Annotated in this window: 47 protein-coding genes, 1 tRNA gene, 1 rRNA gene and 1 riboswitch (1 of these 50 cut by a window edge); of the genes, 27 read left to right on the forward strand and 22 right to left on the reverse strand. The window is 46.4% G+C overall.

The features are described from left to right. The 3 genes from B5E77_RS04680 to B5E77_RS04690 all read right to left on the reverse strand — a co-directional run. Nucleotides 1-939, reverse strand: partial view of a hypothetical protein gene (locus tag B5E77_RS04680; RefSeq protein ID WP_087164213.1) — the 5' portion only. The gene continues 111 nt to the left of window position 1, outside the view; only the first 939 of its 1,050 coding nucleotides appear in the window; the start codon lies at nt 937-939; the stop codon falls past the left edge of the window. Nucleotides 940-1,274: 335 nt separating this feature from the next. Continuing rightward, nucleotides 1,275-2,261, reverse strand: a complete 987-nt coding sequence (locus tag B5E77_RS04685) for an Abi family protein (RefSeq protein ID WP_087164214.1) — start codon at nt 2,259-2,261, stop codon at nt 1,275-1,277. Between the two features lie 191 nt (nt 2,262-2,452). After that, the gene (locus B5E77_RS04690) at nt 2,453-3,355 is read right to left on the reverse strand and encodes an AI-2E family transporter (RefSeq protein ID WP_087164215.1); all 903 of its coding nucleotides are present in this window, start codon (nt 3,353-3,355) and stop codon (nt 2,453-2,455) included. Nucleotides 3,356-3,507: 152 nt separating this feature from the next. Here B5E77_RS04690 and B5E77_RS04695 point away from each other — a divergent pair, with 152 nt between their 5' ends. Further along, complete coding sequence (locus B5E77_RS04695; protein ID WP_087164216.1) at nt 3,508-4,047, forward strand: TetR/AcrR family transcriptional regulator C-terminal domain-containing protein; 540 nt, start codon at nt 3,508-3,510, stop codon at nt 4,045-4,047. 22 nt (nt 4,048-4,069) lie between these two features. On the opposite strand, the gene B5E77_RS04700 is transcribed toward B5E77_RS04695, so the two are convergent. After that, on the reverse strand, nt 4,070-5,110 hold the full coding sequence (locus tag B5E77_RS04700; protein WP_087164217.1) for a hypothetical protein: 1,041 nt from the start codon (nt 5,108-5,110) through the stop codon (nt 4,070-4,072). A gap of 310 nt (nt 5,111-5,420) precedes the next feature. Here B5E77_RS04700 and B5E77_RS04705 point away from each other — a divergent pair, with 310 nt between their 5' ends. From B5E77_RS04705 to B5E77_RS17765, 3 genes are read left to right on the forward strand one after another with little or no spacing between them, the layout of a single operon-like run. Next, nucleotides 5,421-6,779: a radical SAM protein gene (locus B5E77_RS04705; protein WP_087164218.1), complete on the forward strand. Its 1,359-nt coding sequence runs from the start codon at nt 5,421-5,423 to the stop codon at nt 6,777-6,779. 3 nt (nt 6,780-6,782) lie between these two features. After that, the gene (locus B5E77_RS04710) at nt 6,783-6,968 is read left to right on the forward strand and encodes a hypothetical protein (RefSeq protein WP_087164219.1); all 186 of its coding nucleotides are present in this window, start codon (nt 6,783-6,785) and stop codon (nt 6,966-6,968) included. A gap of 11 nt (nt 6,969-6,979) precedes the next feature. After that, nucleotides 6,980-7,108 carry a hypothetical protein gene (locus B5E77_RS17765; RefSeq protein ID WP_242963614.1) on the forward strand — a complete coding sequence of 43 codons (129 nt, stop codon included), beginning with the start codon at nt 6,980-6,982 and terminating at the stop codon, nt 7,106-7,108. Here the strand turns inward: B5E77_RS17765 and B5E77_RS04720 are convergent. Genes B5E77_RS04720 through pnuC form a run of 3 tightly spaced genes read right to left on the reverse strand, consistent with a single transcriptional unit; the run spans nt 7,105 to nt 9,666 of the window. Then, nucleotides 7,105-7,944, reverse strand: coding sequence for a TrmH family RNA methyltransferase (locus B5E77_RS04720; protein WP_087164220.1), 840 nt, complete (start codon nt 7,942-7,944; stop codon nt 7,105-7,107). The genes B5E77_RS17765 and B5E77_RS04720 overlap by 4 nt on opposite strands. A gap of 4 nt (nt 7,945-7,948) precedes the next feature. Then, nucleotides 7,949-8,971 carry an AAA family ATPase gene (locus tag B5E77_RS04725; RefSeq protein ID WP_087164221.1) on the reverse strand — a complete coding sequence of 341 codons (1,023 nt, stop codon included), beginning with the start codon at nt 8,969-8,971 and terminating at the stop codon, nt 7,949-7,951. Beyond that, nucleotides 8,956-9,666: a nicotinamide riboside transporter PnuC gene (gene pnuC, locus B5E77_RS04730; protein WP_242963610.1), complete on the reverse strand. Its 711-nt coding sequence runs from the start codon at nt 9,664-9,666 to the stop codon at nt 8,956-8,958. Before pnuC ends, B5E77_RS04725 begins: the two co-directional genes overlap by 16 nt. Nucleotides 9,667-9,769: 103 nt before the next feature. On the opposite strand from pnuC, the gene B5E77_RS04735 reads away from it, so the two are divergent. After that, the gene (locus B5E77_RS04735) at nt 9,770-10,252 is read left to right on the forward strand and encodes an LURP-one-related/scramblase family protein (protein ID WP_334293259.1); all 483 of its coding nucleotides are present in this window, start codon (nt 9,770-9,772) and stop codon (nt 10,250-10,252) included. A gap of 117 nt (nt 10,253-10,369) precedes the next feature. Here the strand turns inward: B5E77_RS04735 and B5E77_RS04740 are convergent, their stop codons facing one another. From B5E77_RS04740 to rpmH, 13 genes are all read right to left on the reverse strand, one after another. After that, entirely contained in the window at nt 10,370-11,248 is an 879-nt protein-coding gene (locus tag B5E77_RS04740; protein WP_087164268.1) for a DUF3881 family protein, read from the reverse strand. A 138-nt stretch (nt 11,249-11,386) separates the two neighbouring features. Beyond that, complete coding sequence (gene serS / locus B5E77_RS04745) at nt 11,387-12,664, reverse strand: serine--tRNA ligase (RefSeq protein ID WP_087164269.1); 1,278 nt, start codon at nt 12,662-12,664, stop codon at nt 11,387-11,389. A gap of 104 nt (nt 12,665-12,768) precedes the next feature. Continuing rightward, the gene (locus B5E77_RS04750) at nt 12,769-13,281 is read right to left on the reverse strand and encodes a DUF4446 family protein (RefSeq protein WP_242963611.1); all 513 of its coding nucleotides are present in this window, start codon (nt 13,279-13,281) and stop codon (nt 12,769-12,771) included. 60 nt (nt 13,282-13,341) lie between these two features. Continuing rightward, nucleotides 13,342-14,256 carry a ParB/RepB/Spo0J family partition protein gene (locus tag B5E77_RS04755; protein ID WP_087164223.1) on the reverse strand — a complete coding sequence of 305 codons (915 nt, stop codon included), beginning with the start codon at nt 14,254-14,256 and terminating at the stop codon, nt 13,342-13,344. A gap of 5 nt (nt 14,257-14,261) precedes the next feature. Further along, nucleotides 14,262-15,026 carry a ParA family protein gene (locus tag B5E77_RS04760; protein ID WP_087164224.1) on the reverse strand — a complete coding sequence of 255 codons (765 nt, stop codon included), beginning with the start codon at nt 15,024-15,026 and terminating at the stop codon, nt 14,262-14,264. A 644-nt stretch (nt 15,027-15,670) separates the two neighbouring features. Further along, entirely contained in the window at nt 15,671-16,396 is a 726-nt protein-coding gene (gene rsmG / locus B5E77_RS04765; protein ID WP_087164225.1) for a 16S rRNA (guanine(527)-N(7))-methyltransferase RsmG, read from the reverse strand. Then, entirely contained in the window at nt 16,396-18,297 is a 1,902-nt protein-coding gene (gene mnmG / locus B5E77_RS04770) for a tRNA uridine-5-carboxymethylaminomethyl(34) synthesis enzyme MnmG (RefSeq protein ID WP_087164226.1), read from the reverse strand. Before mnmG ends, rsmG begins: the two co-directional genes overlap by 1 nt. A gap of 8 nt (nt 18,298-18,305) precedes the next feature. After that, the gene (gene mnmE, locus B5E77_RS04775) at nt 18,306-19,685 is read right to left on the reverse strand and encodes a tRNA uridine-5-carboxymethylaminomethyl(34) synthesis GTPase MnmE (RefSeq protein WP_087164227.1); all 1,380 of its coding nucleotides are present in this window, start codon (nt 19,683-19,685) and stop codon (nt 18,306-18,308) included. Nucleotides 19,686-19,725: 40 nt separating this feature from the next. Beyond that, on the reverse strand, nt 19,726-20,700 hold the full coding sequence (jag, locus tag B5E77_RS04780; RefSeq protein WP_087164228.1) for an RNA-binding cell elongation regulator Jag/EloR: 975 nt from the start codon (nt 20,698-20,700) through the stop codon (nt 19,726-19,728). Between the two features lie 21 nt (nt 20,701-20,721). Continuing rightward, a complete protein-coding gene (locus B5E77_RS04785; protein ID WP_087164229.1) occupies nt 20,722-21,993 on the reverse strand; it encodes a YidC/Oxa1 family membrane protein insertase in 1,272 nt (423 codons plus the stop codon). Between the two features lie 25 nt (nt 21,994-22,018). After that, nucleotides 22,019-22,228 (reverse strand): membrane protein insertion efficiency factor YidD, encoded by a 210-nt coding sequence (gene yidD, locus B5E77_RS04790; protein ID WP_087164230.1) that lies wholly within the window; start codon nt 22,226-22,228, stop codon nt 22,019-22,021. Next, on the reverse strand, nt 22,225-22,569 hold the full coding sequence (gene rnpA, locus B5E77_RS04795) for a ribonuclease P protein component (RefSeq protein WP_087164231.1): 345 nt from the start codon (nt 22,567-22,569) through the stop codon (nt 22,225-22,227). Before rnpA ends, yidD begins: the two co-directional genes overlap by 4 nt. Before the next feature lie 74 nt (nt 22,570-22,643). Then, nucleotides 22,644-22,778 (reverse strand): 50S ribosomal protein L34, encoded by a 135-nt coding sequence (gene rpmH, locus B5E77_RS04800; RefSeq protein WP_075717635.1) that lies wholly within the window; start codon nt 22,776-22,778, stop codon nt 22,644-22,646. A gap of 275 nt (nt 22,779-23,053) precedes the next feature. Between rpmH and dnaA the strand changes: the two genes are divergently transcribed. The 17 genes from dnaA to B5E77_RS04885 all read left to right on the forward strand — a co-directional run bounded on the left by dnaA (nt 23,054) and on the right by B5E77_RS04885 (nt 43,018). Beyond that, a complete protein-coding gene (gene dnaA, locus B5E77_RS04805) occupies nt 23,054-24,424 on the forward strand; it encodes a chromosomal replication initiator protein DnaA (protein ID WP_087164232.1) in 1,371 nt (456 codons plus the stop codon). 287 nt (nt 24,425-24,711) lie between these two features. After that, nucleotides 24,712-25,824: a DNA polymerase III subunit beta gene (gene dnaN, locus B5E77_RS04810; RefSeq protein WP_087164233.1), complete on the forward strand. Its 1,113-nt coding sequence runs from the start codon at nt 24,712-24,714 to the stop codon at nt 25,822-25,824. Nucleotides 25,825-25,836: 12 nt separating this feature from the next. Further along, nucleotides 25,837-26,049, forward strand: a complete 213-nt coding sequence (locus B5E77_RS04815) for an RNA-binding S4 domain-containing protein (protein WP_087164234.1) — start codon at nt 25,837-25,839, stop codon at nt 26,047-26,049. Beyond that, nucleotides 26,046-27,131, forward strand: coding sequence for a DNA replication/repair protein RecF (gene recF, locus B5E77_RS04820; RefSeq protein WP_087164235.1), 1,086 nt, complete (start codon nt 26,046-26,048; stop codon nt 27,129-27,131). The genes B5E77_RS04815 and recF overlap by 4 nt, the downstream gene beginning before the upstream one ends. A gap of 33 nt (nt 27,132-27,164) precedes the next feature. Then, nucleotides 27,165-29,081 carry a DNA topoisomerase (ATP-hydrolyzing) subunit B gene (gene gyrB / locus B5E77_RS04825; protein WP_204248015.1) on the forward strand — a complete coding sequence of 639 codons (1,917 nt, stop codon included), beginning with the start codon at nt 27,165-27,167 and terminating at the stop codon, nt 29,079-29,081. A 19-nt stretch (nt 29,082-29,100) separates the two neighbouring features. Next, a complete protein-coding gene (gene gyrA, locus B5E77_RS04830; RefSeq protein ID WP_087164237.1) occupies nt 29,101-31,605 on the forward strand; it encodes a DNA gyrase subunit A in 2,505 nt (834 codons plus the stop codon). Nucleotides 31,606-31,719: 114 nt separating this feature from the next. After that, nucleotides 31,720-32,169 (forward strand): DUF2975 domain-containing protein, encoded by a 450-nt coding sequence (locus B5E77_RS04835; RefSeq protein ID WP_087164238.1) that lies wholly within the window; start codon nt 31,720-31,722, stop codon nt 32,167-32,169. An 11-nt stretch (nt 32,170-32,180) separates the two neighbouring features. Then, nucleotides 32,181-32,408 (forward strand): helix-turn-helix domain-containing protein, encoded by a 228-nt coding sequence (locus tag B5E77_RS04840; protein ID WP_087164239.1) that lies wholly within the window; start codon nt 32,181-32,183, stop codon nt 32,406-32,408. Between the two features lie 78 nt (nt 32,409-32,486). Next, on the forward strand, nt 32,487-34,013 hold the full coding sequence (locus B5E77_RS04845) for a DUF4153 domain-containing protein (RefSeq protein ID WP_087164240.1): 1,527 nt from the start codon (nt 32,487-32,489) through the stop codon (nt 34,011-34,013). A 105-nt stretch (nt 34,014-34,118) separates the two neighbouring features. Next, complete coding sequence (locus tag B5E77_RS04850; RefSeq protein ID WP_087164241.1) at nt 34,119-35,672, forward strand: ArnT family glycosyltransferase; 1,554 nt, start codon at nt 34,119-34,121, stop codon at nt 35,670-35,672. Nucleotides 35,673-35,676: 4 nt separating this feature from the next. Next, entirely contained in the window at nt 35,677-38,451 is a 2,775-nt protein-coding gene (locus tag B5E77_RS04855; protein WP_087164242.1) for a hypothetical protein, read from the forward strand. A 3-nt stretch (nt 38,452-38,454) separates the two neighbouring features. Continuing rightward, nucleotides 38,455-39,180 carry a lysophospholipid acyltransferase family protein gene (locus tag B5E77_RS04860; RefSeq protein WP_087164243.1) on the forward strand — a complete coding sequence of 242 codons (726 nt, stop codon included), beginning with the start codon at nt 38,455-38,457 and terminating at the stop codon, nt 39,178-39,180. Continuing rightward, entirely contained in the window at nt 39,177-39,578 is a 402-nt protein-coding gene (locus B5E77_RS04865; RefSeq protein ID WP_087164244.1) for a DUF5655 domain-containing protein, read from the forward strand. The genes B5E77_RS04860 and B5E77_RS04865 overlap by 4 nt, the downstream gene beginning before the upstream one ends. Next, the gene (locus B5E77_RS04870) at nt 39,575-40,873 is read left to right on the forward strand and encodes a GNAT family N-acetyltransferase (RefSeq protein ID WP_162609646.1); all 1,299 of its coding nucleotides are present in this window, start codon (nt 39,575-39,577) and stop codon (nt 40,871-40,873) included. Before B5E77_RS04865 ends, B5E77_RS04870 begins: the two co-directional genes overlap by 4 nt. A 55-nt stretch (nt 40,874-40,928) precedes the next feature. Next, nucleotides 40,929-41,438, forward strand: coding sequence for a GNAT family N-acetyltransferase (locus B5E77_RS04875; protein WP_087164246.1), 510 nt, complete (start codon nt 40,929-40,931; stop codon nt 41,436-41,438). A gap of 37 nt (nt 41,439-41,475) precedes the next feature. Continuing rightward, nucleotides 41,476-42,387, forward strand: a complete 912-nt coding sequence (locus B5E77_RS04880) for a GNAT family N-acetyltransferase (protein ID WP_087164247.1) — start codon at nt 41,476-41,478, stop codon at nt 42,385-42,387. A 58-nt stretch (nt 42,388-42,445) separates the two neighbouring features. Then, the gene (locus B5E77_RS04885; RefSeq protein ID WP_087164248.1) at nt 42,446-43,018 is read left to right on the forward strand and encodes a hypothetical protein; all 573 of its coding nucleotides are present in this window, start codon (nt 42,446-42,448) and stop codon (nt 43,016-43,018) included. Between the two features lie 107 nt (nt 43,019-43,125). On the opposite strand, the gene mgrA is transcribed toward B5E77_RS04885, so the two are convergent. Both mgrA and B5E77_RS04895 read right to left on the reverse strand, forming a co-directional pair. Next, nucleotides 43,126-44,127, reverse strand: a complete 1,002-nt coding sequence (mgrA, locus tag B5E77_RS04890) for an L-glyceraldehyde 3-phosphate reductase (RefSeq protein ID WP_087164249.1) — start codon at nt 44,125-44,127, stop codon at nt 43,126-43,128. Between the two features lie 118 nt (nt 44,128-44,245). After that, on the reverse strand, nt 44,246-45,028 hold the full coding sequence (locus tag B5E77_RS04895) for a hypothetical protein (RefSeq protein WP_143468579.1): 783 nt from the start codon (nt 45,026-45,028) through the stop codon (nt 44,246-44,248). 199 nt (nt 45,029-45,227) lie between these two features. Then, nucleotides 45,228-45,307: riboswitch (ZMP/ZTP riboswitch) on the forward strand. Between the two features lie 52 nt (nt 45,308-45,359). On the opposite strand from B5E77_RS04895, the gene B5E77_RS04900 reads away from it, so the two are divergent. From B5E77_RS04900 to B5E77_RS04920, 5 genes are all read left to right on the forward strand, one after another. Beyond that, nucleotides 45,360-46,082 (forward strand): IMP cyclohydrolase, encoded by a 723-nt coding sequence (locus B5E77_RS04900; protein WP_087164251.1) that lies wholly within the window; start codon nt 45,360-45,362, stop codon nt 46,080-46,082. Between the two features lie 4 nt (nt 46,083-46,086). Next, on the forward strand, nt 46,087-47,265 hold the full coding sequence (locus B5E77_RS04905) for a phosphoribosylaminoimidazolecarboxamide formyltransferase (protein WP_087164252.1): 1,179 nt from the start codon (nt 46,087-46,089) through the stop codon (nt 47,263-47,265). A gap of 217 nt (nt 47,266-47,482) precedes the next feature. Further along, nucleotides 47,483-48,133 carry a GDSL-type esterase/lipase family protein gene (locus B5E77_RS04910; protein WP_087164271.1) on the forward strand — a complete coding sequence of 217 codons (651 nt, stop codon included), beginning with the start codon at nt 47,483-47,485 and terminating at the stop codon, nt 48,131-48,133. Nucleotides 48,134-48,338: 205 nt separating this feature from the next. Continuing rightward, nucleotides 48,339-48,427 (forward strand) — tRNA-Ser (locus B5E77_RS04915). Between the two features lie 310 nt (nt 48,428-48,737). Continuing rightward, nucleotides 48,738-50,270, forward strand: a 16S ribosomal RNA gene (locus B5E77_RS04920). The last annotated feature ends 183 nt before the right edge of the window (nt 50,271-50,453 follow it).

Consider the following 50,453-nt stretch of genomic DNA (forward strand, 5'->3'; position numbering starts at 1 on the left):
ATTTTCAAACTCTTCCTTCCAGACAACGGCATCCCGAAAAACAGGTGAGTTTTTGTACTGCTCTCCGCACATCTCGTAAAGATCCACGCTGACATTCTGAAATGCGTGGCGGCATTCGTGAAGTATCGTCTCCAGAGAGGATTCCGCAGGCCCTGTCTGCAGATACTCTTCGTCAATCGCAATACTGCGCTCCCAGTGGTTGTATGCCCCTGTCACATCTCCTTCCAAATCTCTTGCAGAAACTGTAATCATATAAGGAATTCCCAGCTCGACACATTCGATATTCGCCACTGTCTGCAGGGTCTTCAGACGTTCCTTCTCGTTCAGATTCACCCACATGTCTTCCTGAAGCGTCAGTATGACAGCGCTCTGCTGGCTTATGGTCCATTCGTTATCCTCTGAAAAGTACACGGTTGAAGCCTCTCTCACCTCTTCAGGGTCCGGTTTTTGGATAAAACCCAGCATCGGGAAAATAAGCAGCCCTGACAGGGTCAGAGCGGCCAGAACTCTGACTGATAAATATGCGTTTCTCAGCCGAAGCCTTCTGGCTTTTTTCCCGTTTCCCGTTTTTTTCCGCGTTTTAAAATATAAGAAAAGATACAGGACAGCTATGATAATCGTTCCGGCCAAAAATCCTCTGACGAAGACCGGCCACACATCAAAGTATGCAATCACGGTGTAAATTTCAATCGGCAGCAGAACATTGGCAGCCAACTGAAATTTCGTGCGGTTTCTATCCATTGTGAGCACCGCTCCGGCGCCGTAAAATACCGTTAAAAAGACGATTAAAATATTCGCCGACATATCCGTGTCCAGCAGCAGAGGGCCAAGCTTCAGATTAATAAACATACTGCCCATATACCATCTGATGATAATCATTGCCAGCAGCCAGGTCATGAAGCAAAATTTTCCAAAACTGTATTCATTTGTACTCCGCATGCTATACACATCCCCCTCTTTTGCTGTGATATTGCTAAAATAATATTACTATTTATTTTCTTTGACTTCAATCCTGTAATTACAAATCTGAGATAACGTATAATTAAGGACCTGTTGACACAACCTCTGAAAAATAAAAATAAAAAGACCGGGAATTTCCTGATATAGAAGATCCCCGGTCCTCTGATAAAATGCAAAAAATAGAACGCCGCCGCAGCGCCGTTCTTACAAAAACAATATCTGTTTTTATGATTCTGACTTAATTATATGCACCTAAAATTAAAAAGTCAACATATTTCAGCAAAAATATATTTACATTTTTTCCTAAATATGGTTTAAAATTTGTCAAATATAGACCTGTTAATTTTACACACAAATTCATAGTTGCTTTTTATTAATTCATTTTTACAAAAAAATCCTCTTTTTTGCAACATCCTGTCAAAAAACAACTCCTTTAATTCCTGAACTCTATGATACTTAACTTTATCTGATACAACTATATTATATGTATAAAGTAAAGCCACAAACTCAAGCATTGGACGGCAGGAAAGCTTTTTCTGCCTCTGCTTCGTACTGATAGAAGATATTTTTGCCACAGCCTGACTGATCTCTGCAGGAGCCTGAGAGGTTCCATGAGCCAAATCAGCCAAAATACAATTATTATGTGCTGCTCCGTTTCTCAAACTTTTAACAAGATTTATCACTGGCGATGAAATCTTCGGAAATGATCGTGTTGAATAATAAAATTCATAAAATTTTATAAAATCTCCAAACGTAAGCATCTCCAACAATACCCAGGCAGGACAATCATTATATGCAACAATTTTATTTTCTTTTTTTCCTTTTTGATTGTTGTACACCCGCTGAATAGTAAAATATTTATGAATCAGATCACTTGTAAACGGCGAGGCGCTTGTAGCTTCCAGCTTTCCTACAATATAAAAATTTTGGCTCAAAAATGTATTTACAATATCATATCCATCCGTTGTTGGATCTGTTTCAATATTTTTCAGCATTCGTACCTTGAGATCATGTTCAATATCCAAACACATTTTTGAAATTAAAAAACGCAAATGCATATCTATAGTAGAAAGCTCTTGTAAAAACGAAAAATCAAGATCAATATATTTTCCTTTATTTGTACCATTATTATATTTTTGATAATTTTTTCGATACGCAGCTGTTCGTAAATAATTATTTTTATCCGTAAGATACTCGGCAGCTTTTTCTTCTGTAATATATTTAAAAGTAATTCCCTTTTTCTTCATTTTATCAACAAGCTGTACTGCCGTAAGTTTTGGTTTATCCACAATATTTGACATAAAATGCCCCCTCATCCACCATAACGCCATAACTTTTCTTCAATTTTAATTCCTGTCTTAAGGAAAATCAATACTTCTTTTTCCAGTTCTTTAACATGGAATTAAATCCTTCCTTAAATGCAAAAAACCGGAAAGCTCCAGTAAATTCGGAACTTTCCGGCTTTTTGATATTCCAAAACATAATCTGTTCTCTACTCCCTCATCCTTCTCTCCCGCTTCTCCGTCGCCTCCCGCAGCAGCGAGTAAAAGGCAGACATGGTCGGCACTCCCAGCAGCATTCCGAGAGGACCTGCCAGGCTTCCGCCGATCGTGATGGCCGCCAGCACCCACATAGCAGGAAGATTTACCTTCGCGCCCACCACCTTGGGATAAATCACGTTGCCTTCCACCTGCTGAAGCACTACCAGGAAAATGACAAATATGACAGCCTTAAAGGGCTTTACCGTAAAAATAAGGAGAGCGCCCACCAGTCCGGCGATAAAGGCGCCCACATAGGGAATCAGGGCTGTGACGCCTACCAGCGCGCCGATCATGGGCGCATAGGGAAGCCGCAGAATCAGCATGCCGAGGGTGCACAGGGTTCCGAGGATCACGGCTTCTGTGGTCTGTCCGGAGATAAAAAGCTGAAAGGTATTCCCGCAGACAGATACCACATGGGTGATCCAGGAGCCGATTCTCCGGGGAATCCACACGCGGATCAGGCGGCTGACCTGCCGGATCAGTTTCTCCTTATTTGCGAGAATATAGATGGAAAACACAAAACCGATTCCCAGATCCACCAGGGAAGAGGCTGCGTTTCCCACCGCGTTTCCGGCCTGGTTCATGATAGAGCTTCCAAGCTGGGACAGCCAGCTCTCCAGGCTGTCTCCCAGCTCCGTCCAGTTGATATCGATCTGGGCCAGATACTCTCCAAAAGGGAGCTGTGAGAAATCCATGCTGTTTTCCAGCGTGGCCATCTGATCCAGCAGCCACAGGGCCGCGCCCGCTATGTCGGATATGTACCGCACACCAAGAAAAATCAGAATGCAGGACGCCGCAATGCCTATGATCCATTTCGCCAGCTGTCTCCATTTTGTCTCATCGTCTAAAAACATACTTACTCCTTCCTGCTTCGCCTTCTTATAAAATTCCAGTGTATTCCATTTTTGGACAAAGGATAAAAATTGTCCAAAAGGATTTTTGGGAAACTCGTTGAATTTTAAAATCCGCTTTGCTAGAATAGTCTACAATAATGAGGTGAGGTAACGTGGCAGATTCCAATATAACGAAGCGTGCTCTGGCAGAGGCCCTGAAAGAACTAATGGAGGAAAAGAGTTTTTCCAAAATCAGCGTCGCCGATATCTGTGGAAAATGCAATATGAACCGCAAGAGCTTCTATTATCATTTCAAAGACAAATACGATCTGGTCAACTGGATATTTGACACAGAATTTATCTCCGTAATGAGCAGGAAGGCTCCTCCTTCCTTCAGTACCATGGATTTAATAGAAGCGCTCTGCGTATATTTCTATAAAAACCGCAGCTTTTACCAGAAAACACTCAGCGTTCAGGGGCAAAATTCTTTTTCCGATCATTTTCATGAGCTGCTGTCCGCCTTTTTCCAGTCCCGTCTGCGAGAGCAGACAGGAGCAGACAAGGTCACGGACTTTCAGGTAAATTTCTTTTCCGACGCGGCCGTCAGCGCCTTTCAGCGCTGGATTCTTGACAAAAGCGATATGACGCCGGAGGATTTTATGACACAGCTTACTATCTGTATTCAGTGTATCGTCGAATACGAAAATTTCTGAAATCTGCTGTATGGTTCCGGTCTCAGCCTGTGAGAGACGCCATACCGTTTTTTGTCTTCGGAAACGCCTGCTTCAGTATGTCCGCAAGGGGCTGCCGGAATATATTATATTCCTTCTGCAGCTCTCTCCCATATGCGTGAAACAGATATCCTCCCGCGTTAAATGCCGCCCCGCAGGAATCCTCTGAAATGATGCCGTCTATAAAACGGCTGTCATTTACGATATCCCAGAGAACCGTCGAGTTCCGCTGCTCCTTCCTCAGCCGGATGATTTTCTGATACACGGCTTTCCGCACCTTCTCCTCACAGTCTTCATCGCCCAGGAAGCCCGTAAATACTGGATGGAGGACTTCTATTTTCTCCAAAATTTCCTCCTTAAAGATATTATCCGCGTCCGCTTCTTCATAGATATAAACCACCGAATAAAGGAATTTTCGGAAACGCAGAAGACGGCAGGCATCTTCCACTCCTTCCTCATACCGCACCGCAAACATGAGGTTTAACATATCTTCCGCCTTGTCCAGCATGGCGCCGGTAACTTCATCCGGACTGCAGTATATGACAAAAGCACATTCCGGATATTTTCTGGCAAGCGCAAGTATTTTTTCCGTGCCTCCGGGAGCATACAGCATCCATGTATAGATTCCCAGCCTTTTCCCCTGTTCCAGTACACGGAGGTACTCTTTTTCATTCTTTTCATATTCTTTTCCGGAAATAATCAGGCTGATGGACCAGGGAATATTAAACTGCTCCTTTTTTTCCAGCGCGCGGATCCTTTTCGCTCCGGCCGTACAGCTGTTATAGCCCAGATTGATTCCGAAATTGATAATTTTTTCCGTATCTACATGGACGGCCATATCCGGGATCAGCCTGTAATAAGCGCTGTTCTCATCCCGGAGCATGGACTGAGCTGTCTCAAAAAAACGGCTCTGGAACCGCCCCTCCGAAAAATTCAATGCCATATCAATCAGGTTCCGGGTGCTTCTTTTCGGAGAATCCCGGATATCCCGGATCGCCTTTCTTACGATTGTCTCTATCAGAATCTGAGGAAATACAGCGCTCATATGAAAAAACCTTCTTTCTCATGTTTCCATATTCCTTATTTCTATATTTCTGCCATCTCTTTGGACAGCAGACTGTCATGATTCCCGTTAAAAATACCTTACCCGGCTGTCCTCTGTTTCTCAACGGACAAACCCGCAGATTCGTCCAAAAATGTAACACTCTCTTCTTTTGTCGTAATTTTTGACACTGCCAGATTTCTGTCCCATGACATTTTTTTTTTCTTTTTTTATAATCTGCTTAAAATTTAAGAGTTAAAAAGCATTTGCCCAGCAGGCAGATGCTGAATACGAAAGAAAGGAACGATTTATTATGACTGGCATGAAAACCTCCATGCAGAACTTTGCAATCAATCAGGCGCTTAAATACATAGAAGGCGATCCGGAGACCAACATTCCAAAGCTGATGGCTCTGGTTGATAAATACTCTCCGGAAAACTGGTACAAGGGACAGCGCGACGCGATCCGCGGCGTCATTGAAAGGAAAGACAACTGGTATCAGCTGATTCTGAAAATTTATGATCTGGACCCCGGCGTAAGAAAAGCCTTTTTCCAGAACTTTCTGTTCAATGCCAGCTTAAGCGGCACCTCCCGCCAAAACGAAGCAAAAGAAAAATACGGATGCAACGTTCCCTGGGCGATCCTGCTGGATCCCACCTCTGCCTGCAACCTGCACTGCACCGGATGCTGGGCGGCAGAATATGGACATAAGCTGAACCTGAGTCTGGAAACCATCGATTCCATCATCCGCCAGGGCAAAGAACTCGGCATCTACATGTACATCTACACCGGCGGAGAGCCCATGGTCCGCAAAGCTGACCTAATCAGAATCTGCGAGATGCACCCGGACTGCGAGTTCCTGTCATTCACAAACGGCACGCTGATAGACGATAATTTCTGCAAAGAAATGCTGCGCGTGAAGAACTTTGTTCCGGCTATTTCTCTGGAAGGCTTCGAGGATGCCAACGACGGACGGCGGGGAGACGGAAGCTACGCAAAGGTAAAGCATGCCATGGATCTTCTGAAAAACTCCAGGCTTCCTTTTGGAATCTCTATCTGCTATACCAGCCGGAATTACCAGGATATCAGCAGCGAGAAATTCTTTGATTACATCATTGATTCCGGCGCGCTGTTCTGCTGGTTCTTCCATTATATGCCCGTTGGAAACGACGCCGCTGTAGAGCTTCTTCCCACACCGGAGCAGAGAGAAACCGTTTACCGCCGCATCCGGGAATTCCGTAAGAGCAAACCTCTCTTTACCATGGATTTCCAGAACGACGCCGAGTATGTGGGCGGCTGTATCGCCGGAGGACGAAACTACCTGCACATCAATGCAAAGGGAGATGTGGAACCCTGCGTATTTATCCACTATTCCAACTGCAACATCCACGACACCTCTCTTCTGGACGCGCTCCGGAGCCCGCTGTTCATGGCTTATCACGACGGCCAGCCCTTCAATGAAAATATGCTCCGTCCCTGCCCCATGCTGGAGAATCCGGAAAAGCTGCGGGCAATGGTAAAGGAGACGGGAGCTGTCAGCACCGACTACCAGAGCCCTGAATCCGTAGACAGTCTCTGTGACAGAACATCAAAATACGTGGAGAAATGGACGCCGAAGGCAGAAGAACTCTGGGAGGCATGCGGAAAGTCAAAGAAGCAAAAAGGAGCGTAACCTATGGCTGATTATCAGATTTTTACAGACGCTACGGCAGATTTAAGCTACGAAATGTTAAAAGGACTCCCTCCTGTAAAAATCATTCCGATGCATGTGGAAATCGGGGGAGGGCTTACACCTATGGCCCTTCCGGAACCATTACTCCTATTGAAAATAATCTGGATCTGCGCCCCAGCTCCATCATAGGCAGACTACAGCTGCGCAATCCCATTTATGCATCCACCACCAATTATGGACATTTCGGAAACAGCTGTTTTTCATGGGAACAGATAGACGATACTCTTATCAAGTCCCTGAAACAGCTTCTTGTAAAACATATGGTTTAATGCTTCCGTCCCAGTTCCCAGAACGCCACGGCGCTGGCCGCAGCCACATTCAGCGAGTCTACGCCGTGGGACATGGGAATCCGGACCGTATAGTCGCAGTCAGCAATCGTAGAGGAAGCCAGGCCGTCACCTTCTGTTCCCAGAATTACGGCCAACTTCTTTTCTGCCAGAAGCTTTTGGTTATCAATGCTGACGGAATCCTCACGGAGCGCCATGGCTGCCGTCCGGAAGCCCAGCTCTCTCAGAAGACGAATTCCCTTTTCCGGCCAGGCATCCTTCTCAAAAAAAGTCCAGGGAATCTGAAAAACCGTTCCCATGCTGACACGGACCGCCCGGCGGTACAGGGGATCGCTGGAATCATAAGTCAGAAGAACCGCGTCGATTCCCAGAGCCGCCGCCGAGCGGAAAATAGCCCCTACATTCGTGGGATTTACCACGTTTTCCAGAATCGCGATCCGCGATGCGCCGCTGCACACGGCCTGCACCTTCGGAAGCGGAGTCCGATACATAGCGCAGAGCATTCCTCTGGTCAGCTTGAAACCGGTGAGCTGCGTCAGCACATCAAATTCCGCCGTATAGACGGGAACGTTACCGATTTCTCCGCATCTTCGGATGATTTCTTTTGCTTCCCCTTCGATATGCCTCTTCTCCACAAGGCAGGAGACGGGCCGGTATCCCGCGTCCAGCGCCCGCTCGATCACCCGCGGACTCTCCGCAATGAACATTCCTTTTTCCGGCTCGCAGCGGTTCAGAAGCTGATTCTCCGACAGGCGGGCATACACGTCCAGCTCCGGCGCCTGAAAGTCTGTGATTTCGATGATATCAGAAGCTCGCATTTTCTCACTCCTCTTCCTGTTCTGCTTCAAACAGCTTTTCTACCTCCCGCACAGCTGTCAAATACCTTTCCTGATAATCTCCGCTAATACAGAAATATGTTCTGCCATGGCTTTCCAGAAGTGCTTTAATCTGATCCGAATATTTTTTGCGATCAGCCTTTATAACCTCACTTCTGTCGCCATCCTGCACAAAGGCCACATCCGGCTCCAGAAACAGAATCAAATCATAGGAATTGAGAGCATCCACCGCATCAGACAGAGCCCTGTTCCTGTTGATATCCGGATCCTCCAGAAAATTCATATAAAACTGTGTCACCAAAGCATCCGTATCGATAAACAGCACCCGATTGCTGCTCTCCAGCGCTTTCATCTCGTTTAATTTGTGCTGAAGAAGGATTTCTGTAAAATCCTCCGACAGCATCATTTGATCTGTGCCTGATTTTTCCGAAAGCTCTCTTCCCGCTTCTTCCACAAAATTTGTATTAAACCGCCTTGCCAGGTTGATCGTAAGCGTGGATTTTCCCGTGCTTTCACCGCCCATCAGCAGAACCTTTTTTACATAGAAAGGCTTTACGATATCCGGAAGCCACTCCCAGTGAAGATAGGGATTTTTCCGTATTGCAGTGGAACTGATCGCATTTCTTTTGAAAATATACAGCTCACTCTCCGGATAACAAATATTCCAAAAGCTGCTTTCATCGTAATCGCTGCCGCAGAATACCACATCTATCTTTTCTCCAATCTGGCTTTTTATCTGCTCTGCATCTGCCTGCCAGAACTCCCGGGTATATGCTTCCTTTGTGCCGGCCTGATCCTCAATCGTCAAAATCCGGACATTTCCTATATGCTTTGTAAGCTGATACAGCCAACGGTAACGGATGCGGCTGTTGATTTCATTTCTTTCCACACCAATACTCAGTACAAGATAAAGTTTTCCACATAAATTCGCAGCCTGAAGGATACAATCCACATGTCCCATATGAAGCGGGTTGAAAGATCCTCCATACATTCCTACCTTATAACACATTCTGCTTTTGCCTCCCGATTCCAGCGGAGATACATAATCACCGCATTGATAAGATAAACGCTCCACATGGCCAGAGTCCCAATGCTTTCGCCTCCCTGGGCAAAATGAACCGCCCACATAACCACTGTCACAATATCTACCACGATCCACAGAATCCACTGCTCCGTCAGCCTGTACACAGACATAATCTGCGCCGCCACAGATACCACTGTGCTCATACTGTCGATATACGGAAGATTTCCTCCCAGTCTTTTTAAAACCCATCCGTAAGCCACGATTCCGGCAGCTGTCGCCCCATAAGCAGCTATTCCCTTTGCTGGCGGCAGCTTCTTTTTGATTACCTCCCCAGTCTCTTCATTCATGTGCTTTTTCCAGGCATACCAGCCCACAAAATTCATCGGAAAGTAGTAAATCAGATTCAGCATTACCTCGCCGTAATATTTTGCCTGAAAAGATATGGCTGCATAAAACAGCACATTAACAATCCCAAACAAAAAAGACGAACGCTTCCCTTTTCCCGTCAGGATCACGCACCAGACCCCGGTAAGAGCAGCGGTAATACTGACGAAATTATCCTGCCAATACAGGGAGAGGCCAAGAATCACTGCTGTCGCAATTCCAAGCCAGACAATTTCCGGCGGCCTCCAGCCTGTGCTTTCTTCCTTCAGATAAATTTTCAATTTTTCTTTTAACATCCTTCTTGGGGCTCCTCCCATATTTATTTTTTCTTAAAAATTATATCATTGAATCTTTATTGATGAAATACAATTTGACTGATATACTGAAGACAAATATGAGATAAGGGGGATTTCCATGCGACTGTTGATCAAACAGCGTGTCTTTTCCTGGTCAGACACCTATGATATTTATGATGAAAACGAAAACATCCGCTATTTTGTAAAAGCAGAGGTTCTTGCACTGGGACACCAGCTTCACGTATACGATGCCCGAAACAATGAAGTCGGCCGGATCAATCAGGAGCTTCTGACTTTTCTGCCCGCTTTTGAAATAGAAGTAAACGGAGTAAAACAGGGAACGATTCAGAAAAAATTCTCTTTCCTGACGCCAAAGTATGAGATAGATTTCAACGGCTGGCGCGTGGAAGGCGATTTTCTGGGCTGGGATTACGATGTCTATTCCCAGTGCTGTCCCATTATCCATATTACCAAAGAGGTTCTGCACTGGGGAGATACCTATGTCATCGACATCGCAAATCCGGAAGATGAACTGATGGGATTGATGCTTGCCATTGCTATTGACGCTGCCAACTGTACAAACTGACCGCGCCTGTTTCTGCCGCCTGCCAAATCAGATCAGAAAAATACCCCTGACTGACATGGAACCGAGGATTCTATCCTCTTTTCTATCAATCAAGGGTATTTATTTCTCAAAAAATATTTAATTCTGGAAGCTTACGTTTCCCTGAAGCCAGATAATCCCTTTAAACCGCCTGCCCACTGCAGGCTCTCCAAGCAGATCCTTCTGGTTGATGCAGACCTCAAAGATCAAATCATGGCTTTCTATGGTCAAAATATAGACCTTTTCCTTCGTCAGGCTGTTTTCCACCAGCTCATATTTTAAAATCTCGCCGAGCACATTATAGTGATCGCATTCTACGCCGTACGGCATAAAGTAGGTAGACACGATGGAAAACACGTCTTCATCCGCAATCCGCCGGGAAATCATAGAATAAGTGTCCATATCCTCCAGAGTCAGATTTTCGATAGCTTCCTCGTCTCCTTCTCTGGCCGCCTTGAGAAGCCGGGTTCTCTGCAGAATCGCCTCCGAGTTTTCTTCCTCTGTCATGCGTTTTGCCACAGGAAGCAGAATTCTTCCGTCAATGGAAAGGCCGGAAAACCGAATCGACGCAATGTGAAAAGACAGCTGATTCAGATGACGTTCGCTCAGGTAATCCACGACGTTCTGCACGTAGAAAATAATCGTCACTCCCATAGACAGGTCCTCGCATACGCCCGCATAGGATTCCTTTTCCGCATGCCGCTCAACGCTGACGTTGTCGTAAAGCTTCTCCTGGGTGCCCTGAAAATAGGGAAAATAGTATTCCCTCTGGTAATCGCCTTTTTCGTCGTATTCACCCCGGAGTATAATTCCCATCCGGGGAGCAAATTCCTTTTTTCTCTCAGAAAAATCATTTCCGTTTCGGGAAAAGGCCGTTTTTTCACTCTGATAAGAATCCTCTGTCATCTCCAGAAGATGATTCAGCTGTTCTTTATTCTCTACACGGCTAAAGCCTACTGCTCTCAGATACTCATGCACTGTATTCACCTCCTCAGGATCAGGCTGTGCTTTCATGCGCTTTGTACTATTCCTGCACAAAGGCAGCCTGTACAGATACAATTATCCACATTTCCACGCACTTATCCACAATTGTGGATAAGTCCTGCCGCAGAATCCTTATTTGATTACAGTCATTCCTCCCATATATGGCTGCAGAGCTTCCGGAATCTTCACAGTTCCGTCTGCCTGCAGATTGTTCTCTAAAAATGCAATCAGCATTCTGGGCGGAGCTACTACTGTATTATTTAATGTATGCGCAAAATACTTGCCCTTCTCCCCATTAATGCGGATTTTCAGGCGACGGGCCTGTGCGTCTCCCAGGTTGGAGCAGCTTCCCACCTCAAAATACTTCTTCTGCCGCGGAGACCAGGCCTCTACATCTACAGATTTCACCTTCAGATCTGCCAGGTCGCCGGAGCAGCACTCCAAAGTTCTCACCGGAATATCCAGGGAGCGGAACAGATCTACTGTATTCTGCCACAGGCGGTCAAACCACATCGGGCTGTCCTCCGGCTCGCATACTACGATCATTTCCTGCTTTTCAAACTGATGGATACGGTATACGCCGCGCTCCTCCAGGCCATGCGCGCCCTTCTCCTTGCGGAAGCAGGGAGAATAGCTGGTCAGAGTCTTGGGAAGCTCGTCCTTCTGCAGGATGGTATCGATGAATTTTCCGATCATGGAATGCTCACTGGTTCCGATCAGGTACAGATCCTCTCCTTCGATCTTATACATCATAGCGTCCATTTCCGCAAAGCTCATAACGCCGGTCACCACATTGCTGCGGATCATGAAGGGCGGAACGCAGTAGGTGAAGCCTCTGTTAATCATAAAGTCACGGGCATAAGCCAGAACTGCGGAATGCAGTCTTGCGATATCTCCCATCAGATAATAGAAGCCATTTCCGGATACCTTTCTCGCGCTGTCCAAATCGATTCCATTGAATTTCTCCATAATCTCGGTATGATAGGGAATCTCAAAATCGGGAACCACAGGCTCTCCATAACGCTGTACTTCCACGTTCTCGCTGTCGTCCTTTCCAATGGGAACGCTTGGGTCGATGATATTCGGAATCGTCATCATGATTTTCAGGATTCTCTCATCCAGATCCTTTTCCTTCTCAGAAAGCTCGGCAAGACGATCTGCCTGAGCAGCCACCTGCTTCTTTACTTCCTCTGCCTCGTCTCTCTTTCCCTGTCCCATCAGAGCGCCGATCTGCTTGGAAAGCTTATTTCTGTCCGCACGGAGCCCGTCCGCCTCCTGCTGGGCGGCGCGCTTCTGCGCGTCAAGCTCGATTACTTCATCTACCAGGCCAAGCTTCTGGTCCTGAAACTTATTTCTGATATTCTGCTTTACCACTTCCGGATTTTCTCTTACAAACTTAATATCTAACATCTTTTTTCTCCTTTTTCCGTCTCCTCCGCCGAAATTTCTATGCAAAATTCTTCCTTCACCGGCGCAAGGCTTAGTCTTTATGATATACCAGTCCGCCAGGTTTTTCAAGACTGGCTTTTTGCATTGTCAAGCGCCGCCTGCTCCTCCTCAGACAGCGGTATGGAGCTTTCCCCATTTACAATTTCTTTGATATAGGAATAGCCGCCTTCCTTGGCATAGACAGAATTGATTACAAAACCATTCTCTCTCTGATCCAGAAGAGCCAGCGCATAGCTTAAATCTCCACTCATCTCGCGAAATGCATTATATTTTACCATTCCCATTTTCTGATAAGTAATACGCTGGTTTTTCCGAAGGCCAATGATATCTTCCCGGAGCATCTGGTTCATCTGATCAATCTGCTCATTTTTTTCAATACAGGAAAGAAGGGTATCCTCCAGACTTTCCGCATCCTTTCCGCGCATGAACCGGTCATATCTGCGATTCAGCTTCTTTAGTTTACATAACGCAACAATTATCAGAATCAGCAGAATTAAAATCAGGACAGCCATTCCGATCAAAATATATGCTGCGTCAATTCCTGTCATCTGATATACATATTCTAATATTGGACTCATCTTTCGTTCTCCTCCTGCAAGCTTGAGATTTAAGCGTAGCAACTCACTTTTGTCGTTCCATCAGCGGCTCTGCGCATGTGTAATGATGTCAATGATCCGCTCCAGATCCTCTCTGGAATAATATTCGATCTCTATCTTACCTTTTCCCTTTGCATTCTGATGAATAGAAACCTTTGTTCCTACTGCCTCTTTCATCTTCTCTTCCAGATCGGTATAGATAAAATCATGTACCGGCTCTTCTCTTTTCTTCTCTGTCTTTCCCTGCTGAATTTTTTTGACCAGCTTCTCTACTTCCCGGACACTGAGCTTTTCATCAAATACCTTTGTCGCAGTCGTAAACTGAAGCTCCGGATCGTCAATTCCCAAAAGAGCTCTCGCATGCCCGGTAGAAAGCATGTCATCAATCACCATTTGCTGTACTCTCTCATCCAGCTTCAAAAGACGCATGGAATTTGTCACAGCAGTCCGGCTTTTTGAAACACGTTCTGCCACCTCGTCCTGCTTCAGATTAAACTCATTCAGCAAACGCTTATAAGCCAGCGCCTCTTCAATTGGATTCAAATTTTCTCTCTGAATATTTTCGATCAGAGAAATTTCTACGACCTCCAGATCCGTATAATCCTTTACGATTACAGGAACTTCTTTGAGGCCGGCCAGCTTTGCCGCACGCCAGCGCCGCTCTCCGGCAATAATTTCATAAAATCCGTTTTTTTCCTGAACAATCAAAGGCTGAATAATTCCAAACTGTTTGATGGAATCTGCCAGCTCCATCAAAGCGTCCTCGTCAAACTGCTTTCTCGGCTGTTCCTTATTCGGGCCTACCTTTGATATTTTCACCTTCAGTTCAACGGGTTTTTCTACGACCTTCTCTACAACCTTTTCCACAACCTTGGTTTTTTCTGGTGTCGTCGTCTTAATTGTCTCTGGAATCAGGCTGTCCAATCCCTTTCCCAGCCCTCCTCTTTTTACGGCCATTTATCTTATTCCTCCCTGTTGATTACTTCCTCTGCAAGCGCCCGGTAGCTCTCTGCTCCCGCCGATTTTGAATCGTAAATCGTGATTGGATATCCGTGGCTTGGAGCTTCGGCCAGTCGCACATTTCTCGGTATGATAGTACTGTAGACTCTCTGCTTGACATTTGCACGCACATTTTCCACTACCTGGAGCGAAAGATTTGTTCTTGCGTCAAACATGGTAAATACAATTCCTTCAATATCCAGATATGGATTCAGCCTTTCCTTTACAAGATTAATCGTATGTATCAGCTGGCTTAAGCCCTCCAGTGCGTAATACTCGCATTGGATCGGAACCAGGACGGTATCCGCAGTCGTCATTGCATTGATTGTAAGAAGATTCAAAGAAGGAGGACAGTCGATCAAAATAAAATCATACTTATCCTTGATCTTTTCTACTTCCTTTCGAATAATAAATTCTTTCTCCGGTATTCCGATCAGCTCAATTTCTGCCGCCGCCAAATCTACATTTGACGGTATCAGGTGAAGATTTTCGAATTCCGTATATTCTATACAATCCTGTATGGAAGCTTCTCCGAGGATCAGATCATAGATCGTATTTTCCACCTCATTCTTTTCCACGCCAACGCCGCTCGTTGCATTGCCCTGGGGATCAATATCAACCAAAAGAACCTTCTTATTCTTTTCTGCCAGTGCAGCCGAAAGATTAATCGCTGTGGTAGTTTTTCCAACTCCGCCCTTTTGATTTGCTACTGCTATTACTCTTCCCATAATGATTCTCCTCAATGTTTCACGTGAAACATTCGTAAATTAAAAAGCTATTGTAAACAAATATTTTGCAGTGAGCAGGCACATTTTCAGGTTTCTATTTGCGTTTACGTTTAATGCACAGCAAATGTTTTTTCTGTAATTCATACAAAATATTATGTGGAATATTGCTTACAAAATAGTGAAACGCAACAGTAGTAAAGAATACCAATTAGAGTATCTGAATATATCAGAAACTATATTGACCAGAGCAGGATCCGTTATAGTCACGCAATGCTATCTTGTGTCACGATACTCTCTATCCGTCTGTTCAACCTCCGACGGAGGAGTATTGATACATCAATCTGCAACAGAAACCTTTAATTTCTTATTCTTTAGTTTTAAACACAAAAACATGTCTGTTACCGCTTAAATATTATAGCATAGAACTTTAATTATCTACAAGAGAACGAATGTTTCACGTGAAACTTTTTTATTCATAAGTCGTATTTTAATCACAAAAGAACTGCTTTTTCACATGTTACTTGTGTATAAAGCAGTTCTCTTACCATTATTTTTTATAAAATAAACCTGAAATTCAAAAAGGCATAGTAATGATAGGAATATCCTACAATTTATTAACAGCTGTCAAATAAACAAAATAGCTACTATCGTATCGGTTCCTTCGTAGGCGTTCCTGCCTTTCTCGGATACTTTCCAGGAGTTTCTTTATCTTTTCTAATATACAAAAGACATCTGTAAATATCTGAACCAGGAAGCATAAATTCCTTTTGCTCCTCTATTTTTCCTCCGAGTATCCGGACCGCCTTTTCAGCACCCTTGATTTCTTCCTGAACCTTCTCCGATTTGTATGGAACAAAACATCCTCCCACGCGCACAAAGGGCAGACAATATTCCGAAAGAGAGGCGAGATTTGCTACAGCCCGGGACACACAGCAATCAAATTTTTCCCTGTATTCTTCCTTTTTTGCCAGCTCCTCCGCACGCCCATGGATAGCTGTTATATGCTCCAATCCAAGCTCATCAATGACCTCCTGCAGAAATTTGATTCTCTTATTCAGAGAATCAAGGAGAACCAAACGTAATTCAGGATATACAATCTTCAGCGGAATTCCCGGAAATCCAGCTCCTGTTCCAAGATCAAGCCAATATTCCCCTTCCGCCGGTTCAAAAAGCGTTCGAATCATCAGACTGTCCAGAAAATGCTTCTGCACTACATCCGGAAATTCTGTAATTGCAGTCAGATTCATCACTTCATTTTTCTGTATCAGAAGCTCATAATAACGCTCGAACTGCCAGAGCTGCCTATCCGTCAATGAAATTCCTGCCTTTTCAAAAACACCTTTTATATAATCCTGTCTCTTTTTTTCCATCAATCTTTCCTGCCCTTTCTCTGTTCCAGCCAAACAAGAAGAACTGAAATATCAGCCGGCGATACTCCTGAAATACGGAAAGCCTGGCCTACGGAAACAGGTCTTACTTCCTTCAGCTTCTGCCGGGCCTCTATTCTGAGGCTTGGAACCTCATCATAATCCAGCTCATCAGGAATTTTTTTATATTCCAGCTTTTGAAACTGCTCTACCTGCTTCAGCTGTCTCCGAATATAGCCGTCGTACTTGATATGAATATTGACCTGCTCTGCCACCCCGCGGAGAAGAGAAGGCCTGTCCGGATCTATCGGTGCCAGCGCCTCATAATTCAGCTCTGGTCTTCGAATCAGCTCCGCCAGTGAAATTCCTGAATGAAGCGGCGTACTTTCATACTGCTCCAGAAGCCTCTGTACCTCCTCCGAGGTTCCTACATGTACCTTTTCCACCCGCTTTATTTCCTCCTGGATCTGCCGCTCCTTATCAAGAAGTCCCTGATATCTTTCCTCTGAAATCAATCCAACCTCATAACCTGTCTTGGTAAGGCGAAGATCCGCATTATCCTGCCGGAGAAGCAGACGGTACTCAGAACGGGAGGTCATCATGCGATAAGGCTCCCTGTTTTCCTTTGTCACCAGATCATCGATCAAAACTCCAATATAAGCCTGGGATCTGTCAAGAATCAGAGGATCCTTTTTCTGAATCATACGGGCCGCGTTAATTCCGGCAATTAATCCCTGTGCAGCCGCTTCCTCATATCCGGAGCTTCCATTAAACTGTCCGCCACTGAACAGTCCCCGGATTTTTTTAAACTCCAGACTGGGATAAAGCTGTCTTGCATCGATACAGTCATATTCTATGGCATAAGCATTTCGGACAATCCGTACATGCTCCAGGCCTGCTACGGAAGAGTACATCGCATGCTGCACATCCTCCGGAAGAGAGCTGGACATTCCACCCACATACATCTCATTCGTATAGAGTCCTTCCGGCTCAATAAATACCTGGTGACGGTTTTTATCTGCAAAGCGGACTACCTTATCTTCAATCGACGGACAATACCTTGGACCTGTTCCTTCTATCATGCCTGAATACAGCGGAGATCGATCCAGGTTTTTCCTTATAATTTCGTGGGTCTTTTCATTCGTATACGTCAGCCAGCAGGAAACCTGAGGAATCTGAACAGTCTCGGGATCTGTCGTAAAGGAAAAAGGTATTACCTTTTCGTCTCCAAACTGCTCCTCCATCTTACTGAAATCTATCGATCTTTTATCTATCCGCGCCGGAGTTCCTGTTTTAAACCGGTACATTTCTACTCCGAGCCTTTTTAAGGAATCTGTCAGGTGGTTCGCTGCCTGAAGGCCATTCGGGCCTGTATAGGTGCTTACATCACCGTAGATACAGCGAGCCCGCAGATAAGTGCCTGTACATAAAATAACAGTCTGCGCTTCATAGATTGCTCCAGAGGTTGTTCTGATTCCTTTGACGATCAAATTTTCTTCCGTGCCTTCAGTCAGAATCTCAGCCACCTCGGCCTGGACGATTGAAAGATGATCTGTATTTTCCAAAACCCTTCTCATACTTCGGCTGTACTCAGCTTTGTCGGCCTGCGCCCGAAGAGAATGAACGGCAGGTCCCTTGGACACGTTCAGCATCTTTGACTGGATAAAGGTTCTGTCAATATTTTTTCCCATCTCGCCGCCTAAAGCGTCAATTTCCCGAACCAAATGCCCCTTTGAGGTTCCTCCGATATTTGGATTACAGGGCATCAAAGCAATACTATCCACACTGACAGTAAACATAACCGTCTCTATCCCCAGCCTTGCACAGGCAAGTGCAGCTTCACAGCCTGCATGCCCAGCGCCGACTACAACAGCCTGGCAGGTTTCTTTGTATACTGTATTCATAATATTTCCTACTTTCCCATACAGAATTTTCCAAATATTTCATTAATCAGATCCTCGCCCATCTCCTCTCCGAGAATTCTTCCCAAAGCCTGATAAGCATCTGTCAAATCAATCGTATAAAAGTCCTCCGGCATCCCATTCTGTATGCTTTCCTTTACCATAGACAGGCTTGCCCTCGCATCCTGCAGAGCCGCCTTATGGCGCGCATTTGTAATCAGGATCTCATCGTTAAAATCCACCTCTCCCTGAAAGAACAGAGAACGAATTTCATCCTCCAGCTCCCGGATTCCCTGCTCCTCCTTTGCTGAGATCAGGAGCACCTTATGCTTTGTTCTTTCCCGCATAATCTCCGGAGTCACAACCGGCTCCAAATCAGATTTATTCAGGAGTACCAAAGACTTTTTTCCTTCCAGGAGAGAAAGGATCTCTTCATCACTCTCATTCAGCGGCCTGGAGCTGTCGGCCACATAGAGAATCAAATCCGCATCCTCCGCCTGCTTTCTTGCCCGATCCACGCCTATCTGTTCTACGATATCTTCCGTGGAACGGATTCCGGCTGTATCCAGAAGCAAAAGGGACAAATCTCCAAGCTGCAGCTGTTCCTCCAGAACGTCGCGGGTTGTTCCCTCTATCTCAGTCACAATCGCCCTTTCTTCTCCAAGAAGAACATTTAAAAGAGAAGATTTTCCTGCATTTGGCTTTCCGAGAATTACGGTTTTGATTCCTTCCTTCAGAATCCGGCCGCTTTCCGAGGATTTTAAAAGCTTCTCAATTTCCCCGCAAATTACTTCCACCTTTTTCAAAAGCTCTTCAGAATATCCATCAAGACTGATATGCTCCGGATCGTCAAGGGCCGCTTCCAGAAAAGCCGTCTCATAGAGAATCTGAGAACGCAGCTTTTCTATCTGCTGGCGCACAGAGCCCTGAAGCTGAGACACCGAGGATTTTAACGCCATTCTGTTTCTGGACTGAATCAAATCCATGACAGCCTCTGCCTGGGAAAGGTCAATTCTTCCGTTCAGAAAAGCTCTCTTCGTAAACTCTCCAGGCTCCGCAGGCCTGGCGCCGTTTTTGATAACCAGATCCAGAATCCGCTGCATGACAAGCCTGCCTCCATGGCAGTCTATCTCCACCGTATCCTCAGCCGTATAGCTGTGAGGCCCTCTCATAAGAAGCACCAGAACCTCATCCAGAACCTCTTCTCCCTCTTCAACGGTTCCATAATGCACTGTATAAGAAGGCTGTGCGCTCATGTCCTTCTCCTTACGGTAAGGACGGAAAATTTTCTTCATAATAGAAAATGCTTCCTCCCCGCTGATCCGGATAATTCCGATCCCGGAGCTCGACATGGCTGTCGCCGCAGCCGCTATCGTATCGCTTTCTCTCATAATTTCTGCTCTTTCTTCTTCTTAGACAAAAAGGAACGCATCAGCGTTCCTTTTTCTTATAATTACGGTTATAACGATTTCTTCCCCGTCCGTTGTAATTATCCAGGCGGACGCCTTCCTTCAGAGAAACCACTACATGCCTGTACGGCTCCTCTCCTTCACTGTGCGTGCACACAAATTTATCATTCTGCAGCGCGGAATGAATCACTCTGCGCTCATACGGATTCATAGGCTCCAGAGAAACCGGTTTTCTCGTTCTCTTTACCTTCTGGGCGATATTTCTTGCCAGATTTTCCAGGGTAGCTCTTCTGCGTTCCCGGTAATTTTCCGTATCTACCTTTACCCTGATATAATCATCGCTGCCCTTATTTACTACAAGGCTCGTCAGATACTGGAGAGAATCAAGAGTCTGTCCTCTCTTTCCGATCAGAACTCCCATATCGTCGCCTTCCAGATCAATGCTGACCTCATGCTCCTCCGGCTTCTGTGTGATCGTAATCTGAACCTTCATATCCATAGCCGCGAATACCTTCTCAAGGAAATCCTTGACTTCATCCGTATTCACAGGTCTTGCGGGCTCTGTCTTCTCCTCTTTTGCCGCCTTTTTCGGGGCTTCCGGTTTCTCTTCCTTTACAGGCTCCGGCTTTTTCTCTGCCTGTACAGCTTCCTTTACAGGAGCTTTTTTCGGCTTCTCAGCCTGAGGCTTTTCCTTCTTTCCCGGTCTTTCCTTTTTCTCTTCCTTCTTCTCCGCCGGCTCAGCAGGCTTCTCACTTTTTTCTTTTACACGATCAAGAATCTTTTCCATTTCCTGATCTGCCTTCAAAGCTGCCTCTATCTCCTCGTCCGTCTTCTGCCGGGCTCTGATAACCGCTTTTTTGCTTCCAATCCCCAAAAATCCAGGGCTGCCCGGGGTAACGACTTCATAGTCAACCTTGTCCCTTGTGGTTCCAAGCTGAATTGCTGCTTCCAAAACCGCATCTTCCACTGTTTTTGCGGAAACCTCAATACTTTCCATATTCACAAAACCCCCCGTTCCTTACTTTTTCTTCGTTTTTTCGTTATACTGCTCCACCATTCTCGCCTTCGCTGCAAGACTTCCGGGTTTTGCCTCACCCTTCTTATAATATTCCGTAGAATCCTTAATCTGCTTCATACGGTCCTCAGAAGTAATTTCACGCTTCTTTGTATTCTTTGGCTCCACCGATTTCGCGCTGGTTCTTGCCACATTGTTCAGCCTTTCTGGCGGAAGTCCATCCTTTTCACGCTTTCTGTTATATTTTTCGATGTTTTTCTTAATCTCTTCATCAATATCCATCTTCGACAGATATTTATTGATCGCAAGCTGCTGAACCATACGGACGACAGCGCTCATTACCCAGTAGATGCCTACACCGACAGGAAGAACGAAACAGAACCATACGGACATCAGAGGCATGAAATTGTTCATCATTCTCATGGACTTCATCATGTCCTCGCTGTTTCCATCTCCGGTAGCCGGAGCAGCCGTAGGCATCAGGCGTACGCTGATCCACTGAGTCAGACCTGCAAGAACCGGAATCAAAAGCGCTACGATCAAAAGAAGGTACGCTCCCTCTGCCCAAAACTGCTTGATGCTGAACCAGGGAGAATTGGAAATATTCAATCCAAGAAATCCGTTGATACTCTCCAACGCGTTTCTCGTCTGATCGATCACACCGCTCAAATCCGGAAAACTGGATGCAACCGTATCCCATTCTGCTGTAGACGCCTTATTCAAAATATCGATGATTGTATTTTCATTAAAAGCCTGTCTGCTGAACTGAGCAGCGCTGCTCAGCTTTGTCAGCACATCCTGCGCGCCTTCTATATTCACCAGCTGGCTCACAAGCGGCGTATAGACAGCTCTTACCTTATCCACATAAGCCGGAATCGCATAAACCACCCGATACACTGCCAGAAGAAACGGCAGCTGAATCAGAAGCGGCAGACAGCTTCCCATCTGAGATGTGCCATACTTTGCGTAGACAGCCTTCATCTCATCCTGCATCTTCAGCATGGATACCTGATCCTGCTTTCCCTTATACTTCTTCTGAATTGCCTGAAGCTCCGGATTCATCTTTACAGACATTCTCGAAAACTTCTGCTGCTTATAGGTCAGAGGAAGCATCAGCGTATAAATAATAACTGTAAAAAGGACAACTGTCAGTCCTACATTTGGAATACCGATAGAATCAAGAAAGTTAAAAATACCGTTAATGATCCAGCCTAAAACAGCAGCGAACTGTCCCAGGATAGGCGTTGCATTTTTGGTCAAAAACAAACCTGTCAATGAAAAAATCCTCCTTCAAATTTCCTTATGGTACAGGATCATATCCACCACTGGAAAACGGATTACATCTCAAAATCCTCCAGGCGGCCAGAAGGCCTCCCTTTAAAGCTCCGTATTTCTGGATGGCCTCCAGACCATACTGGGAACAGCTTGGAATATAAGGACATTTCGTACGTTTCATCGGCGATAGATATTTCTGATAAAATTGAATCAATTTGATCAATACAATTTTCATTTTTGAATGACTCCCTGAAGCTTTCCCAAGTGAAGCAGCGCGCTGCAGATTTCATTCATGCTTCTTCCCTTTGCACTGGCCCTTGCGATGACTGCCATGTCCAAACCACTATTGAACATGTCTTCATGCAGCCGGTAGCTTTCACGAATCAATCTGGTGATTCTGTGGCGTACGACACTGTTGCCGACCTTCTTGCTGACAGAAACACCAAAACGATTCTGATCCATCCCGTTTTCTCTCACATAGAGTACGAGATAACGATTTGCACAGGATTTTCCTTCCTTATATAAAAGCTGAAAATCCTTATTTTTTTTTAAAGACTCTGAATGCGGATATTTCATGCAGCCTCCGTCTTAAAGCCGCCCGCCGCGGCATATAATAAGGTACATAGGAAAATAGGCCACATATATGCGGCCTACGCGGATAACTTCTTTCTTCCTTTTAATCTTCTGGCTGCTAATACTTTTCTTCCGCCAGCCGTACTCATTCTGGCTCTGAATCCGTGAACCTTAGATCTGGATCTTTTCTTCGGCTGAAATGTCATTTTCATTGTCTCTGGCACCTCCTATCTAAAAAACATCATTTCAATTATATTCATAAAACCCCGCAAAGTCAAGCAATTTGGCAGTATTTTTCTTTTTCTTGTTCTCTCCCTTATATCTTGTAGAAAGCAAAAATTTATCCACAATATGTGGATAAGATGTGGATAAAAAGTGGACAACCCAGGGAAAGGGTTACAGTTTTCACTTGATCGCGCCCGTAATTTGGTATATTATTAATCATAGGATAAATTGCTCTTTTAACGGGCATTGAGGAGATATAAGAATGAACTTGATAGAAAAAAACTGGAGCGAAATTCTGGAACATGTCCGGAAAGAGCACGAGCTTTCAGACGTATCTTTTGAGACCTGGCTTCTGCCCCTGCAGGTGCACAGCGTAGAAAACCACACGGTGAAAATCATTGTTCCCATGGGAGAACAGATGATCACTTACCTGAATTCCAAATTCAAAACTCCCATCTATGTGGCGATTGCGGAATTCACCGGCGAAAAGTATGAGGTGGAATTTATTACGGAAAAGGAAGCGGCAGAACAGAGCGCTCCCCGGGAAAAGCATCCAAAGGACAGCGGAATCAGCCCGGCATCCGGAAATATTGACTATGAAAAGTCCAATATCAATCCAAAATACACGTTTGACACCTTCGTAGTCGGCAGCAACAACAAGTTTGCCCATGCCGCATCCCTCGCCGTAGCGGAGACGCCCGGCAATGTGTACAACCCTCTGTTTCTGCACGGAGGCGTGGGACTGGGAAAAACCCATCTGATGCATGCTATCGCAAACTACATATTAAAAGAAAACCCATCCATGAAGGTTCTCTACGTGACCAGTGAATACTTCACCAACGAACTGATCGAAACCCTTCGAATCGGTGATCCCTCCGGTATGACCCGCTTCCGCGAAAAGTACCGGAATATTGACGTGCTGCTGATCGACGATGTGCAGTTCATCATCGGAAAGGAAAGTACGCAGGAAGAATTCTTCCATACCTTCAATGCCCTTCACAGTGCAAATAAGCAGATCATCATCTCCAGTGATCGTCCTCCCAAGGACATCGAGACTCTGGAAGAGCGTCTCCGCACCCGCTTTGAATGCGGCCTGATCGCAGACGTCTCCTCTCCGGATTTTGAAACCAGGATGGCGATTCTGCGCAAAAAGGAAGAGCTGGAGGGCTACCAGATCGACGATAATATTATTACCTATATTGCAACCAACATCAAATCAAATATCCGTGAACTGGAAGGAGCCTTCAATCGTCTGATCGCGCTTTCCACCCTGGAAAAGCGGCCTATCGATATGCTGCTGGCAGAGGAAGCGATCAAGGACATCATCTCACCGGGAGAAAGCCGGAAGATCACGCCGGATCTGATTATAGAAGTAGTAGCCGAGCATTTTCATATAAGCCCCGACGATATCAGGGGAAACAAACGGACGGCAAACATTGTCTATCCGAGGCAGATCGTCATGTACCTCTGCAAGGAAAACGGAACTACCTATAAGAAAATCGGAGAGATCCTCGGGGGCAGAGATCACACCACGATCATGCACGGAGCAGAAAAGATCGAGAATGAGATCCAGTCCAACGATTCTGCCAGCCGTCTGATCGCCACGATCAAAAAGAAGCTGAACCCGAACTGATAGAAGCCCTTAAGCCTCAGATCACTTATCAACATTCCGCTGTGGAAAGAATGTTGATCCTGTGGGGAAAACTGAAAGCCCAATTTCAGGGTGTGTATAACCCGGGTATTTTTCTCCCGGTTATCCTTCCGTTTTTCACACAGTTATCCTTTCAAAATATGCAGGATTTATCAGGCTTAAGACCAGTTATCAACATATTCACAGCCCCTACTACGAATACGACGGATTATATTATTTATATATACATCTGCGCCTCCGGCTGACAGAGGAAAGGAGTTATACACATCATGAAGTTTATCTGCAAAAAATCAGATTTATTAAAGGGCGTTAACATCGTACAGAAGGCCGTTCCTTCCAAAACTACCATGTCCATTCTGGAGTGCATTCTGATCGATGCATCTGCCGGTCAGATCAAAATGACCGCCAACGATATGGAGCTTGGCATTGAGACAGTAATTGAGGGCGATATCCAGGAGAAGGGAATCATAGCGATTGACGCCAAAATCTTTTCTGAGATCGTCAGAAAGCTCCCGGACAATGACGTTGTGATAGAGACAGACGCAGGCTTCCAGATGAAAATTACCTGTGAAAAGGCAAAATTCAGTATCGCGGGAAAATCAGGAGAGGATTTCTCTTATCTTCCCTATATTGAAAGAAGCGAACCGGTAGTCTTATCCCAGTTCAGCCTCCGGGAAGTGATCAAGCAGACGATCTTTTCCATTTCTGACAATGAGAATAACAAGATGATGACAGGAGAGCTCTTTGAGATTGATGGAAACCATCTGAAGGTAGTTTCTCTGGACGGACACCGGGTATCCATCCGAAACCTGGAATTAAAGGAAGAGTATCAGCCCAGGAAGGTGATCGTTCCAGGCAAGACTCTGATCGAAGTGAGTAAGATTCTTTCCGGAGAAATGGATTCTCTTGTCAACCTGTTCTTTACAAAGAATCATATTGTCTTTGAGTTTGATGAGACGACGGTGGTATCCCGTCTGATCGAAGGAGAGTATTTCCGGATTGAGCAGATGCTCTCTGCCGATTACGAGACAAAGGTAAAGATCAATAAAAAGGAGCTTTTAAACTGTATTGATCGTGCGACCCTTCTGATCCGGGAAAATGACAAGAAGCCCGTGATTATTCAGATTACAGATGGAGAGATGCGCCTGAAGCTGACCTCTGGCCTGGGATCGATGAATGAAGAAATTGTCATCGAGAAGGAAGGAAAGGATATTCTGATCGGCTTTAATCCAAAGTTTCTCATTGACGCGCTGCGCGTGATTGATGATGAAATGGTCACTCTGTATCTTGTAAATCCGAAGGCGCCCTGCTTCATCCGGGATGAGAATCAGACCTATATTTATCTGATTCTTCCTGTGAACTTCAACAGCGCTTCTGTGTAAGGGGTGAAACAGATGGATTATATCGAGGTTTCAATCCGGGACGAATATATCCGGCTCGGCCAGGCCATGAAGCTGGCCGGACTTTTTGACAGTGGATCGGATATCAAATATGAGATTCTGGACGGAAATGTGCAGGTAAACGGAGAGACAGAGGAACGCCGGGGACGCAAGCTCCATAAGGGTGATGTCTTTCGTTACGCCGGGCAGGATTATAAGATCGTATGATTGTAAAATCCATTGAGCTAAAGAATTTCCGTAACTACAGAGATTTGAAGCTTCTGTTTGACGAGAGGACTAATATTTTCTATGGCGATAATGCCCAGGGAAAGACTAATATCCTGGAGGCCGTTTATTTAAGCGGAACTACCCGCTCCCACAAGGGCAGCCGGGATCGGGATATGATCCTTTTCGGGGAGGAAGAAGCGCATCTTCGCACGTTTATCCGAAAACGGGAGCTGGAATATCAGATTGATATTCACCTGAAAAAAAATAAGGCGAAGGGAATCGCCATCAACGGGGTTCCCATTCGCAAGGCAAGCGAGCTCTTCGGCATCGCAAATTTTGTATTTTTTTCTCCTGAGGATCTGAGCATTATCAAGCAGGGACCGGCAGAGCGCCGGCGGTTTCTGGATATGGAGCTGTGTCAGCTTGATAAGGTATATCTTCATCATCTCTCCGGATATAACCGCGTCTTGATTCAGAGAAATAAGCTGTTAAAGGATCTGGCCTTTCAGCCAGAGCTCGCGGATACCTTGGATGTGTGGGATCTGCAGCTTGCGGAATACGGAAAAAAGGTCATAGAGGGAAGAGAAGAATTTATCGCTTCCCTTGGAGAAATTGTGGGCCGGATTCATGGAAATCTGTCCGGAGGCAGAGAAAGGCTGAAGCTTTCCTACGAAAAAAATGCTTCCGGAGAGGAGCTTTATGAAAGGATCCGGCAGAACAGGGACAAGGATATCCGGATGAAGACGACTTCTGTGGGGCCGCACCGCGACGATCTTCTTTTTTCGTCAGACGGAGTGGATATCCGGAAGTTTGGTTCCCAGGGACAGCAGCGCACAGCCGCTCTTTCCCTTAAGCTGTCTGAGATTGAGCTGGTAAAGCAGGTGATCCGGGATACCCCTGTCCTGCTTCTTGACGATGTATTGTCTGAACTGGATCAGAACAGGCAAAACTATTTGCTGAACAGCATTCATGACATTCAGACCATGATTACCTGTACGGGTCTGGATGAGTTTGTAGGCCACAGATTTTCGATCAATAAGGTATTTAAGGTGGTTGAAGGATCTGTAAGCGGTGAAAACTGACCGCTTTTCATAAATTAGATTGGAGGAACGAAAATGAGCGCAGAATATGGAGCAGATCAAATCCAGATCCTGGAAGGACTGGAAGCTGTCCGCAAAAGACCTGGTATGTACATTGGAAGCACCTCCGCCCGCGGACTTCATCACCTGGTGTATGAGATTGTAGATAATTCTGTGGATGAGGCGCTGGCAGGCTTCTGCAAAAATATCGATGTTACGATCAACAAGGACAATTCGATCACTGTCGTAGACGACGGCCGCGGAATTCCCGTGGGAATCAACCATAAGGCAGGGATTCCGGCTGTAGAGGTGGTATTTACGGTTCTGCACGCCGGAGGAAAATTCGGCGGAGGAGGATATAAGGTATCCGGCGGTCTTCACGGAGTGGGCGCTTCTGTCGTAAATGCTCTTTCGGAGTGGCTGGAGGTCCGGATCCGCAGCGAGGGAAAGGTTTATTTCCAGCGTTACGAGAGAGGACATGTCATCGATAAGCTGAAGGTGATTGGAGACTGTGATCCGGAAGAGACGGGAACGATGGTGACCTTCCTGCCGGATAAGGAGATTTTTGAAGAGACTGTCTTTGATTATGATACCCTGAAGGTCCGCCTTCGGGAAATGGCCTTTCTGACAAAGGGCCTGAATATCATTCTCAGGGATGACCGGGTAGAACCCCAGCATAAAAAGGAATTCTGTTATGAGGGCGGAATCAAGGAGTTCGTAGAATACCTGAACCGTTCCAAGACGGCCCTTTACGATCAGATTATTTACTGTGAAGGCATGGTAAATGATGTCTTTGTAGAAGTAGCCATGCAGCATAACGATTCTTATACAGAGAATTGCTACAGCTTCGTAAACAATATCAATACGCCGGAGGGCGGAACCCATCTGACCGGCTTTAAGAACGCCCTGACAAAGACGTTCAACGATTATGCCAGAAAGAATAAGCTTCTGAAGGACAGCGAGCCCAGCCTGAACGGAGATGATATCCGTGAGGGGCTGACAGCGATCATAAGCATCAAGATCGGAGAGCCGCAGTTTGAAGGACAGACCAAGCAGAAGCTGGGCAACAGCGAGGCAAGAGGAGCCGTAGACAACGTGGTTTCTGAGCAGCTGATGATTTTCCTGGAACAGAATCCGGCTGTGGCAAAGGTGATTCTGGAGAAATCCATCCTGGCCCAGAGAGCCAGGGAGGCTGCGAGAAAGGCCAGGGATCTGACAAGAAGAAAGACTGCCCTGGACGGCATGGCGCTTCCTGGCAAGCTTGCGGACTGCACAGACAAGAATCCGGAGAACTGCGAGATCTATATCGTGGAGGGAGACTCCGCAGGAGGATCAGCAAAGAAGGCGCGTTCCAGAGCGACCCAGGCGATCCTTCCCTTAAGGGGAAAGATCCTGAATGTAGAGAAGGCAAGACTTGACAAGATCTATGCAAATGCAGAGATCAAAGCAATGATCACGGCCTTTGGAACAGGAATTCATGATGACTTTGATATTACAAAGCTGCGTTACCACAAGATCATTCTGATGACAGATGCCGATGTGGACGGAGCTCATATCAGTACGCTGCTTCTGACCTTTATCTACCGGTTTATGCCGGATCTGATAAAAGAAGGCTATGTATATCTGGCTCAGCCGCCTCTGTATAAGCTGGAAAAAAATAAAAGGATCTGGTATGCCTACAGCGATCAGGAGCTGGCAGATATCCTCGCGGAGGTAGGACGCGATCAGAACAATAAGATTCAGCGTTACAAGGGGCTTGGAGAGATGGATGCGGAGCAGCTCTGGGAGACGACGATGGATCCGGAGCGCCGGATTTTAAAGAGAGTGACCATGGACGATACAGATTCTGCCGAGATCGATCTGACCTTTACGACCCTGATGGGGGATAAGGTAGAGCCGAGACGTGAGTTTATTGAGACCAACGCAAAATTTGTAAAGAACCTGGACATCTAAGCAGGGGAGAGGAAAACGAATGCAGGATAATATCTTTGATAAAGTTCATGACGTGGATCTGAAAAAGACCATGGAGGATTCTTATATCGATTATGCCATGAGCGTAATCGCGGCCCGTGCGCTTCCAGACGTCCGTGACGGCTTAAAGCCGGTACAGAGAAGAGTTCTTTATTCCATGATCGAGCTGAACAACGGTCCGGATAAGCCACACAGAAAATGTGCCCGTATCGTCGGTGATACCATGGGTAAATATCATCCCCATGGAGACAGCTCTATCTATGGAGCGCTGGTAAACCTGGCTCAGGAATGGTCTACCCGTTATCCGCTGGTAGACGGCCATGGAAACTTTGGATCCGAGGATGGAGACGGAGCGGCGGCCATGCGTTATACAGAGGCACGCTTAAGCAAGATTTCCATGGAAATGCTGGCTGATATCAATAAAAATACAGTAGATTTCGTGCCGAACTTCGACGAGACAGAGAAGGAGCCGACCGTGCTTCCCTCCCGTTATCCGAATCTGCTGGTAAACGGAACGACAGGCATTGCAGTCGGTATGGCGACCAATATTCCGCCTCACAATCTGCGTGAAGTGATTAAGGCTGTCGTAAAACTGATCGATAACCGGATCGAGGAGGACAGGGATACGACCATGGAGGAGATCCTCAAGATCGTGAAGGGCCCTGATTTTCCGACCGGAGCTGAGATTTTGGGCACCAGGGGAATCGAAGAAGCTTACCGGACCGGACGCGGAAAGATCCGCGTGCGTGCGGTCACAAACATCGAAGCTATGGCAAATGGAAAGAGCCGTATCGTCGTGACAGAGCTTCCCTATATGGTAAATAAAGCCCGTCTGATCGAAAAGATTGCCGATCTGGTCAAGGAAAAGAGAGTAGACGGCATCACGGATATCCGTGATGAGTCCAGCCGGGAAGGAATGCGGATCAGCATAGAGCTTCGGAAGGACGTCAATGCCAACGTACTGCTGAACCAGCTCTACAAGCATACCCAGCTTCAGGACACCTATGGCGTGATTATGCTGGCTCTTGTCAACAATGAGCCGAAGGTGCTGAATCTTCTGGATATGCTGAAATACTATCTGCTTCACCAGGAGGACGTAGTCACCCGCCGGACGAAGTATGAACTGAATAAGGCGGAAGAGCGCGCGCATATCTTGAAGGGACTGCTGATTGCTCTTGACAATATCGACGAGGTTATCCGGATTATCCGCGGCTCCCGCTCTACCCAGGAGGCAAAGCAGGCTTTAATGGAGCGCTTTGCTCTGGATGATGTGCAGGCTCAGGCCATCGTGGACATGAGGCTGCGCACGCTGACAGGCTTGGAGCGTGAAAAGCTGGAGGCAGAATATAAGGATCTCATGGAGCAGATCAATTACTTAAAGGGAATTCTTGCCGATGAGAAAAAGCTTCTCGGCGTCATCAAGGATGAGATTCAGGTGATCGCCGACAAGTACGGCGACGAGCGCCGGACTCATATCGGTTACGATGAATTTGATATATCCATGGAGGATTTGATTCCGGAGGAGGACGTGGTGATTGCCATGACAAACCTCGGCTATATCAAGCGGATGACGATGGATAATTTCCGCAGCCAGAACCGCGGCGGAAAGGGCGTCAAGGGAATGCAGACGATCAACGAGGACTATATCGAAGATCTGATGATGACTTCAACCCACCATTATCTCCTGTTCTTTACGAATACAGGAAAGGTCTACCGTCTGAAGGCTTATGAGATTCCGGAGGCTGGCAGAACCTCCAGGGGAACGGCGATTATCAATCTTTTGTCCCTGCAGCCGAAAGAAAAGATTACGGCCGTGATTCCGATCCGGGACTACAGCGAAGGAAAATACTTATTTATGGCGACCCGGAACGGTCTGGTGAAGAAAACCTCGATTCAGGAATACGCGAATGTGAAGAAGACAGGGCTTCTGGCGATCAATCTGCGGGAAAATGACGAGCTGATCGAGGTGAAATATACCGACAATGAGCAGGATATTTTCCTGATTACAAAATTCGGTATGTGCATCCGGTTCCATGAGACGGACGTAAGGGCTACCGGCCGTGTATCCATGGGCGTGATCGGAATGAATCTCACCGATCAGGACGAGGTTGTGGCCATGCAGGTACGCACTCAGGGAGAATATCTTCTGGTGGTATCGGAAAACGGCCTTGGAAAACGCACGGGAATGGATGAATTTACGCCTCAGAACCGCGGAGGCAAGGGCGTTAAGTGCTACAAGATCACGGAAAAGACCGGAAACGTAATCGGTGCCAAGGCAGTGAATGAGGACAACGAGGTGATGCTGATTACCACTGAGGGAATCATCATCCGGATCCCCTGCAGCGGAATCTCCGTCGTAGGGCGGATTGCTTCCGGAGTCAAGCTGATGGATGTGGATTCTGAGAATGTAAGCGTTGCCAGCATCGCAAAGGTGCGCGAACAGTCAGGAAAAGAAGAGGATGAAGCTTCAAGCGGGGATGCGGATCCTTCCACTGAAGAAAAATAAAATATTTATTGAAAAACAATAAAAAAATATTGATTTTAAATAAATAGTGTGCTATGATGCAGTTATCAACTGGAAACAGGGGATAACTGCATTTTTTGTTTACAGGAGGCCGCTATGAGGGATTTGAAGCTTGCAAAATTTACGAAGGGAATACTGGATTTTATGTTTTATTCAGGAATACTGGTCTGCGTGACGCTGCCGTTTTCACTGAGGCTTGTCGGAAACTATATTCCGCACTACCAGACCTATTACATTCCCATGATGATTCTGCTTCTCATTTCAGGAATCTTTGCCGTACTGATCATTCTGGAGCTGAGGCGGATGTTTTCTACGGTACTGAATGAGGACTGTTTTGTGGAAGAAAATGTGAAAAGCCTCAGAAGAATGGGAACCTACAGCTTTTGTATCGTAGCAGCCAGCATCCTCCGGCTTTTTATTTTAGTCACGATGGCAATGCTTGTGATTATTCTGGTCTTTATTATCGCAGGGCTTTTCAGCAAGGTGCTCGCCAGAGTCTTTGACCAGGCCGTAACCTATAAGCTGGAAAATGATCTGACGATTTAGGAGGTGCGGGAATGTCGATTGTGATCAACCTGGATGTGATGATGGCAAAGCGGAAGATAGGGCTGACGGAGCTTTCCAAAGAGGTAGATATCACCATGGCCAATTTGTCCATACTGAAAAACAATAAGGCAAAGGCAGTGCGTTTTTCCACGCTGAATGAAATCTGCAGGGTTCTGAACTGCCAGCCTGGAGATATATTGGAATATGTAGAGGATGAAGAAGGAAAAAATGAGTTATAAAAAATGAGTCAAAAAAGGGCAGGATCGGAAAATACAGAGGCTGCCGGCTGAAATGACAGAAAAGGAGGAAAACTGAAAATGGAAGAAAATAGAATTATGGATGGTATGGAAACTGGCGGAAAACCGGCAGTCTGGGTAAATGCGCCCTTTTTTCTAAGACTTTGCGTCTTATTTGCTGCCTTTTATGTGTTCTGTCTGTATGACAATTATATGGGAATCACCTACCCGCTTTTTACGGCAGGATTTTTGGGAATGTATCTGTATTTTTTGAAGAAGGAAAATCAGAAGCTGAAGAAAAGCTCTGTCTTTTATATGGTGTCTGTTTTTCTGCTGGGTCTTTCCAATTGTCTTACCGGAAATGAAATGATTGTATTTTTCAATAAGGCGGCCAGCTTTTTGTTGTATGGAATTCTTTTTGTCCACAATTCTTATCATGATGAAAAATGGAGATTTCTGAAATATGTGGAAAGCCTTCTGGAATTCGGAATATCCATGATAGAAAATCTCCCGGCCGTGTTTCTGGTGGGAAGAAGGCAGCGGAGAGAAAAATCAGCGGAAGGTAAAGCGCGGAAAAAGGACTCCAACGCAGTGTATATCCTTCTTGGCCTGCTGATTGGCCTTCTTCTCTTGTGCCTGATTCTGCCAATGCTGGCTTCTGCTGACCAGGTGTTTGGAGATCTGCTTAATCAGGTATTTCAAGCATTGTTTATAGAGATTGCGATACCAGAACGCCTGATTAAGATAGCTATGATGTTTTGCTGGGGAATCCTTTTCTTTTTTGGCCTGCTGAGCGCTGTCAAAAGAAAAAAAATAAAAGAGCAGCAAAGAGATATACGCAGCCTGGAACCTGTGATCGCAGTCACCTTTCTTTCAGTAATAGGAATTGTGTACCTGATCTTTTGCCTGATTCAGATTTCCTATCTTTTTGTCGGGGGAATGGATCTTCCGTCCGGATATACCTACAGTGGATTTGCGAGAGAAGGATTTTTCCAGCTTCTGTTTGTAAGCGTTCTGAATCTGGGAGTTGTGCTGCTCTGCATTGAATTGTTCCGGAATCACAGGCTTCTCAAAATCCTTCTGACATTTCTCTCAGGCTGCACGTATATTATGCTGATTTCTTCAGCCTGCAGAATGTGTCTGTATATCCAGGCCTACGGGCTTACCAGGCTTCGTGTTCTGGTGATAGCGGCGCTTCTGGCGATCGCAGTGATTCTGGGAGGCATGATCTGCAGTATTTACAAGGAGGAATTTCCTCTGTTCCGGTTCAGTACAGTGGTGGTTACAGTGGTTTATGTGATTCTTTCTTTAAGCCATATGGACGCATTTATTGCAGAATATAACATTTCTCAGAAGGGCTTCGATATTACCAGTGAAAATTCTTATCTGATGACGCTTTCCACAGACGCCGCCGGGGTCTATGCCGACGCCGCTTCCGGTGAAATGGAGAAGACAGAGCTGGCGGATGAAATGCTGAAGGATTATTTTGAAGATATGGAACAATACAGGGAGGAAGGGATCCGTAAATTTAATCTTTCTCACTATCTGGGCGTACAGGCTGCGGACCGGTATTTTGCTTCCGGCCGGCAGCAGCCCGCGGCGGATTGAAAATGTGATTCTTCTGGTGACAAGCGGTCAGAATTATACTATAATTACTTTAAATCAAAAAAGGGTCAGTGATATCTGGATCTAAAATATTTTTTGGAGAAATCAATGAAAAATGTGATTCTGCGGGGAGGCAGGGGCATCGTCGTCTGGCTGTCCATAGCCTTTATGCTCTTTTTGACGATTGTGAGCCTTGTCAGCACCGCATATTTCAATCAGTCAGATTTTTTTGGAGAGCGTCCCCGGTACCGTATGGATCATCTGCTGATCAACCTGATATGGATAGCGTTCGTATTGGCTGTTCTCTATTTTTTGAATAAAAAGAGAGTTTTGGAAAAAATACCGGTTAAAATTCTTGCGGCTGCAGCGGTGATTTTTGTGACGGCTGTGAGTATTCTGTGGGTAAACGTCAGCCATACCTATCCGGAGGCGGATCAGAAGGCTGTCTCGTGGGTTGCGTACCTGATGACGCAGAACAATTTTCTTTTCTTCGAGCCGGAAAAATATATGCAGATTTATCCGAACCAGCTGGGGCTTGCCGCGATTCTGGAGGCTCTTTACCGGCTGACCGGGGGAGAAAACTGGAATGCTTTCCGCTATCTGACTGCTCTGGCAAATGGAGCTGTGGTATATCTGCTCTACAAGATCACAGACTGCCAGTTTCACAGCAGAAAAGCGGACTGCCTGGTTCTGATCGGATCGGCCGCCTGCATTCAGATAATCCTGTATACCACGTTTCTATATGGCATTATGCTGGGATTGGCCTTTGCCCTGGCAGCCTTTTATCTGCTGCTTAGATTTCTCGAAAAGAACAGGATTTTGTATGCCGTTTTGTCAGGGATTTTGATTGGAATTTCCATTCTGGTTAAAAATAATTACAGTATCTTTCTCGTAGCCATGGTGATTCTTCTGCTTTATAAGGCCTTCGAGAAAAAAAACTGGAAGCCTGTTCTGGCTGCCGTAATTCTGCTTCTGGCCTCCGCGCTTTTAAGCCGGGGGCTCACAGCGTTTTACGAATCCCGTTCCGGGATGGAGATCGGAAGCGGAATGCCAAAAACCCTCTGGATCGCCATGGGAATGCAGGAAGGGGAACGCGCTGAGGGCTGGTACAATGAATTTAACTATAATACGTTTCTGGAGACCGGCTGTGATGCGGAAAAGAGCAGCGCTATAGCAAAAGCAGCGATTGCGGAATCAGCAGAAAAATTTTTAGATGATCCGTTCTATGCTGTAAGATTTTATTATAAAAAGACGGTTTCCCAGTGGAATGAGCCTACCTGTGAAGCCCTTTGGGTTAATCAGTTTCACAGCGGCGATTTTTCCTGGATTGTACAGAGCATCTATGACGGAAAGCTTTATACGGTTTTGGAAGAATACATGAATCTGTTTCAGAGCCTTGTCTATGGGGCGGTGCTGTTTCTTTTGTGGAGATACCGGAAGGTCTGGAAAATGGAGCAGCTTTTCCTGCCTCTTGTAATTCTGGGCGGATTTTTCTTCCATACGCTGTGGGAAGCGAAATCCCAGTATATTTTTCCATACTTTGTATGTATGCTTCCCTGTGCCGCGGCAGGACTTGCGGAGGCTGCAGATTTCCTGAAGCTTCTGGCAGACAGGAAAAGCGGGATAAAAAACAGGAACAGAGAAAAAGCGGAGGAACGATAGGATTATGAAGAAATATTTTTCACAGAGGATATGTGTGCTTTCAGCGTTTTTATCTCTGGCAGCTACGGCCCTGGTTTCCTGGCTCATTATGCGCGTCCAGTATCAGAGAACGCCGGAATATGAAGAGTTTGTCACAGGCTATACGACCTGGACGGGATATTTTAAACAGGGAGATATGACGCTGGCAAATCTTGTGATCGCTGGAATTTTGATCTTTTTTGTGCTGTTTTCTGTTCTTCTGACCCTGCTGTCCAAAAGGTGCAGCTGGCTGGCAGGAAGCTTTGACAGGGACAGAGAGTATAAAGCCGGCTTCCATGAGAAATATGAGAAGGCGGAATTTATTGTATTTCTGATTTTGTTTTCAGAGTTTTCTCTGGCTGCGATCTGCAAGATGATTCAGATGGCGGAGGGAGGAATCTCATGGATAGAAACTGTCTTTCCATACCTGCAGATCCTGGTTTTGATCGCAGCGGGCACTCTGTCCTATCTGTATATCCGAAGTGGAAAAACGCATATCATGAAGCATGCGCTTGCGGCAATCCAGCTTTTTCTTCCGCTGTGCTTTCTATGGATCGCGCGCTATGAATATATACGTGACGGTCAGGTGATTGTGCAGTATGATTCCTGGAAGATGAAGGCGGCAGCAGCCTTTTGTGCAGGGATTCTTTTGATCGTGAATATCTGGAAGATTTTTTTCAGAGACAGAAAAAAGGAAAGGCCTTCTGTCTATCTGAGCAGCTTTTTGTCACTGGCTGTGTTTGCGTCCTATACGCTTCCCAGGGGAACGATCTCGGGCCTGCCCCTTGAGATGTATCATTACGGGGAGCTTTCAGAGCCGCTTCATCAGCTTTTGAATTTCGGAACTGTGCCTTATATTGACACGATGCCGATTCACGGAGTCTGCGACTATTTTCAGGCTGCGGTCTGGTACCTGTTTTACGATGGAACCTATGCCAGCTTCGAACCGGCCATGGTCATGGGCTGTGTCGTGATCGCGCTGATTACGGCTGTGGTTTACTATTATTTTGTAGAAAATAAGCTGGCGGCCCTGCTCTGCATTCTGCTGTTCTCACTTTTCGGAGACAAATATTACTATGTGCGCTGGGCCTTTGCGCTGCCCTTTATTTTGATTGTATTTTCAAAAAAGGTACGGAAGGATTTTCCGCGTCTTCTCTGGTGCTGGACCTTTATTTCGATTCTTTCGATCGCCTGGAACTCCTCGATCGGCGGAGCCCTGGCTCTGGCGGCGCTTCCCATGGTGCTCTGGGAGGGAATCCATGAAAAGGGATGGAAGATCTTACTGCGCCTGAATGAAAAGGAGGTAAGGAAGAAAATCCTTCCCTGGTATATTCCGCTTTTGATCCTGGGAATTTGCTTTATCCCCATGTTTATCGCGATTCTCCGCTATATTGTGGAAAATTCACAGGCGATTCTCGAGACCACGGGAGATATGCTGATGGAGGAGCTGGTAAGTCCCTTCGTCTGGTATGCGACCTTTGGCTTTGTGTTTTCTCTTTTGGCAGCGCTGATTTACCTGGCGGGAAAGAAGGGGGAAGAAAAGAAAATTGCGGCCTATGCCCTGATTTTCCTGTTCCTGTTCAATATTATCATCATCCGCTATACCTTCGTCCGGACGCAGTTTGGAGAAAGAGGGATCATCGTCACGACGATTTGCAGCCTGTTTCTGCTTCTGATGGTTTTTCTTCCGTCGCTTCGGAGAAAGCCTTCTGTCTGCACTCTTGTTATGACTGTGTTTCTGTTTGCGTGTACGGTCTGGTCCAAGGGCTCCAATCTTCTGACGATGCCGGCAAATGTATTTGCGAGAGAAGAAATTCCGGAAGAATATGTGTATGCGTCGGCGGAAGAGACAGGGATCGAAGGTCTGGGCGATATCTATATTACAGAAGAGCAGAAGGAAGAGCTGATGAACCTGAACGAGCTGGCAAATGATCTCTGTGCAGATTTGAAGTTTGTAGATATGACGAATCAGCTTTCCCATTACAACATTCTGGATAAGAAAAATCTTCTTCCCTTCAGCAGCACCTATAATACAAATAATAAGGTGATGCAGACACGGGCCATCGAAGTTCTGAAGGAAGAGCAGCCGGAGATCATTGCGGTCTATCCTGCCTGGATCCATGATTCCGGATCCTTAAGCACCCGGAACTACTATCTGTATCAATACCTGGCTGCAAATTATACGCCGTGCAAATATAAAAATATCATTTTCCTCACCAACAGCGACGAGGTGAGAGAGCAGTTTGAGCCGGCTTATGAAGAGCTTGGAGAAATCATGCACATTGAGCGGCTGGGCGATCTTCCTCTGGTGTGGGGAAATGAGTATCTGGAAGAGCAGGAGACAGAGGATTTGCCTCTGGAAATGAATCTCGTGGATACAAATGCGGAAAAGCTCGGTGGAGACGAATATCTTCTTTCTGCGGAAGAAAGCTATTTTCTGTATTCCTTCGACGAAAACCAGACTGGAATGGAGATTCCTTTCCTGCGAATCATGGTGGAGGATCAGAGTGGTTCTGAGGAGGAGCTGCAGTTTGAAGGCGTAGTTTACTTTATGGATGAAGGAAAGGGCGTCAAGGAAAGCCACAGATTTATTTTCGAGGGCGGCGAGGGAACCTTCCTGATTCCGCTGACGACCAGCCCCTGGTGGAGCTATTCCGATCAGATTCAGAGCATGATGATCGATTTTATCAGCAGCAGTCTGCCCGGAAAGCAGATTTCTGTGACGCTGGAGTTTGAAACTTTGAAAGAAAGCGAAGGTTAAGCTATGTGGCGTATCATTTTGATGGTGCTTTACAGTCTTCCGTTTGTGCCTTATTGGTGGTATCAGCTCTGCTCTTATGCAAAGCATACGGATGAAATTCCGGAGGACAAAAAATATGCCCTTCTCCAGAAGGTGACGGTGCATGCCAATAAGGGCGGGAGGGTAAAAATCGACGTTCACGGACGTGAAAATATCCCGCGTGAGGAAAGCTTTGTGTTTTTTCCGAATCATCAGGGACTTTTTGATGTGCTTTCCATCATAGAAGCCAGTGATCGGCCGTTCTCTGTCGTGGCGAAAATCGAAGTGAAAAATATCTTCTTCCTGAAACAGATTTTCACCATCATGAAGGCGAAATTTATGGACCGGGATGATGTACGCCAGTCCCTGAAGGTGATTCAGGAGGTCACAGAGGAAGTCAAATCCGGCAGGAATTTTCTGATCTTCCCGGAAGGAACCCGGTCAAAGGAGGGAAACCATCCCGGGGAGTTTAAGGGCGGCAGCTTTAAGTGCGCCATGAAGGCCCGGTGCCCCATCGTACCGGTCGCCATGCTGAACTCCTACCAGGCCTTTGATACGAACAGTATCCGGCCCGTAACGGTTCAGGTTCATTTTCTGAAGCCTCTTTCCTATGAGGAATATAAGGATATGAAGTCCACAGAGATTGCAAGGCTGGTCCGGGATCAGATTGTGGCATGTATCGAAGAGGCGGAAAAGGAGGAGCAGGCATGAATCAGGACGTCTTGTTTTTCTTTGAGTCTATGCCCGACGCAGCGTTTCTCTATGAAGCGCTGGAGGAGCGTATTTTTTCGGAGATCGAAAATGTGAATGTACGGGTGCAGAAGACGCAGATTACCTTTACAAACCCGAAGGTGTTTGCCTGCGCCTCTCTGCTTCGGGTAAAGAAGAAGAGCGAGCTGCCGCCGGTGTATCTGGTCGTAACCTTTGGCCTGGAGCATCGTGTGGAATCCCCCCGGATTGCCGCAGCTACGGAAGCCTATCCAAACCGATGGACACACCATGTGGTGATCGCTTCCGCCGAAGAGATTGATGAGGAGCTGATGGGATGGATCCGGGAGGCGGCAGAGTTTTCAGCGTCCAAAGGACGGAAAAAGGATGGAAAGCGATGAAAAAGCAAAGGATAAGGGCATTAGAGGAGCAGGATCTGGATCAGGTGATAGAGATCTGGCTCCATGTGAATCTGGCGGCCCACAGCTTTATACCGGCGGATTACTGGAAAGGCCATTATCAGGAGGTAAAGGAGGCTCTTTCAGAAGCGGAAGTTTATGTAGCCTGCGGGGAGAAAAATAATCAGATACTGGGCTTTGCAGGACTGGACGGCAATTATATTGCCGGTCTCTTTGTTGCGGAAAAATGGCAGTCCCACGGAATCGGAAAAGCTCTGATAAATTACATAAAGGAAATACGGGACAGCCTGGAGCTTCATGTTTTTGCAGAGAATCAAGGGGCTGTCCGTTTTTATAAAAGAGAGGGCTTCCAGATTCGGGAAGAGCAGCTTGGTCAGGATACCGGGAAGAAGGAATATCGAATGACCTGGAACAAAAAAGAGGAAAATAAAATTTTCCGATATAAGGCCGGGATCGTCTGCTGTTCAAACGGGCAGCCTGAAAAAGCAGCGGTAACGCTTGAAGCTCTGAAATCATATCTCTTAAGTGCCGGGGTGGTTCCGGTATTTGGCGATTACATTTATCAGGCAGGCTCTGTATACAGCGGAACAGCCAGGCAGCGGGCACAGAGCCTGCTGAATTTTTACAGAGATGAGGAGATCCGGGTGATATTCGATATATCCGGCGGAGACCTGGCAAATGAGATACTTCCATATCTGGATTACGATCTGATTGCGAAAAGTGGAAAGGAGTTCTGGGGCTACAGCGATCTTACGACGGTTATCAATGCCATTTATGCAAAGACAGGAAAAAGCTCTGTCCTGTATCAGGTAAAGAATCTGGTCTCTCCGGAGGGCCAGGCGCGGAGGGTGGCCTTTGAAAATACGCTGCTGAAGGGCAGGCGGGATCTGTTTGAGTTCTCTTACCGGTTTCTTCAGGGAGAACGCCTGGAGGGAGTTTTGATCGGCGGAAATATCCGCTGTCTTCTGAAGCTGGCGGGAACGGAATATTGGCCGGATATGAATGAAAAGATACTGCTTCTGGAAGCCCTGGGGGGAGACGTTCCCAAAATGGCTGCATATCTAAGCCAGCTGAATCAGCTTCATGTATTCGATCAAATAAACGGCATTCTTCTGGGGACCTTTACAGAGATGGAAAAAAACAGATTTTCACCGGCTGTGGAAGAGCTGGTAAAGCAGTATGCCGGCGAGAGACTTCCCATAGCAAAGACCGGGGAGATAGGCCATGCGAAGGATGCAAAGGCGGCAGTGATCGGAAAAAGAATCCTACTTGGTTGATAAAAATGAAAATAAATGTGGATAACTTTTCAAAAAATGGAGGGGAGGGTGGAAAATGAAAGTAAGCTTAAGAGAATGGGCTTTGTCGGACGCTCCTGCGCTGGCTAAGCTTATTAATAACAAAAAGGTTCAGGATAATCTGCGGGATGGTCTGCCATTTCCTTATGGGGAAGCGGATGCAAAGGTATTCATTTCTGAAATGCTGGCTTCTGATCCCGATCAAAACATTGCGTTTGCCATTGAGGCAGAAGGGGAGCTGATCGGAAGCATTTCCGCTTCCCGCTGTGGAAACATCCATTACCGGACAGCGGAACTGGGTTATTATCTTGGAGAGCCGTATTGGGGGAAGGGATATGCCACAGAGGCAGTCTGCCAGCTTTGTGATTACGTCTTTCAAAGGACAGATATCCTTCGCATTTTTGCAGAGCCCTTTGCTTACAACAAGGCTTCCTGCCGTGTGCTCGAAAAATCAGGCTTTCAGTTGGAGGGAGTGCTGCGCAGCAACGCGGTAAAAAATGGCCGGATTCTTGACATGAAGCTGTATTCCAGAATCCGGGAGAATTAGAACGATCAAAGCAGAAAATGGAGGATCAGAGCGGCAGATGATTTTAAAAGTAACAGATCCGGAGAAGGTAAGGCAGCTTTTTGACGGATGGGAGGAGACGATGATCTGGTCCTGCCTGCAGGGGATCATGGGCTCTCTTTACGCAGAGTACCCGGAATCGAGAAATTCGGAAGGGCTGGGTTTCTCAAAAAACAAGGCTTTACGGGAAACGGAAAATCCGGACAATCCCCTGTCTGCAAAAGCGATGCTTGGAGATTTTGTATTTCTGGCAGGAAAACCCTCCAGAAATCTTTTGCTTTATTATCCGGAAGCAGAGACTTCTCAATGTGAAAACCGCCTGAAGGAATACAGGGAGGCAGCAGGCTTTCAGATTCTCGTACCGCGCAGCAGGGACTGGGAGCTTTTGATCGAAAATACATATAGGCATATTTATGGGTGCAGCGTCGAAAGGATCACACGCTATGCGATCAAAAAGGAACCGGACATCTGGAATAGAGAAGGCAGGAAAAAGCTGGAGCGCATGGCGGCGGCTCTGCCGGAAGGCTATGAATTGCATCTCATAGACGAAAAATATTACGATCAGTGCAGGCAGAAGGAATGGAGCCGCGACCTGGTCTCTCAGTTTCCGGATTATGAAATGTATAAGAGATGGGGGCTGGGCGTCGTGGCCTGCCATGGAAAGGAGCCAGTCGCTGGAGCCTCCTCCTATTCCCGCTATCTGGAAGGAATAGAGATTGAGATAGATACGAAGGAGGAATACCGGCGCCGGGGACTGGGCCGCGCCTGCGCGGCGCGGCTGATTCTGGAATGCCTGGACAGGGGGCTGTATCCAAGCTGGGATGCGCATACAGAGATTTCCGCAGAGCTTGCGGAAAAGCTGGGGTATCACAGAGGAGAAGCATATACGGCCTACCTGCTGACAGAGGAAAAAGGACTGCAGGCAGAATAGATATTTCTGAGGGTGTAAATACAGAATGCTGTAAAGTAAACGGGAGGGATCAGAGCAAATGAAGAAAATGAAAAGAATAAAGACGGTCAGCCTGTTGTGCTTTCTGATTCTTTTGTCAGGATGTTCGGCAGATGGCTCAGCAGATGAAAAAAACACACTGGATGAGACAGAGATCAGTGCAGGCGTGGCAGAAGACAGTATAGAATCAGCAGAGGAAAGCGTAGAAGATATGGAAGAGAATACAGACGAGACTGATTCAGAACCGGTGCGACCGGAAAAGGAAGAGGTTGTGGAAGAGGAAAATCTCACAGAGGATGAATTTTATTCCAAATATGGGACACAGGTAATTGCCTACAATAGCTTTGACGCAGATGCTTTTATAGATCTGCTGGAGGATATGAAGGCTTCTGTAAATGACGAAGACCTGCAGAATGATCTGCAGAAAGTCATCGATGAGACAAGGCTGGCGGCAGATACTCATGAGGTAGAGCATGCCGTTAATATTTACAGGCTTTTGCATGACATGGATTATTACCTGCTTCGGTACGGCCCGGAGGATGTAGGAAAGTATGTGCAGGATACCTCAACGATCATGAAATATTATGGTGTTCTGTCCATTTATGAGGACTGAGAGAAAGAAAGCAGAGTAATAAAAATAGAATAATATAAGATCAATTCCGGGGGAAAGCTGTTCCAGGCTTTCCCCCGGATAAATTTGTTTCTGCCTTGTCAGGAGAGTCAGGCCAGCAGAGGCTGGACAAGCTCATCAATTTTTTTCAGCTCTTCCGCAGACAGCGGCGCGCCTTCCAGAGCCTTCAGGTTTTCCAGAATCTGCTCCGGCCGGGAAGCACCGATCAGAACGCCGGTCACGGCGTCGTCCTTCATTACCCATTTGAGAGCCATACAGGCCAGCGTCTCACCGCGCTCCGCGGCCAGATCATTCAGCTGGCGGATGACAGTCAGCTTCGCATCAGTCAGAGCATCCTCATGGAGAAAACGGCCGTCAGTCCGGATCCGGCTGTCTTCCGGAATACCGTTCAGGTAGCGGTCGGTCAGAAGTCCCTGCTCCAGCGGCTTGAAGGCGATGATTCCTTTTCCCTTTTCCAGGGCTGCCTGCTTCAGCCCATTTCTTTCTATAGTCCGGTTCAGTATATTGTAGGCATTCTGGTTCAGCACGAAGGGACAGCGCAGATCCTCGAGAATCCGGCATGCTTTTATCATAGTCTCTCCGTCATAATTGGAGAGTCCTGCATAGAGAGCCTTTCCGCTTTTTACTGCCTGGGCCAGAGCGCCCATGCTCTCTTCCAGCGGAGTGTCCGGATCCATGCGGTGGTGATAGAAAATATCCACATAATCCAGCTTCATCCGGCGCAGGCTCTGGTCCAGGCTGGCGAGCAGGTACTTGCGGCTGCCCCAGTTTCCATAGGGACCGGGCCACATTTCATATCCGGCCTTGGTGCTGATCAGAAGCTCGTCCCGGTAAGGAGCCAGATCCTCTTTCAGAATCCTTCCAAAGTGAAGCTCCGCGCTTCCGGGAGCCGGTCCATAGTTATTTGCCAGATCAAAGTGCGTGATTCCGTGATCGAAGGCTGTAAACAGCAGCCGTTTCATATTCTCATAATCGGCCGTATCTCCGAAATTGTGCCACAGGCCGAGAGAGACAGCCGGAAGCTTCAGGCCGCTCTTGCCGCAGCTTTTGTATTTCATGGAATCATAGCGGGTTTGTGATGGCTGGTACATGATTGAATTCTCCTTTGTGAATAGTTTTTTCATGAATTTTGAATACCCCCAGCTGACAAAAGGCGTGTTTGCTCTTGTCAGCTGAGAGTATGGTTTCTGCTGATTATGATTGTGAAGATTATCTGATGTACTTCAATTCTTTTGCTATAGCTTTACAAATGCTGTGTTTCCGATTTCCCTGGATGCCTCCATAGATTTCTGAAGCTGGTATGATAATATGGTCTACACTTAAGTTTTTGTGAGGATAAGATATCATAGATTTTTTTGAATCCTCGTTCCATGTCCATCTTCCGCCTTTCGCGACAAAAATTGCTCCATATGCCGCTATGACAGGCAGCAGCTGGCTTCGATTTTCTTCAGTAATGCGATTCGGAAAATCATCCAGCGCCTTCTGCAAAGCCTCCAGCGCTTTGTCTGTATCATCCGCATTAAAATCGTATTCTTTTTTAAAGTCATTTAGATATTTTTCATGGTTTTCATACATATCCTTATATTCGGAGTATGTCGGATACAGATCCTCCGGATCATTCAGAATTATATCCAAATACTCAAAGCCCTTTTTTTCCAAAGACTCTTTTATCATTTCCAGTATCTGTTTTATATCTTCTTCTGTTTTATAAATCCATCCTTCTAAAGATGATTTTTTTACTTTCCTATTCTCAATAATAACATTCTTTTCATCAATAAAAGGAAGATGCAGATATGTGGGGAGTATATCTATTTCTATTTTTATACATTTATAATATTCAAATTGTGTAACTGTAATTCTTTCCAATTTTCCCCCTTCCTCATTTCTTTTTACAAATACACAGCAATCTGGATAAAAAGCGTGAGTAAACCCATGTTCCTCCATAGCAGGAATTAGAATCTGCCTGATATTTTTTGAAGTTATTCTATTCATTTGAATATCCTACGTTTGATTATCCGTATAAATATTTTATAAAATCATCTTTTCAGTTGGCAGCACAAAATAAAAGTTTCGACTTCCTTTATGTTTTGCTCCATACTAAAAGCGGAAAACTGCATTATAAGAAGGTTATAAAAACAGTATAAACACAAAACGCAGGACTTGACAAGATCCGCTGAAAATGCTATGTTAAAGTTAATTATACGACTGACGGAAGTGGAAGAAACCACAGGGAGTATAAGGGATGAGGAGCCGACCGTCTGGGCATGATACGCTTGGAGGTTAGGCTTTTTTTGTTACAGCTTACAACAAGGAGGAGAACGCAATGGAAATGATTTCACTGGCAGAAGAGCTGAAGAGTAATTCCTATCCCGGCAGAGGGATTATTCTCGGACGCTCAGAGGACGGAAGAAGCGCAGTCGCAGCCTATTTTATCATGGGCAGAAGCGAGAACAGCAGAAACAGAATCTTTGTGGAGGATGGACAGGGAATCCGCACACAGGCCTACGATCCCTCAAAGCTCACCGATCCCAGCCTGATTATCTATGCGCCGGTGCGCGTGCTGGGAAATAAAACGATTGTCACAAATGGAGATCAGACAGATACAATCTATGAAGGCATGGATAAGCAGCTGACCTTCGAACAGTCCTTACGTTCCCGCGAGTTTGAGCCGGACGCACCCAACTATACGCCGCGTATATCCGGAATCATGCATGTAGAAGGCGGAAAATACAGCTACGCTCTTTCTATTTTAAAGAGCAACAATGGAGATCCGTCTTCCTGCCTCAGATTCACCTTTGCCTATAATGACTGTGCGGCTGGCGAGGGTCATTTTATCCATACCTACAAGGGCGATGGAAATCCTCTTCCCAGCTTTGAAGGAGAGCCGAAGCTGGTAGCCATTCCGAACGATATGGAAAAGTTTACAAACATGCTCTGGAATAATCTCAACGAGGATAACAAGGTATCTTTGTTTGTGCGCTATATCGATATTGCCACAGGAGTAACCCATACTATCATTAAAAATAAAAATGGTCAGGAGGAGTAAGAACATGAAAGAACTGCAGCTGAAATACGGATGCAACCCCAATCAGAAGCCTTCAAGAATCTATGTGGCGGACGGATCCGATCTGCCGATCACGGTTCTTTGCGGAAAGCCCGGCTATATCAACTTTCTGGACGCCTTCAACGGCTGGCAGCTTGTAAAAGAGCTGAAGGAAGCGACTGGTCTTCCGGCAGCCACCTCCTTTAAGCATGTGTCCCCGGCGGGAGCTGCAGTCGGCCTTCCCCTTGATGATACCCTGAAAAAGATTTACTGGGTGGATGATATGGGAGAGCTTTCTCCGCTTGCCTGTGCTTACGCAAGAGCCAGAGGGGCAGACAGAATGTCTTCCTTTGGCGATTTTATCGCTCTGTCTGATGTCTGTGATAAGGATACCGCTTCTATTATAAAGAGAGAGGTTTCTGACGGCGTGATTGCTCCGGGATTTACGGAAGAAGCTCTGGAAATCCTGAAGCAGAAGAAAAAAGGAAATTATGTGGTGATCCAGATAGATGAAGCCTACCGTCCTGCACCTCTTGAGCACAAGGAGGTCTACGGAGTGACATTCGAGCAGGGACGCCAGGAGCTTTCCATCAATGATGATCTGATTTCCAATATCGTGACGGCAAATAAGGAGCTTCCCGAGTCTGCGAAACGCGACATGAAGGTGGCCCTTATCACCCTGAAATACACCCAGTCCAATTCTGTCTGCTTTGTGAAGGACGGACAGGCTATCGGCGTAGGCGCCGGCCAGCAGTCCCGTGTGCACTGCACCCGCCTGGCTGGTCAGAAGGCTGACAACTGGTTCCTGCGCCAGAGTCCTCAGGTGCTTGGCCTTCAGTTTGTAGACGGAATCGGACGTGCCGACAGAGACAACGCGATTGACGTCTATATCGGAAATGAGTATATGGACGTGCTGGCTGAGGGAGCCTGGCAGAAGATCTTCAAGGTAAAACCGGAAGTATTTACAGAAGAAGAAAAACGCGCATGGCTCGATAAGATGGAAAATGTCACGCTGGGATCCGATGCGTTCTTCCCGTTCAGCGATAATATTGAGCGTGCGAAAAAGAGCGGTGTAAAATATATTGCAGAGCCGGGCGGATCGGTCCGTGATGATCTGGTGATAGAGACCTGCGATAAATATGGAATGGTGATGGCGTTTACAGGAATCCGCCTGTTCCATCACTAAGATTATTTCTGATTACATGAAGCAGGAATCCTTGCCCTGAGCTGACAAGGGGAGTAAAATCTGAGTATGCAGATTTCAGTGTTCGGATTTGGATGGCAGTGCGGAAGCTTTCCCCTGCCATCCGTCTTTACGGGCGCTTTTCGGAGAAATCTCAGTAAATCATATCTTTGTCAATATAAGGTTTGCAGCAGCAGATTCCACATTTCAGGAGGAAAAGATGCGGATTTTATGTATTGGAGACAGCAATACCTGGGGATACAGCCCGGGAACAGGGTGCCGGCATGAAAACAGGTGGACAAGGCTTCTTGGAGAATGGTTTCCGGAGGATGAGATAATAGAAGAAGGACTATGCGGGCGCACTGCGGTTTTTATGGAAGCAGCGAGACGGGAACGGTGCGGGATCGACAGCCTGAAAATGATTCTCATGTCTCATAAGCCTGTCGATCTGGTCATCATCATGCTGGGGACCAACGATCTGAAAGCGGCTTTCCACGCAAATGCCAAATACATTGCGGCCGGAATCAAAGAATATATCAGGATCATTAAAAATCCATATCTGTGGGAAGAGTTCCGTGTTCCGGACATTTTGATCGCTGCACCGGCAGAGCTTCGGGAATGCATCGTAGAGAAGGAAGGGCCGGGAGGTAATTTTGACAGATACAGTCTGGAGCAGTCCAGGCTTTTGGCGGCAGCTCTGGAGAAAATCTGCCGGGAATACGGCACGTATTTTCTGAATGCTTCTGATTATGCAGATGCCTCTGAGATTGACGGAATTCATTTGGATGCAGAAAACCACCGCAGGCTGGCGGAAGGATTTGCAGAAAGGATTCGGGAGCTTCATACCTGCAGGCAGCAGGATCAGAGGTAATGAACGCAGAAAAATGCAGGAAATGAAAACTGCGAAAAGCGGCAGAAATCCGGCTGTATGGCCCCGATTTACAGTTTTAATCCCAGACAGCCAAAAATGTAAAATCTATGCGAAAAAATTGTTGACAAACAAAAATGCGTTTAGTATAATAACCTATGCGTCAGAGATGACGTAAAAAAGAATATCGTTTGGAAAACGAACTTCAGGAGAAATACTCAAGAGGCTGAAGAGGCGCCCCTGCTAAGGGTGTAGGTCGGGAATACCGGCGCGAGGGTTCAAATCCCTCTTTCTCCGTTTTCTTTTCAAAAGATATTTTTTTTGCTCTCGAAAGCTCTTGACAAGCTGAGGGATGAATGATATAATATAGTTCCACTGCGAAAGCAGAAAATGTTCTTGAAAAAATACAAAATAAAGTATTGACAGCCGAGAACAAACATGATATTATATCAAAGTTGCGTCTGAAAGATGCACAGCGAACCTTGATAACTGAACAGTGCTAAGAATCCTTGAAAATTCTAAAGAGAATTGTTCAAAGAACAAAACCTATTATAACAGTAAACGGGAAAGAGATTGCCAGAAGCGATTTCTGACCTGGAGAAAACTTAAACATGAGAGTTTGATCCTGGCTCAGGATGAACGCTGGCGGCGTGCCTAACACATGCAAGTCGAACGAAGCACTTATCTTCGATTCTTTCGGGATGAAGAGATATTTGACTGAGTGGCGGACGGGTGAGTAACGCGTGGGTAACCTGCCTCATACAGGGGGATAACAGTTAGAAATGACTGCTAATACCGCATAAGCGCACGGAATCGCATGATTCAGTGTGAAAAGCCGAGACGGTATGAGATGGACCCGCGTCTGATTAGCTAGTTGGTGAGGTAAGGGCCCACCAAGGCGACGATCAGTAGCCGACCTGAGAGGGTGACCGGCCACATTGGGACTGAGACACGGCCCAAACTCCTACGGGAGGCAGCAGTGGGGAATATTGCACAATGGGGGAAACCCTGATGCAGCGACGCCGCGTGAAGGAAGAAGTATTTCGGTATGTAAACTTCTATCAGCAGGGAAGAAAATGACGGTACCTGACTAAGAAGCCCCGGCTAACTACGTGCCAGCAGCCGCGGTAATACGTAGGGGGCAAGCGTTATCCGGATTTACTGGGTGTAAAGGGAGCGTAGGCGGTCTGACAAGTCAGAAGTGAAAGCCCGGGGCTCAACCTCGGGACTGCTTTTGAAACTGCCGGACTAGATTGCAGGAGAGGTAAGTGGAATTCCTAGTGTAGCGGTGAAATGCGTAGATATTAGGAGGAACACCAGTGGCGAAGGCGGCTTACTGGACTGTAAATGACGCTGAGGCTCGAAAGCGTGGGGAGCAAACAGGATTAGATACCCTGGTAGTCCACGCCGTAAACGATGAATACTAGGTGTCGGGTGGCAAAGCCATTCGGTGCCGCAGCAAACGCAATAAGTATTCCACCTGGGGAGTACGTTCGCAAGAATGAAACTCAAAGGAATTGACGGGGACCCGCACAAGCGGTGGAGCATGTGGTTTAATTCGAAGCAACGCGAAGAACCTTACCAAGTCTTGACATCCGGCTGACCGGTGAGTAATGTCACCTTTCCTTCGGGACAGCCGAGACAGGTGGTGCATGGTTGTCGTCAGCTCGTGTCGTGAGATGTTGGGTTAAGTCCCGCAACGAGCGCAACCCTTACCTTCAGTAGCCAGCGGTTTGGCCGGGCACTCTGGAGGGACTGCCAGGGATAACCTGGAGGAAGGTGGGGATGACGTCAAATCATCATGCCCCTTATGATTTGGGCTACACACGTGCTACAATGGCGTAAACAAAGGGAAGCGAGAGTGTGAGCTTAAGCAAATCCCAAAAATAACGTCTCAGTTCGGATTGTAGTCTGCAACTCGACTACATGAAGCTGGAATCGCTAGTAATCGCGAATCAGCATGTCGCGGTGAATACGTTCCCGGGTCTTGTACACACCGCCCGTCACACCATGGGAGTTGGAAACGCCCGAAGTCAGTGACCCAACCGTAAGGAGGGAGCTGCCGAAGGCGGGTCTGATAACTGGGGTGAAGTCGTAACAAGGTAGCCGTATCGGAAGGTGCGGCTGGATCACCTCCTTTCTAAGGAAGAATGCCTTTTTCCGTCTGGAGCAATCCAACTAAAACGGAAGAAGAAGTAGAGGAAGACATGTATGTGTCAGAGCACTGTTTAGTTATGAAGGCTCGCGAGAGCTGAAAAGATTTCCGGTGGCGATGCGCGTGGGGGTCACACCCGTACCCATCCCGAACACGATGGTTAAGCCC

Origin of the sequence: Lachnoclostridium sp. An131 (assembly GCF_002160825.1) — a bacterium.
Lineage (GTDB): Bacteria > Bacillota > Clostridia > Lachnospirales > Lachnospiraceae > Laedolimicola.

Excerpts from the sequence above, each read along its gene's own strand:
- B5E77_RS04685 (WP_087164214.1), bottom strand. The coding sequence starts at position 2,261 with ATGTCAAATATTGTGGATAAACCAAAACTTACGGCAGTACAGCTTGTT.
- B5E77_RS04690 (WP_087164215.1), bottom strand. The coding sequence starts at position 3,355 with ATGTTTTTAGACGATGAGACAAAATGGAGACAGCTGGCGAAATGGATC.
- B5E77_RS04700 (WP_087164217.1), bottom strand. The coding sequence starts at position 5,110 with ATGAGCGCTGTATTTCCTCAGATTCTGATAGAGACAATCGTAAGAAAG.
- B5E77_RS04705 (WP_087164218.1), top strand. The coding sequence starts at position 5,421 with ATGACTGGCATGAAAACCTCCATGCAGAACTTTGCAATCAATCAGGCG.
- B5E77_RS04710 (WP_087164219.1), top strand. The coding sequence starts at position 6,783 with ATGGCTGATTATCAGATTTTTACAGACGCTACGGCAGATTTAAGCTAC.
- B5E77_RS04720 (WP_087164220.1), bottom strand. The coding sequence starts at position 7,944 with ATGCGAGCTTCTGATATCATCGAAATCACAGACTTTCAGGCGCCGGAG.
- B5E77_RS04725 (WP_087164221.1), bottom strand. The coding sequence starts at position 8,971 with ATGTGTTATAAGGTAGGAATGTATGGAGGATCTTTCAACCCGCTTCAT.
- pnuC (WP_242963610.1), bottom strand. The coding sequence starts at position 9,666 with ATGTTAAAAGAAAAATTGAAAATTTATCTGAAGGAAGAAAGCACAGGC.
- serS (WP_087164269.1), bottom strand. The coding sequence starts at position 12,664 with ATGTTAGATATTAAGTTTGTAAGAGAAAATCCGGAAGTGGTAAAGCAG.
- B5E77_RS04750 (WP_242963611.1), bottom strand. The coding sequence starts at position 13,281 with ATGAGTCCAATATTAGAATATGTATATCAGATGACAGGAATTGACGCA.
- B5E77_RS04755 (WP_087164223.1), bottom strand. The coding sequence starts at position 14,256 with ATGGCCGTAAAAAGAGGAGGGCTGGGAAAGGGATTGGACAGCCTGATT.
- B5E77_RS04760 (WP_087164224.1), bottom strand. The coding sequence starts at position 15,026 with ATGGGAAGAGTAATAGCAGTAGCAAATCAAAAGGGCGGAGTTGGAAAA.
- rsmG (WP_087164225.1), bottom strand. The coding sequence starts at position 16,396 with ATGGAAAAAAAGAGACAGGATTATATAAAAGGTGTTTTTGAAAAGGCA.
- mnmG (WP_087164226.1), bottom strand. The coding sequence starts at position 18,297 with ATGAATACAGTATACAAAGAAACCTGCCAGGCTGTTGTAGTCGGCGCT.
- mnmE (WP_087164227.1), bottom strand. The coding sequence starts at position 19,685 with ATGAGAGAAAGCGATACGATAGCGGCTGCGGCGACAGCCATGTCGAGC.
- jag (WP_087164228.1), bottom strand. The coding sequence starts at position 20,700 with ATGGAAAGTATTGAGGTTTCCGCAAAAACAGTGGAAGATGCGGTTTTG.
- yidD (WP_087164230.1), bottom strand. The coding sequence starts at position 22,228 with ATGAAAATTGTATTGATCAAATTGATTCAATTTTATCAGAAATATCTA.
- rnpA (WP_087164231.1), bottom strand. The coding sequence starts at position 22,569 with ATGAAATATCCGCATTCAGAGTCTTTAAAAAAAAATAAGGATTTTCAG.
- rpmH (WP_075717635.1), bottom strand. The coding sequence starts at position 22,778 with ATGAAAATGACATTTCAGCCGAAGAAAAGATCCAGATCTAAGGTTCAC.
- dnaA (WP_087164232.1), top strand. The coding sequence starts at position 23,054 with ATGAACTTGATAGAAAAAAACTGGAGCGAAATTCTGGAACATGTCCGG.
- dnaN (WP_087164233.1), top strand. The coding sequence starts at position 24,712 with ATGAAGTTTATCTGCAAAAAATCAGATTTATTAAAGGGCGTTAACATC.
- B5E77_RS04815 (WP_087164234.1), top strand. The coding sequence starts at position 25,837 with ATGGATTATATCGAGGTTTCAATCCGGGACGAATATATCCGGCTCGGC.
- recF (WP_087164235.1), top strand. The coding sequence starts at position 26,046 with ATGATTGTAAAATCCATTGAGCTAAAGAATTTCCGTAACTACAGAGAT.
- gyrB (WP_204248015.1), top strand. The coding sequence starts at position 27,165 with ATGAGCGCAGAATATGGAGCAGATCAAATCCAGATCCTGGAAGGACTG.
- gyrA (WP_087164237.1), top strand. The coding sequence starts at position 29,101 with ATGCAGGATAATATCTTTGATAAAGTTCATGACGTGGATCTGAAAAAG.
- B5E77_RS04835 (WP_087164238.1), top strand. The coding sequence starts at position 31,720 with ATGAGGGATTTGAAGCTTGCAAAATTTACGAAGGGAATACTGGATTTT.
- B5E77_RS04840 (WP_087164239.1), top strand. The coding sequence starts at position 32,181 with ATGTCGATTGTGATCAACCTGGATGTGATGATGGCAAAGCGGAAGATA.
- B5E77_RS04845 (WP_087164240.1), top strand. The coding sequence starts at position 32,487 with ATGGAAGAAAATAGAATTATGGATGGTATGGAAACTGGCGGAAAACCG.
- B5E77_RS04850 (WP_087164241.1), top strand. The coding sequence starts at position 34,119 with ATGAAAAATGTGATTCTGCGGGGAGGCAGGGGCATCGTCGTCTGGCTG.
- B5E77_RS04855 (WP_087164242.1), top strand. The coding sequence starts at position 35,677 with ATGAAGAAATATTTTTCACAGAGGATATGTGTGCTTTCAGCGTTTTTA.
- B5E77_RS04860 (WP_087164243.1), top strand. The coding sequence starts at position 38,455 with ATGTGGCGTATCATTTTGATGGTGCTTTACAGTCTTCCGTTTGTGCCT.
- B5E77_RS04865 (WP_087164244.1), top strand. The coding sequence starts at position 39,177 with ATGAATCAGGACGTCTTGTTTTTCTTTGAGTCTATGCCCGACGCAGCG.
- B5E77_RS04870 (WP_162609646.1), top strand. The coding sequence starts at position 39,575 with ATGAAAAAGCAAAGGATAAGGGCATTAGAGGAGCAGGATCTGGATCAG.
- B5E77_RS04875 (WP_087164246.1), top strand. The coding sequence starts at position 40,929 with ATGAAAGTAAGCTTAAGAGAATGGGCTTTGTCGGACGCTCCTGCGCTG.
- B5E77_RS04880 (WP_087164247.1), top strand. The coding sequence starts at position 41,476 with ATGATTTTAAAAGTAACAGATCCGGAGAAGGTAAGGCAGCTTTTTGAC.
- B5E77_RS04885 (WP_087164248.1), top strand. The coding sequence starts at position 42,446 with ATGAAGAAAATGAAAAGAATAAAGACGGTCAGCCTGTTGTGCTTTCTG.
- mgrA (WP_087164249.1), bottom strand. The coding sequence starts at position 44,127 with ATGTACCAGCCATCACAAACCCGCTATGATTCCATGAAATACAAAAGC.
- B5E77_RS04895 (WP_143468579.1), bottom strand. The coding sequence starts at position 45,028 with ATGAATAGAATAACTTCAAAAAATATCAGGCAGATTCTAATTCCTGCT.
- B5E77_RS04900 (WP_087164251.1), top strand. The coding sequence starts at position 45,360 with ATGGAAATGATTTCACTGGCAGAAGAGCTGAAGAGTAATTCCTATCCC.
- B5E77_RS04905 (WP_087164252.1), top strand. The coding sequence starts at position 46,087 with ATGAAAGAACTGCAGCTGAAATACGGATGCAACCCCAATCAGAAGCCT.
- B5E77_RS04910 (WP_087164271.1), top strand. The coding sequence starts at position 47,483 with ATGCGGATTTTATGTATTGGAGACAGCAATACCTGGGGATACAGCCCG.